General features: G+C 71.4%; 54 protein-coding genes and 1 riboswitch (2 of these 55 only partly in view). Of the genes, 34 read left to right on the top strand and 20 right to left on the bottom strand.

The annotated features are described in order from the left end of the window. Together OG707_RS03730 and OG707_RS03725 are read left to right on the top strand one after the other, a co-directional pair. Positions 1-897 carry the final stretch of an ATP-binding protein gene (locus tag OG707_RS03730; protein WP_329114288.1) on the top strand. 1,878 nt of this gene lie to the left of the window's left edge, so 897 of the gene's 2,775 nt are visible here — the last part of the coding sequence; the start codon falls outside the window, past its left edge; the stop codon is at positions 895-897. Positions 898-966: 69 nt separating this feature from the next. Beyond that, positions 967-3,000: an FAD-dependent oxidoreductase gene (locus OG707_RS03725; protein ID WP_329114286.1), complete on the top strand. Its 2,034-nt coding sequence runs from the start codon at positions 967-969 to the stop codon at positions 2,998-3,000. A 22-nt stretch (positions 3,001-3,022) separates the two neighbouring features. Here OG707_RS03725 and OG707_RS03720 read toward each other — a convergent pair whose 3' ends face one another. Then, positions 3,023-4,843, bottom strand: coding sequence for a pentapeptide repeat-containing protein (locus tag OG707_RS03720; RefSeq protein WP_329114285.1), 1,821 nt, complete (start codon positions 4,841-4,843; stop codon positions 3,023-3,025). 75 nt (positions 4,844-4,918) lie between these two features. Then, entirely contained in the window at positions 4,919-6,325 is a 1,407-nt protein-coding gene (locus OG707_RS03715; protein ID WP_329114283.1) for a uracil-xanthine permease family protein, read from the bottom strand. Positions 6,326-6,508: 183 nt separating this feature from the next. On the opposite strand from OG707_RS03715, the gene OG707_RS03710 reads away from it, so the two are divergent. After that, positions 6,509-7,798, top strand: a complete 1,290-nt coding sequence (locus OG707_RS03710; protein WP_329114281.1) for an alginate lyase family protein — start codon at positions 6,509-6,511, stop codon at positions 7,796-7,798. An 80-nt stretch (positions 7,799-7,878) separates the two neighbouring features. Further along, complete coding sequence (locus OG707_RS03705; RefSeq protein ID WP_329114279.1) at positions 7,879-8,334, top strand: acyl-CoA thioesterase; 456 nt, start codon at positions 7,879-7,881, stop codon at positions 8,332-8,334. Here OG707_RS03705 and OG707_RS03700 read toward each other — a convergent pair. Continuing rightward, the gene (locus OG707_RS03700) at positions 8,294-9,517 is read right to left on the bottom strand and encodes an MFS transporter (protein ID WP_329114277.1); all 1,224 of its coding nucleotides are present in this window, start codon (positions 9,515-9,517) and stop codon (positions 8,294-8,296) included. The genes OG707_RS03705 and OG707_RS03700 overlap by 41 nt on opposite strands. 98 nt (positions 9,518-9,615) lie before the next feature. Between OG707_RS03700 and OG707_RS03695 the strand changes: the two genes are divergently transcribed. From OG707_RS03695 to OG707_RS03645, 11 genes are all read left to right on the top strand, one after another. Continuing rightward, positions 9,616-10,761: an ROK family transcriptional regulator gene (locus OG707_RS03695; RefSeq protein WP_329114275.1), complete on the top strand. Its 1,146-nt coding sequence runs from the start codon at positions 9,616-9,618 to the stop codon at positions 10,759-10,761. A gap of 95 nt (positions 10,762-10,856) precedes the next feature. Beyond that, a riboswitch (FMN riboswitch) is annotated at positions 10,857-10,987 on the top strand. Between the two features lie 160 nt (positions 10,988-11,147). Beyond that, on the top strand, positions 11,148-12,230 hold the full coding sequence (gene ribD, locus OG707_RS03690) for a bifunctional diaminohydroxyphosphoribosylaminopyrimidine deaminase/5-amino-6-(5-phosphoribosylamino)uracil reductase RibD (RefSeq protein ID WP_329114273.1): 1,083 nt from the start codon (positions 11,148-11,150) through the stop codon (positions 12,228-12,230). A 5-nt stretch (positions 12,231-12,235) separates the two neighbouring features. After that, a complete protein-coding gene (locus OG707_RS03685; RefSeq protein WP_329114271.1) occupies positions 12,236-12,850 on the top strand; it encodes a riboflavin synthase in 615 nt (204 codons plus the stop codon). Next, a complete protein-coding gene (locus OG707_RS03680; protein WP_329114269.1) occupies positions 12,847-13,506 on the top strand; it encodes a nicotinamide mononucleotide transporter family protein in 660 nt (219 codons plus the stop codon). Before OG707_RS03685 ends, OG707_RS03680 begins: the two co-directional genes overlap by 4 nt. After that, the gene (locus tag OG707_RS03675) at positions 13,503-14,786 is read left to right on the top strand and encodes a bifunctional 3,4-dihydroxy-2-butanone-4-phosphate synthase/GTP cyclohydrolase II (RefSeq protein ID WP_329114268.1); all 1,284 of its coding nucleotides are present in this window, start codon (positions 13,503-13,505) and stop codon (positions 14,784-14,786) included. The genes OG707_RS03680 and OG707_RS03675 overlap by 4 nt, the downstream gene beginning before the upstream one ends. Positions 14,787-14,823: 37 nt before the next feature. Continuing rightward, positions 14,824-15,309 carry a 6,7-dimethyl-8-ribityllumazine synthase gene (gene ribH / locus OG707_RS03670; protein ID WP_329114266.1) on the top strand — a complete coding sequence of 162 codons (486 nt, stop codon included), beginning with the start codon at positions 14,824-14,826 and terminating at the stop codon, positions 15,307-15,309. A gap of 35 nt (positions 15,310-15,344) precedes the next feature. After that, entirely contained in the window at positions 15,345-15,626 is a 282-nt protein-coding gene (locus OG707_RS03665) for a phosphoribosyl-ATP diphosphatase (RefSeq protein ID WP_329114264.1), read from the top strand. Positions 15,627-15,679: 53 nt separating this feature from the next. Further along, the gene (gene hisG / locus OG707_RS03660; protein ID WP_329114262.1) at positions 15,680-16,528 is read left to right on the top strand and encodes an ATP phosphoribosyltransferase; all 849 of its coding nucleotides are present in this window, start codon (positions 15,680-15,682) and stop codon (positions 16,526-16,528) included. A 14-nt stretch (positions 16,529-16,542) separates the two neighbouring features. Further along, positions 16,543-16,995, top strand: a complete 453-nt coding sequence (locus OG707_RS03655) for a PH domain-containing protein (protein ID WP_329114260.1) — start codon at positions 16,543-16,545, stop codon at positions 16,993-16,995. Between the two features lie 185 nt (positions 16,996-17,180). Continuing rightward, positions 17,181-18,524 (top strand): hemolysin family protein, encoded by a 1,344-nt coding sequence (locus OG707_RS03650; protein ID WP_329114258.1) that lies wholly within the window; start codon positions 17,181-17,183, stop codon positions 18,522-18,524. Then, a complete protein-coding gene (locus tag OG707_RS03645; protein ID WP_329114256.1) occupies positions 18,521-19,615 on the top strand; it encodes a hemolysin family protein in 1,095 nt (364 codons plus the stop codon). The genes OG707_RS03650 and OG707_RS03645 overlap by 4 nt, the downstream gene beginning before the upstream one ends. Positions 19,616-19,668: 53 nt before the next feature. Here the strand turns inward: OG707_RS03645 and OG707_RS03640 are convergent, their stop codons facing one another. Together OG707_RS03640 and OG707_RS03635 are read right to left on the bottom strand one after the other, a co-directional pair. Then, on the bottom strand, positions 19,669-21,558 hold the full coding sequence (locus OG707_RS03640) for an AAA family ATPase (protein ID WP_329114254.1): 1,890 nt from the start codon (positions 21,556-21,558) through the stop codon (positions 19,669-19,671). A gap of 391 nt (positions 21,559-21,949) precedes the next feature. Continuing rightward, positions 21,950-22,531 (bottom strand): uridine kinase family protein, encoded by a 582-nt coding sequence (locus OG707_RS03635; protein WP_329114253.1) that lies wholly within the window; start codon positions 22,529-22,531, stop codon positions 21,950-21,952. Between the two features lie 174 nt (positions 22,532-22,705). Between OG707_RS03635 and OG707_RS03630 the strand changes: the two genes are divergently transcribed. Then, the gene (locus OG707_RS03630) at positions 22,706-24,073 is read left to right on the top strand and encodes a peptidase C39 family protein (protein ID WP_329114251.1); all 1,368 of its coding nucleotides are present in this window, start codon (positions 22,706-22,708) and stop codon (positions 24,071-24,073) included. Between the two features lie 75 nt (positions 24,074-24,148). Continuing rightward, entirely contained in the window at positions 24,149-24,286 is a 138-nt protein-coding gene (locus OG707_RS03625; protein WP_329114249.1) for an SCO1431 family membrane protein, read from the top strand. Here the strand turns inward: OG707_RS03625 and OG707_RS03620 are convergent. From OG707_RS03620 to OG707_RS03610, 3 genes are read right to left on the bottom strand one after another with little or no spacing between them, the layout of a single operon-like run. Then, positions 24,264-25,160, bottom strand: coding sequence for a hypothetical protein (locus OG707_RS03620; RefSeq protein WP_329114246.1), 897 nt, complete (start codon positions 25,158-25,160; stop codon positions 24,264-24,266). The genes OG707_RS03625 and OG707_RS03620 overlap by 23 nt on opposite strands. After that, positions 25,157-26,053 (bottom strand): DUF6114 domain-containing protein, encoded by an 897-nt coding sequence (locus OG707_RS03615; protein WP_329114244.1) that lies wholly within the window; start codon positions 26,051-26,053, stop codon positions 25,157-25,159. The genes OG707_RS03620 and OG707_RS03615 overlap by 4 nt, the downstream gene beginning before the upstream one ends. A gap of 2 nt (positions 26,054-26,055) precedes the next feature. Beyond that, on the bottom strand, positions 26,056-26,694 hold the full coding sequence (locus tag OG707_RS03610) for a DUF6230 family protein (protein ID WP_329114242.1): 639 nt from the start codon (positions 26,692-26,694) through the stop codon (positions 26,056-26,058). A 40-nt stretch (positions 26,695-26,734) separates the two neighbouring features. Here OG707_RS03610 and OG707_RS03605 point away from each other — a divergent pair, with 40 nt between their 5' ends. Continuing rightward, positions 26,735-27,367: a TetR/AcrR family transcriptional regulator gene (locus OG707_RS03605; protein WP_329114240.1), complete on the top strand. Its 633-nt coding sequence runs from the start codon at positions 26,735-26,737 to the stop codon at positions 27,365-27,367. Positions 27,368-27,421: 54 nt separating this feature from the next. Here the strand turns inward: OG707_RS03605 and OG707_RS03600 are convergent, their stop codons facing one another. Beyond that, positions 27,422-28,675: a glycoside hydrolase family 18 protein gene (locus tag OG707_RS03600; RefSeq protein WP_329114239.1), complete on the bottom strand. Its 1,254-nt coding sequence runs from the start codon at positions 28,673-28,675 to the stop codon at positions 27,422-27,424. 301 nt (positions 28,676-28,976) lie between these two features. On the opposite strand from OG707_RS03600, the gene OG707_RS03595 reads away from it, so the two are divergent. From OG707_RS03595 to OG707_RS03585, 3 genes are all read left to right on the top strand, one after another. Beyond that, the gene (locus OG707_RS03595) at positions 28,977-30,149 is read left to right on the top strand and encodes an acyl-CoA dehydrogenase family protein (RefSeq protein WP_329114237.1); all 1,173 of its coding nucleotides are present in this window, start codon (positions 28,977-28,979) and stop codon (positions 30,147-30,149) included. 311 nt (positions 30,150-30,460) lie between these two features. Beyond that, on the top strand, positions 30,461-31,585 hold the full coding sequence (locus OG707_RS03590; RefSeq protein WP_329114234.1) for a hypothetical protein: 1,125 nt from the start codon (positions 30,461-30,463) through the stop codon (positions 31,583-31,585). A gap of 35 nt (positions 31,586-31,620) precedes the next feature. Then, on the top strand, positions 31,621-32,712 hold the full coding sequence (locus OG707_RS03585) for a phosphotransferase family protein (protein WP_329114232.1): 1,092 nt from the start codon (positions 31,621-31,623) through the stop codon (positions 32,710-32,712). Here the strand turns inward: OG707_RS03585 and OG707_RS03580 are convergent, their stop codons facing one another. Continuing rightward, a complete protein-coding gene (locus OG707_RS03580) occupies positions 32,713-33,114 on the bottom strand; it encodes a hypothetical protein (RefSeq protein ID WP_329114230.1) in 402 nt (133 codons plus the stop codon). 203 nt (positions 33,115-33,317) lie between these two features. Between OG707_RS03580 and OG707_RS03575 the strand changes: the two genes are divergently transcribed. The 4 genes from OG707_RS03575 to fxsA all read left to right on the top strand — a co-directional run bounded on the left by OG707_RS03575 (position 33,318) and on the right by fxsA (position 37,331). After that, on the top strand, positions 33,318-33,758 hold the full coding sequence (locus OG707_RS03575; RefSeq protein WP_329114228.1) for an Lrp/AsnC family transcriptional regulator: 441 nt from the start codon (positions 33,318-33,320) through the stop codon (positions 33,756-33,758). 44 nt (positions 33,759-33,802) lie between these two features. Further along, complete coding sequence (locus OG707_RS03570) at positions 33,803-35,443, top strand: amidohydrolase (protein WP_329114226.1); 1,641 nt, start codon at positions 33,803-33,805, stop codon at positions 35,441-35,443. A 495-nt stretch (positions 35,444-35,938) separates the two neighbouring features. After that, positions 35,939-36,706 carry a polyprenol monophosphomannose synthase gene (locus OG707_RS03565; RefSeq protein WP_329114223.1) on the top strand — a complete coding sequence of 256 codons (768 nt, stop codon included), beginning with the start codon at positions 35,939-35,941 and terminating at the stop codon, positions 36,704-36,706. Positions 36,707-36,752: 46 nt separating this feature from the next. Beyond that, entirely contained in the window at positions 36,753-37,331 is a 579-nt protein-coding gene (gene fxsA, locus OG707_RS03560) for an FxsA family membrane protein (protein WP_329114221.1), read from the top strand. Between the two features lie 101 nt (positions 37,332-37,432). Here fxsA and OG707_RS03555 read toward each other — a convergent pair whose 3' ends face one another. From OG707_RS03555 to yczE, 4 genes are all read right to left on the bottom strand, one after another. After that, positions 37,433-37,807: an RNA polymerase-binding protein RbpA gene (locus OG707_RS03555; protein ID WP_329114219.1), complete on the bottom strand. Its 375-nt coding sequence runs from the start codon at positions 37,805-37,807 to the stop codon at positions 37,433-37,435. 261 nt (positions 37,808-38,068) lie between these two features. Beyond that, the gene (locus OG707_RS03550) at positions 38,069-39,439 is read right to left on the bottom strand and encodes an MFS transporter (protein WP_329114217.1); all 1,371 of its coding nucleotides are present in this window, start codon (positions 39,437-39,439) and stop codon (positions 38,069-38,071) included. A 16-nt stretch (positions 39,440-39,455) separates the two neighbouring features. Then, the gene (locus OG707_RS03545) at positions 39,456-40,220 is read right to left on the bottom strand and encodes a glycerophosphodiester phosphodiesterase (protein ID WP_329114215.1); all 765 of its coding nucleotides are present in this window, start codon (positions 40,218-40,220) and stop codon (positions 39,456-39,458) included. Beyond that, positions 40,217-40,864: a membrane protein YczE gene (gene yczE / locus OG707_RS03540; protein ID WP_443071261.1), complete on the bottom strand. Its 648-nt coding sequence runs from the start codon at positions 40,862-40,864 to the stop codon at positions 40,217-40,219. The genes OG707_RS03545 and yczE overlap by 4 nt, the downstream gene beginning before the upstream one ends. A 102-nt stretch (positions 40,865-40,966) precedes the next feature. On the opposite strand from yczE, the gene OG707_RS03535 reads away from it, so the two are divergent. Further along, a complete protein-coding gene (locus tag OG707_RS03535) occupies positions 40,967-42,466 on the top strand; it encodes an SCO1417 family MocR-like transcription factor (RefSeq protein ID WP_329114210.1) in 1,500 nt (499 codons plus the stop codon). A gap of 1 nt (position 42,467) precedes the next feature. On the opposite strand, the gene OG707_RS03530 is transcribed toward OG707_RS03535, so the two are convergent. Then, a complete protein-coding gene (locus OG707_RS03530) occupies positions 42,468-44,018 on the bottom strand; it encodes a hypothetical protein (RefSeq protein WP_329114208.1) in 1,551 nt (516 codons plus the stop codon). Between the two features lie 37 nt (positions 44,019-44,055). Continuing rightward, a complete protein-coding gene (locus OG707_RS03525; protein WP_018534760.1) occupies positions 44,056-44,250 on the bottom strand; it encodes a hypothetical protein in 195 nt (64 codons plus the stop codon). 285 nt (positions 44,251-44,535) lie between these two features. Here OG707_RS03525 and OG707_RS03520 point away from each other — a divergent pair, with 285 nt between their 5' ends. The 5 genes from OG707_RS03520 to OG707_RS03500 all read left to right on the top strand — a co-directional run bounded on the left by OG707_RS03520 (position 44,536) and on the right by OG707_RS03500 (position 49,759). Continuing rightward, positions 44,536-44,928, top strand: coding sequence for an ankyrin repeat domain-containing protein (locus tag OG707_RS03520; protein ID WP_329114203.1), 393 nt, complete (start codon positions 44,536-44,538; stop codon positions 44,926-44,928). Between the two features lie 200 nt (positions 44,929-45,128). Beyond that, on the top strand, positions 45,129-46,547 hold the full coding sequence (locus OG707_RS03515) for a HEAT repeat domain-containing protein (protein ID WP_329114202.1): 1,419 nt from the start codon (positions 45,129-45,131) through the stop codon (positions 46,545-46,547). A gap of 100 nt (positions 46,548-46,647) precedes the next feature. Then, a complete protein-coding gene (locus OG707_RS03510) occupies positions 46,648-47,766 on the top strand; it encodes a glycosyltransferase family 4 protein (RefSeq protein WP_329114200.1) in 1,119 nt (372 codons plus the stop codon). Then, on the top strand, positions 47,763-48,914 hold the full coding sequence (locus OG707_RS03505; protein ID WP_329114198.1) for a glycosyltransferase: 1,152 nt from the start codon (positions 47,763-47,765) through the stop codon (positions 48,912-48,914). Before OG707_RS03510 ends, OG707_RS03505 begins: the two co-directional genes overlap by 4 nt. Then, entirely contained in the window at positions 48,911-49,759 is an 849-nt protein-coding gene (locus tag OG707_RS03500; RefSeq protein WP_329114196.1) for an SGNH/GDSL hydrolase family protein, read from the top strand. Before OG707_RS03505 ends, OG707_RS03500 begins: the two co-directional genes overlap by 4 nt. Here the strand turns inward: OG707_RS03500 and OG707_RS03495 are convergent, their stop codons facing one another. From OG707_RS03495 to OG707_RS03480, 4 genes are read right to left on the bottom strand one after another with little or no spacing between them, the layout of a single operon-like run. Beyond that, complete coding sequence (locus OG707_RS03495) at positions 49,760-50,623, bottom strand: biotin-dependent carboxyltransferase family protein (RefSeq protein WP_329114195.1); 864 nt, start codon at positions 50,621-50,623, stop codon at positions 49,760-49,762. Further along, the gene (locus OG707_RS03490; RefSeq protein ID WP_329114193.1) at positions 50,620-51,243 is read right to left on the bottom strand and encodes a 5-oxoprolinase subunit B family protein; all 624 of its coding nucleotides are present in this window, start codon (positions 51,241-51,243) and stop codon (positions 50,620-50,622) included. Before OG707_RS03490 ends, OG707_RS03495 begins: the two co-directional genes overlap by 4 nt. Continuing rightward, positions 51,240-51,998 (bottom strand): LamB/YcsF family protein, encoded by a 759-nt coding sequence (locus OG707_RS03485; protein WP_329114191.1) that lies wholly within the window; start codon positions 51,996-51,998, stop codon positions 51,240-51,242. The genes OG707_RS03490 and OG707_RS03485 overlap by 4 nt, the downstream gene beginning before the upstream one ends. Next, positions 51,995-52,642: a GntR family transcriptional regulator gene (locus tag OG707_RS03480; RefSeq protein WP_329114190.1), complete on the bottom strand. Its 648-nt coding sequence runs from the start codon at positions 52,640-52,642 to the stop codon at positions 51,995-51,997. Before OG707_RS03480 ends, OG707_RS03485 begins: the two co-directional genes overlap by 4 nt. A 147-nt stretch (positions 52,643-52,789) precedes the next feature. Between OG707_RS03480 and OG707_RS03475 the strand changes: the two genes are divergently transcribed. The 3 genes in view from OG707_RS03475 to OG707_RS03465 are tightly spaced (at most 44 nt apart) and all read left to right on the top strand, a layout consistent with a single transcriptional unit that may run on beyond the window. Next, complete coding sequence (locus OG707_RS03475) at positions 52,790-54,325, top strand: hypothetical protein (RefSeq protein WP_329114187.1); 1,536 nt, start codon at positions 52,790-52,792, stop codon at positions 54,323-54,325. A 44-nt stretch (positions 54,326-54,369) separates the two neighbouring features. Then, entirely contained in the window at positions 54,370-55,281 is a 912-nt protein-coding gene (locus OG707_RS03470; protein WP_329114185.1) for a hypothetical protein, read from the top strand. A gap of 31 nt (positions 55,282-55,312) precedes the next feature. Then, positions 55,313-56,179: the start of a hypothetical protein gene (locus OG707_RS03465; protein WP_329114183.1), read on the top strand. 3,831 nt of this gene lie beyond the right edge of the window; 867 of the gene's 4,698 nt are visible here — the first part of the coding sequence; it begins with the start codon at positions 55,313-55,315; the stop codon falls past the right edge of the window.

Genomic DNA, 56,179 nt, shown 5'->3' with positions numbered 1-56,179 from the left:
AATGACTACGCGGAAGCCGCCGAACTGCAGGAGCAGGCCCTCACCCTCTACTGGAACCTCGGGGACCGTCACGGCGAGGCCGGCGCCCTCAGCCGGCTGGGATTCGTACGGTTCAGGACCGGTGACTATCCCGCCGCCGCGACCCTCCAGGACCGGGCCCGGCTCATCTACTGGGAGCTGGGCGCCCGCCAGGGCGAGGCCAATGTGCTGACCGAACTGGGCCACATCGAGATCGTCACCGGCAGACACGCCCGCGCGGACGAGCCGCTGGAGCGCGCGCTCGCTCTGTACCAGGATCTCGGCGATCGGCACGGCGAAGCGGACGCGCTGACGGAACTGGGACGGGCCCAGGCGTCGGCGGGGAACTTCGCGCAGGCACTCTCACTCCTGGAGCAGGCCCTGGCCCAGCTGCGGCAGCTGGGGGACCATCTGCACGAGGCGTACGTCCTCACCTGGCTGGGCCGGGTGCGCACCGCCACCGGGCAGCACCCGGAAGCCGCCGGACTGCTGCGGCAGGCGCTCTCGCTGCGCCGGGAACTGGGGGACGCGCGCGGCGAGGCCGAGGCGTTGAACGCGCTGGGTGACCTCCTCGTCGAGACCGCGGACACGGCCGGCGCACGCTCGCGGTACGAGGAGGCGCTGCAGCTCACGACGGTGGTCCCCAATCCGCTGGAGGAGGGACGGGCACTCGAAGGCCTCGGCCGGTGCCACGAACTCTCCGGTGCGCTCTCCGACGCACTGACCGACACCAGAGCGGCGGTCGGCGTCTACCGGCGTCTGGGCGCCGCAGAGGCGGAACCGGCCGAGGCGCGACTGGCCCGCCTGACGCGTGCCGTCCGGCCGCCCGGCCGGGAACACCCTCCCGCCGAAGGGCCGGGCGGCGATCAGCGCCCCTGACCGAGCACGTGCGCCGGCGGACCACCGTCGCGCAGCCGAGCGTCGTCCCCCTCACGGAGAAGGAATCACATGGATTCGATGCGGTCGGACCGGCAGGCCAAGGTCGCCGTGGTGGGCCTCGTGGGTGTCCCAGCAGATCCCCGGGGACAGTGGTTCACGGAGGCGGCCGCCACCGTCCCGCACCTGCCGGTCCACTGGGAGGTGTTCGCCCACCGGGGCGGAACCGACGACGCCGTGGCCGTAGCGGAGGAAGTGGTGGCCGACGGGGGATTCGCCGCGGTCGTCGCGGGCCTGCGGGAAGAGGACGGCGAGGCCGCACTGCGGGTCTACCGGAAAGCGGGTCTGCCCGTACTGCTTCCGCTGGCCGCCGTCCCCGGGGACGGGAAGGAGACCGACGACACCGTACTGCGGATGTACCCCCCGGACTCGGGCCAGGCCGCGGCAGTCGCCCGGGCGTGCCGGGACCACGGTGTACGGCGGCTCGCGGTACTCCACGACGGCAGCGAACGCGGCAGGCGGCTGGCCGGGCGACTGAGCCGGCGGACGGGTGGGGCGGAGAGCACCGGACCCGTGGCCGAGGAACACCAGGAGTGGCCCGGAGGCGACTGGTCGGGAGCGGTCGCCCTGTGCGGAACTCCCTCCGGCGTGGCCGGCCTGCTGCGCCGCGATCCCTCCGTGGCGGGTCAGTTGGTGATCCTCACTGATGACTGCGTCCTCCCGGCGACCGGCCCGGACGATCCCCGGCCGGAGGGCAGCACCGTGGTGGTGGCCCGGCCGGCCGGAGGCGGCGCCGCCCGGACAGCGGCGGCCTTTGCCGCACTGGGCAGCGCACTGGCCAAGCATCCGCACCAGCGGGGAGCCGCGCTGATCGGCAGCGTACGAGGGGAGCTGGGCGAGTCCACCGGCCCGCGGGGCGAGACCCCGTACGACGGCTGGCAGGTGGGGCCGCGGCGACTGTTCCCCCGGCTGCCGGCAGCGCCCACGGAGCAGCACTTCGAGGTCGCCGTCATCGGCGGTGGCCTGGTCGGCAGGGCCACCGCCGCCGAACTCGCCGAGGCCGGCGCCTCGGTGGTGCTGGTGGACGACGGGACACCCGGTTCGTCGGCCAGCACGGTGTCCGGCGGGCTGATCAGGGCGTTCGAACTGGACGAGGGGGAACGGAGCCTGGCCTGCGAGGCGTACCTGGCGCTGTGGGGACGGCCGGAGCTCGCCCCCGCGTACGGATTCCGCCGCACCGGCGCCCTGGTGCTCCTCGGCCCGGCGGACCTGGAGCCCGCCGCTGACTCCGTCGGTCAACTGCGCGAGCTGGGCATCCCGGCCGAGACGGTCACCGTGGCCGGGCTGAACAGCCGCTGGCCGGACCTGCGGACGGACGGGATCGCGGGCGCGGTCTGGGAGCCGGGAGCGGGCTACGCGCGCGGTGCCGTGGCCCTGGCCGCGCTGCTGGACCGTGCCCGGCTGGCCGGTGTGCGGGTACTGTCCCGGCACCACGTCGACTCGCTGACGACCGGACCGGAGGGCGCCGCCGTACTGGAGTGCTCGGTCGTACGGGACGGAGACCGGACCCGCGGTCGGGTGACCGCCGACGTGGCCGTCGTCGCCGCGGGCTGCGCGACGCCCGCGCTGCTCGGGGAGCGCTGGCCGGCCGGACAACCGGCCGCGAGCAAGCTCATCCGCTACGGGATCTTCGAGGCGGGAGGCCGGCGGCTGCCCACCATCGTCGACGCCGTCACCGGCGTCTGGGCCCGCCCGGACGGCGAGGACGGGCTGCTGGCCGGCTATCCGTTCGACGAGTGGAACGTCCCCGTCGCCCCTTCGACGGTCCCCGACGACCAGCAGGTGCGGTGGATGCGCGACGGAGTCTCCCCCCGGCTGCCCTTCCTCGCCGACGCGAGGCTGCTCACCGGGTCGAGCGGCACCGACCTGTTCGTGGAGGGCGGGCGGCCCGTACTGGGTCGTCTGTCGGGCCTTCCGCACACCGTGGTGGCGGCCGGGTGGTCGGGGGCAGGCTTCAAGACCTCCCCCGCGGCAGCCCGGCGCGCCGCGGCCGAGGCCGTCCAACTCCTCGCGGAACAGCGGAAACAGCGGAAACAGGGCCTTTGACCGGGAGCGGAGGCCGCGGCGATCAGCGTTTGACACGGCCGCGGACAGCGAGGACCGCGAGGCCCAGGAGGGCGGGCTCGGTGAGGCGGGAAGCCATCTCCATGTAGGTGCCCGTCGTGGTGAGGTCCTGGCCGGACGAGCGGAAGATCACGCTGTTCACCACGGTGCGCAGGCTCTTCTCGAACCGCTCGCCGGTCAGCCGTCCGCGCATGGGGCCGGTGGAGTCGACGGGGTCGGCCCGGTCGGTGGTCAGAGTGATGTGCCGGCCGCTGACGGTACCGGTGGTACGGGAGGGGGTGTCGTTCGCGGGCACGCCCCACAGCATCATCACCAGCAGGGTGACGGTGACGGCGGCGAGCAGCCACGCCAGCGCGCGGGCGGCCCGCAGACCGTACCCGGACAGGGCCCAGTACGCGCTCAGCAGCCGGCGTTCGGACCTGGAGTTGGCGGAGTCGGCGCGGCGCATCTGCATCTCGCCGTAGTAGAAGTCGGCGGCCCCGGGTTCGTTGCTGGAGTCCTCGTAGGACTTGCGCAGCGCCCGGTAGACGGCCGCCAGCGCGGCCGGCTGGACCACGTCGACGCCGGGCGGGACCGCGAGCCATCCGGGGTGGGCGCCGGGTAGGGAGTGGCGCCAGTGCTGTTCCTCGGCCAGGACGCTGCGGTGCGTGTGCCGCAGGGGCGTGCGGCCGCGCAGATGGACGCCCGGCGGGGCCGTGCCGAAGAGGCAGTCGCCCTCCAGACGAAGCTGGTCCAGGTGGATCGTGCCGGCGAAGAGGCACGCCGAGAGGTCGAGATCGGTGAGCACCAGGTGCGCCGCGTCCACCCCCCGCAGCGACACCGCCCGGGCCTGCTCCGCGTCGCCGGCCAGGATGCTCTCGTCCACCGCTGTCCCGGCGCTGTTGATGAAGGGGCGGCGGCGGCCGGCGACGGCCAGGGGGTACTCGAAGACCGCGTCGGCCAGGTCGGTGTCGGCGTAGCGGACCCAGAGCGTGGCGGTTGCCGCCCACCGGGTCCGCCGGCACACCACCTGCCGCGCGGCGACCTCCACGGTGACGGGCGCCTCGAAGGACGTCCGGGACAGATCCAGCACCCTTCCGCACACCAACGGCCCCAGCGCCGAGGCGCGTTCGAAGACGGCCGAGTCGAAGTCGGCGTCCCGGGCGAAGGTGGTGGAGTCGAAGTCGGCATTCCCGCTGAAGGCGACGTCCCCGAAATGGGCGTCCTCGGCGAAGGTGGCCGAGGAGAAGTCCGTATGGCCGGCGAAGGCGGCCCCGCCGAACAGGGCCTCTCCGGTGAAGGCGGCCGAGTCGAAGTCGGCCTCCCCGGTGAAGGTCGCCGAAGTGAACACGGCGTCCCCGGTCGCGGCGTCCCCGCCGAAGTCCGAGGAGCCGAAATAGGCGTTCCTGGCGAAGAGGGCCGACTGGAAGCAGGCCTCGCCGGCGAAGACGACCGAGCCGAAGTGCGCGTCCCCCATGAAGCGGGCCAGGCTGAATCCGGCGCCCTCGGTGAAGCGGGCCAGGCTGAAATCGGCGCCCCCCGTGAAGGTGGCCGAGGTGAACGCCACAGGCCCGGTGAAGGTGACCGAGTGGAAGTTGGCGGTGCCGAGGACCGGCTCTTCGGTGGCCGGATCGGTCACCTGGACGAGGATCCGCCGGAGCAGGTCCCACGCGAGGGTGGTCCCCTCCAGGTCCAGTTCGGCGCCGGGGAACAGGGACGTCACGTAGGCGCTCTGCTCCGCGGTGTCGCAGTGGGCGAGACATCGCGCCGAGCCGGGAACGGCGACGGCCCTGCACCCGCCCATCGGGTCGCGGCCGGCCGCGCTCTCTCCGCAATAGGTGACCATGCTCCGGTGGTAACGCGTCCCGGTGCTCCGGGAGGCGTTCTTCCGTGATCTGTTACGGCATCGGTGCCGCCGCCTCTACGCGCCGGCGGGCGGCTGACCGCTGTCCGTCCCGCCCTTCTCGTACGAGGACGTGCCCGAGTCGAGCAGCGGCTCCTGCTGCTTGAGGTGGGCCGGGGCGAAGGCGCGCAGCACGTGGTAGCCGGTGATGACGACGATCGTGCCGAGCGCGATGCCGCCCAGCTGGAAGTTGTCGGTGATGTCGAGGTTGACGCCGCCGACGCCGATGATGATGCCCGCCGCGGCAGGCACCAGGTTCAGCGGGTTGCGCATGTCCACCTTGGAGTTGATCCAGATCTGGGCGCCGAGCAGGCCGATCATTCCGTACAGGATGACGGTGATGCCGCCGAGGACACCGCCCGGGATCGCGGCGACGATCGCGCCGAACTTGGGGCAGAGGCCGAAGAGCAGGGCGAAGCAGGCGGCGGCCCAGTAGGCGGCGGTGGAGTAGACGCGGGTCGCCGCCATCACGCCGATGTTCTCCGAGTACGTGGTGTTCGGCGGGCCGCCGACGCCCGTGGAGAGCATGGAGGCGACACCGTCGGCCGCGATCGCGGTGCCCAGCTTGTCGTCCAGGCTGTCGCCGGTCATCTCGCCGACGGCCTTCACATGGCCGGCGTTCTCGGCGATCAGGGCGATCACGACCGGGAGGGCGACCAGGATCGCGGACCACTCGAAGCTCGGGGCGTGGAAGGACGGCAGCCCGATCCAGTCGGCCTTGCCGACCGCCGAGAGGTCCAGGCGCCAGTGGTCGGTGACCTCGCCCGAGCCCGACATCGCGTGGATCTTCCCGAAGACCCGGTCGAAGACCCAGGAGATCCCGTAGCCGAAGAGCAGCCCGAGGAAGATCGCGATGCGGGAGAAGAAACCGCGCAGACAGACCACGGCCAGACCGGTGAACAGCATCACCAGGAGCGCCGTCCACTGGTCCTGCGGCCAGTACGTCGAAGCCGTCACCGGCGCCAGGTTGAAGCCGATCAGCATGACGACCGCGCCGGTCACCACCGGGGGCATCGCCGCGTGGATGATCCGGGCGCCGAAGTGGTGCACCGCCAGGCCCGCGAGGAACAGCACGGCGCCGACGACGAAGATCGCGCCGGTGACGGTCGCGCTCGAGCCCCCGGTGGCCCGGATCGCCGCGGCCACGCCGACGAAGGAGAGCGAGCAGCCGAGGTAGCTGGGGACCCGGCCGCGGGTGGCGAGCAGGAAGATCATGGTCGCGACGCCGGACATCATGATCGCGAGGTTGGGGTCGAGCCCCATCAGTACGGGCGCCACGAAGGACGCCCCGAACATCGCCACCACATGCTGGGCGCCGAGTCCGGCGGTACGCGGCCAGGAGAGGCGCTCGTCGGGTCGGACGACGGCTCCGGGAGCGGGGTTCTTCCCGTCGCCGTGCAAGGTCCAGCGCACGCCGAGGCCCATGGTTGCTCCCGTTCGTTCTGTCTGTTCTCCGGGCGGAAAAGATCAGCGCAATGTTAATCCGGAATAAGCAGGTCCACTCATCTCCGTGAATCGTGTGCGGAGCATTGTCAGGCGAAGCGGGTGGCCCTACGCTCGCACGGTCTCGTCCATGAACTGCGTTCACATACATGTTGGGAGCGTTCTGTGAGAGGTCGACCTCGCCGGCGTCTGCACGCCCTGATCGCCGCTGTGGCAGCCATCGCCGCCGTACTCGTACCGACCGCGTCCTCCGCCGAGGCGGCCCCGCACCACAAGGGCCCGTCGGCACCCCGTACCCCCGTCATCGACGGCAAGCGGCTCGAACAGGCCCGCGCCCGCCTCGCGCACGGCGACCCGGCGCTGCGCACGGCGGTCAAGTCCCTGACCGCGCAGGCGGATTCATGGCTCGGCCAGGGCCCGTGGACCGTCGTCGACAAGCCCAAGCCGGCCCCCGGCGGCGACGTCCACGACTACCTCAGCCAGGCCCCGTACTGGTGGCCCTCCCAGCCCAAGACGGCCGACAACCCCTGGGGCTGCCCGTACGTCCAGCGCGACGGCGTGCGCAACCCCGAGGTGGACACCGGCACCGACCGCCCCGACATCGGCAAGGTCTTCAACTCCACGACCACGCTCTCCCTCGCCTGGTACTACACCGGCAAGAAGGCCTACGCCGAACAGGCGGCGAAGATCCTGCGGACCTGGTTCGTCGACCCCGCGACCCGGATGAACCCCAACCTGAACCACGGGCAGTTCATCCCCTGCAAGTACGACGGCAGGGCGATCGGGATCATCGACTTCTCTCAGCAGTTCACGTCAGTTTTGGACGCCATCGCCATCCTCGACACCGGGGCGCCGGGCTGGTCCAAGAGCGACCGCGCGGGGATGAGCAGCTGGAACAAGAGCTTCCTGGACTGGCTGGTCGACTCCGACTTCGGCAAGCAGGAGTCGGCCGCCGCCAACAACCACGGCACCTTCGCCGACATGCAGATCGCCGGCCTCGCGCTCGCCACCGGCAACAAGGACCTGGCCCGCATCAAGGTCCTCGACGCCCGCGCCAAGCTGATCGACCCGCAGATAGCCGGAGACGGAAGCCAGCCCCAGGAGCTCGCGCGCACCCGCAGCTGGCACTACTCCACCTTCGACCTCGTCGCGTACACACGCCTCGCGGCCATCGGCAAGCAGGTCGGTGTGAACCTCTGGGCCTACCAAGGGCCGCAGGGCCAGAGCCTGTTCAAGGCCGTCGACTATCTGCTGCCCGCCGCGACCGGCGAGGCCGCCTGGCCGCATCCGGAGCTGGAGTTCTACCGGTACGCGGCGAGCGACATCGTGCACGCGGCCGCCGACGCGGGTGACGCGAAGGCGAAGGCCGCCGTGCCGAAGCTGCAGACCCCGCCCAACGGCGACCTGTGGGCGCTGCGCCCGGCGGCCGAGCAGCTCGACTCGATCGCGGGCTGATCCGGCCTGACCGGAGGGGCTCCCGAGCAGCCGCATACGATGGGAGCGTTTCTCATCACCGCAGCTCAGGAGCCCCACCCGTGACCACCGTCGAAGCCCCGCCCGTCCTCCAGTACGGAGCACTCGTCCCCGTCTCCGTCCACTTCGACGACCTCGACGCGCTCGGTCTGCTGCACAACGCCCGCTACCCGCTGATGGTCGAGCGCGCCTGGACCGCGTACTGGGAGGAGCGCGGCCTGCGCTTCGAGGGCGACTGGGACGCGGCCGGGGACTTCTGCAACGCCGTCAAGGAACTGCGCATCAGCTACGAGGCGCCGGTCAACCGCACCGGCGAGTACGCCGTCCACCTCTGGCTGGAGCGCCTCGGCAACACCGGCCTGACGTACGGCTTCCGCTTCTGCTCCCCGGACGGCGCGCTGACGTACGCCCACGGCACCCGCGTCCTGGTCCGCCTGGACGCGGCCACGCTGCGCCCCACGCCCTGGAGCGACCTGCTCAGGACCTTGGGCCTGGAGCTGCTGCGTCCGCAGGGCTGATCTTCTCCGGCGACTGATTCCGGGCGCCCGCGTTCCGCAGTACGTTCGCGCCCACGACCAGGCCGAAGGCCAGCACCGTCACCAGCCCGAAGGACACCACCAGCGAGGTCGCGTTCGCGATCCCGCCGATCGCCGACGGCGCGATCAGCCCCGAGGTGTACGTGATGGTGGCGACGCCCGCGATGGCCTGGCTCGGGTTGCTTCCCGTACGCCCGGCCGCCGCGAACGCCAGCGGTACGACGACCGCGACGCCGAGACCGACCAGGGCGAACCCGCCCATCGCCACCACCGGGTTCGGCGCCACGACGACCAGCACCCCGCCGATGGTCGCCAGCACCCCGCCCGCGCGCACCGTTCGTACCGCGCCGAACCGGTCCACGACCTTGTCCCCGGCGAGCCGTGCCACCGCCATGGTCAGAGTGAAGGCGGTGGTCGATGCGGCGGCCGCGCCCGCCGAGGTGTCCAGGACGTCCCGCAGGTAGACCGCCGACCAGTCCAGGCTGGCCCCCTCGGCGAAGACCGCGCAGAAGCCGATCGCGCCGATGATCAGCGCCGACTTGGGCGGCAGCGCGAAGCGCGGCGGCGCCTCGTCCTCGGGGGTGCTGTGCAGATCCAGTACGCCCTGGCAGAAGAACAGCCCCAGCGCGGTCAGGACGACCGCGGCGATGCAGTGGTGCAGCCGTGCGTCGCCGCCCAGATGCGCGGCCAGGGTGCCGCCCGCGGAGCCGATGAGGGCGCCGGCGCTCCACATTCCGTGCAGGCTCGACATGATCGAGCGGCCGAGGCGGTTCTCCGTCTCGACGCCCAGCGCGTTCATCGCGACGTCCGACATCCCTGCCGAGGCTCCGTAGATGAAGAGCGCCGCGCAGAGGGTGAGCATGTTCGGGGCGAGCGCCGGCAGTGTCAGGGCGAGCGTCCACATGGATATGAGTACGCGCAGGGCATTGCGCGCGCCGAGCCGGTGGGTGATCCCGGCCGCGAGCGGCATCAGCAGGGAGGAGCCGATGGCGGGGAGCGCGAGCGCGAGGCCGAGCTGGCCCGCGCTGATGCCCACGTGGTCCTGGATCCAGGGGACGCGGGTGGCGAAGCTTCCTGTGACGGCGCCGTGTACGCAGAACACGGCGGCCACGGCGTACCGCGACCGCTTCAACTGCCTCTGTCCGAAGACCACTTCACTGGCCATGTGCCCTCCCCGAGCATCTGTGTCCCATCGTGCGGCCGCTAAGCTATCAGAACTATCAGGAACCCTGCCTGATAAATAGTTCTGGAAGGATCCCGGCCATGCCCGCATCTCCGAGTACCGCCCGGGCCATCAACGACCGGCTCGCCCTGGACTTCCTGCAGCGGCAAGGGCCTCTGACGGCAGGGCAGCTGAAGACACTCACCGGACTCTCCCGGCCGACCGTCGCCGATCTCGTCGACCGGCTGCAGGGATCCGGGCTGATCGAGGTCGTCGGCGAGGCGGGCGCGGAACGGCGCGGACCCAATGCGCGCCTGTACGGAATCGTGGCCGGTCTCGCCCATCTGGCCGCCCTCGACGTACGGACCCAGAGCGTCGCCGTGGTCGTCTCGGACCTTCTCGGCACCACCCTCGCCGAGGCCTCCCTGCCCATCGGCCGCGACACCGGGACCGAACCGGCCGTCGAGCAGGCCGCGGCTCTCCTGGAGCGCACCGCCCGCGAGGCCGGTGCGGCCCGGCTGCACAGCGTCGGCATCGGAGCCCCCGGCCTGATCGATCCGGCCACCGGTGAACTCCGTGATTCCGCAGGGCTGCCCGCCTGGCACGGCCGGCTGGTCGGCGCCCTCAACGAACGGCTCCCGGCCACCGTCCTCGTCGAGAACGAGACCAACCTCGCCGCCGTCGCCGAACAGCGCCTCGGCGCCGCCCGCGACCACGACACCTTCGCCTTCCTCTGGCTGGGCCAGGGCGTCGGCGCGGCCGTCGTCCTCGACGGGAAACTGCGCCGCGGGGCCTCCGGCGGCGCGGGCGAGATCGGCTTCCTGCCCGTGCCGGGCACGGCAGGACTGCCCTCGGCCACCGACTGCGAAGGCGGCTTCGACTCCCTGGTGAACCTCGGCGCCATCACCCGTCTCGCCGCCGAGCACGGCATCGACGTACCGGTGGAGGAAGCCGTGCGTGCGCCGGCGGGGGAGCGCGGCGCGGCGTTCCTCGACGCGCTCGCCGCCCGTGTCGCGCTCGGAGTCGCCGCCGTCGCGGCCGTGCTCGACCCCGGATTCGTGGTGCTCGGCGGCGAGATCGGCCATGCGGGCGGGGAGGATCTCGCCGCCCGGGTCGAGAAGCGCACCGCGGGCCTCACCCCGCTCCGCACGCAGGTACGGCCGGGCGCGCTCGGCGGCGGTGCCGTGCTCAGCGGCGCCCTGCTCATCGCACGCGACGCGGCCCAGGACGACCTCTTCGGCGGATGAACGAAAGTGAACCTCGAACCCGCTGTGAGTCAGCCCACAACCGCCTCCTCGTATGGCCGCCGATCAGGCGTGGCACACTGGTTGCGTACCAGCAGCAGCGCACTCCGGGGTCGGTGTAATTCCGAACCGGCGGTTATAGTCCGCGACCCGTCCGCATCCAGCGGCCGGTTGACCAGGTGAAACTCCTGGACCGACGGTGAAAGTCCGGATGGGAGGCAGTGCGCGGCGGGCCGTGTTTCGGTACGCCGGTGTTGATGCGTGACCGTTCGGATCCTTGGATTCCCGGGCGCTCCGTTTCTTCGGCCTCGGCGCCCCCGTATGCGTTCCCGCTCTCTGTCGTCATCGACAGGCCCCGGAGTCCGTGCCCTATGAGGCAGGAGGACCCGGTGGCCACCGCAGCCGACACTGACGCCATGTGGCGGGCGATCGAGCTCGCCGCACGCGGACTCGGCTCCACCAGCCCCAACCCGGTCGTCGGGTGCGTCATCACGGACGCCTCGGGCGGACACGTGGGCGAAGGCTTCCACCAGCGCGCAGGCGGCCCGCACGCCGAGATCCACGCGCTCGCCGCAGCAGGCGACAAGGCCCGCGGCGGCACCGCGTACGTCACCCTGGAGCCCTGCAACCACACCGGCCGTACGGGTCCCTGCGCCCAGGCGCTCATCGACGCCGGAGTCTCCCGCGTCGTCTACGCGGTCGCCGACCCGAACCCGCAGGCCACCGGCGGCGCCGACACCCTGCGCGCGGCCGGGATCAAGGCCGAGACCGGGGTCCTCACGGCGGAGGCCGCCGAAGGCAACACCGTCTGGCTGACCTCCCTGCGCCTCGGCCGCCCGTACGTCACCTGGAAGTACGCCGCGACCCTCGACGGCCGCATCGCCGCCGCCGACTCCACCAGCCGCTGGATCTCCTCCGCCGAGTCCCGCGCCGACGTCCACCGGCTGCGCGCCGAGGCGGACGCGGTCGTCGTCGGCTCCGGTACAGCACGGGCGGACGACCCGCACCTCGCCGTACGCGGCATCGAGGGCGCCACCCAGCCGCTGCGCGTCGTCGTCGACACCAACGCCGCCGCCGTCCGGCCCGGCGCCCGGATCCTCGACGGTGCCGCGCCCACGCTGATCGCGGTCGCCGAGGACGTACAGACTCAACTCCCGGACGTCGTACGGCTCCCGCGCAGCGGCGCCGGACTCGACATCCCCGCCCTGCTCGCCGCCCTGCACGAGCGCGGCGTGCGCCACGTACTCCTCGAAGGCGGGCCGACCCTCGCCGGAGCCTTCGTCGCCGCCGGCGCCGTCGACCGGGTCGTCGCCTATCTCGCCCCCGTCCTCCTCGGTGCGGGCCCCGCCGCCCTCGCCGATGCCGGAATCACCACCATCACCGAAGCGTTGCGTCTCGACGTCACCGAGACCGTCCGCATCGGAACCGATCTTCGTATCACTGCCACGCCGAACGCCAAGAAGGAGCGCTGAGCGCCGTGTTCACCGGAATCGTCGAAGAACTGGGTGAGGTCACCGCCGTCGAGAACCTCGGCGACGCCTCCCGCTTCAGCCTCCGCGGCCCCGTCGTCACCGAGGACGCCAAGCACGGCGACTCGATCGCCGTCAACGGCGTCTGTCTGACCGTCGTCGACTTCGGGGACGGCCAGTTCACGGCCGACGTGATGGACGAGACGCTGAAGCGCTCCAGCCTCGGCGCGCTGACCGTCGGCTCCCGCGTCAACCTGGAGCGCCCGATGGCGCTCGGCGGCCGCCTCGGCGGACACCTCGTCCAGGGTCATGTCGACGGGACCGGCACGATCGTCGACCGCAAGCCCTCCGAGAACTGGGAGATCGTCAAGATCTCGCTCCCCGCGGAGCTCTCTCGTTACGTCGTCGAGAAGGGCTCGATCACCGTTGACGGTGTGAGCCTTACCGTCGTCGACGCGGGTGACGACTACTTCACCATCAGCCTCATCCCGACCACCCTCGCGCTGACGACGCTCGGCATCAAGCAGGCCGGCGACCCCGTCAACCTCGAGGTGGACGTACTCGCCAAGTACGTCGAGCGGCTGCTCGGCGCGGACAGCAGCACCAGGGGGAATGCACAGTGAGCGCCGTCAGCTGGCTCAACACCGAGGCCTTCACCGTCCTCGACCAGCACATCATCTGGTCCGACATGATCGGCAACACCATCGGCCTGATCGCACTCGCGCTCGGCTGGCGGCGTTCCATATGGACCTGGCCCGCCCAGTTCCTGTCCGGACTGATCCTGGTCGCCGCCAACCTCTCGGTGCACCAGGCGGGCGGCGTCGGCAAGCAGGTCGTCGTCATCGCCGTCGCCGTCTGGGGCTGGCAGCGCTGGAGCGGCGGCAAGCAGCAGGCCCAGGACGGCTCCATCGCCGTACGGTTCGCAGGCTGGGGCGAGCGCGGACTGCTCGTGCTCGGCGCGGCGGTCGGCACCCTCGCCGTCGGCGGCCTGTTCACCGCCTTCCCCTCGCTCTCCTGGAGCCCGTGGGCGGACGCGTACATTTTCGTCGGCACGGTCGTCGCGATGGTCGCCCAGGCCCGCGGCCTCGTCGAGTTCTGGTTCGCCTGGCTGCTCGTCGACCTGGTCGGCGTCCCGCTCAACTTCCACAGCGGCCTCGCCTTCTCCGGCCTCATCTACGTCGTCTACGGCGCGCTCGTCCTCTGGGGCATGCGCGACTGGTGGCTCCGCTCCCGTACGAGTGCGAAGAGCGAGCCCGCCCTGGAAGGAGCAGCAGCATGACTGCGCAGCCCACCTGGTACTCCACCGACAACGCCGAGGACCTCGCCCTCGACCCCGTCGAGCAGGCCATCCGCGACATCGCGGCCGGCCGCCCGGTCGTGGTCGTCGACGACGAGGACCGCGAGAACGAGGGCGACCTCGTCATCGCCGCCGAGAAGGCGACGCCCGAGATCATCGCGTTCATGATGAGCGAGTGCCGCGGGCTGATCTGCGCCCCCATGGAGGGGGACGAGCTGGAGCGGCTCGAACTCCCGCAGATGGTCGCGCACAACACCGAGTCGATGCGGACCGCCTTCACGGTCTCCGTCGACGCGAGCGGCGCGCACGGCGTCACCACCGGAATCTCCGCGGCCGACCGCGCCACCACCCTGCGGCTCCTCGCGGGCGGGGAGGCGGAGGCGGGTGACTTCGTACGCCCCGGCCACATCTTCCCGCTGCGCGCCAAGCCGGGCGGTGTCCTCGTACGCAACGGACACACCGAGGCCGCCGTCGACCTGGCCCGCCTCGCGGGGCTGCGTCCCGCCGGTGCGATCGTCGAGATCGCGGGCGAGGACGGCGTGATGCTGCGCCTGCCCGAGCTCGTCCCGTTCGCCCGCAAGCACGGGCTGACGATCATCTCCATCGAGGACCTGATCGCCTACCGCACCTCCGCCGAGCCGACCGTCCGCCGCGAGGCGACGGTCCATCTCCCCACCGCCTTCGGCGACTTCACGGCGTACGGCTACCGCTCCACGGTCGACGGCGTCGAGCACGTCGCCCTGGTCCACGGCGAGATCGGCGACGGCGACGACGTCCTGGTCCGGGTCCACTCCGAGTGCCTGACCGGGGACATCTTCCAGTCGCAGCGCTGCGACTGCGGCCCCCAGCTGGAGGCCTCCATGGCCCGTATCACCGAGCAGGGCCGCGGCGTGGTCGTCTACCTCCGCGGTCACGAGGGACGCGGCATCGGACTGCTCTCCAAGCTGCGCGCCTACGAACTCCAGGAGCGCGGCCGCGACACCCTGGACGCCAACCTCGAACTCGGCCTGCCCGCGGACGCCCGCGACTACGCGGCCGGGGCGCAGATCCTCGAAGACCTCGGCGTACGCAGCCTGCGGCTGATGACCAACAACCCCGACAAGACCGAGGCGCTCGTCCGCCACGGCCTCGAGGTCACCGGCCGCGAGCCGATGCCCGTCAAGGCGGGCGAGCACAACCTCCGGTACCTGCAGACCAAGCGGGACCGGATGGGACACGACCTGCCGTGGCTGGACAAGACGTCTGCCTGCGGCAACCAGTAACACCAGCAAGCCGGAAAGCACAGGGAGAGACAGAGACATGAGTGGCAAGGGCGCACCCGAACTCACCGTGAAGAACTGCGGCGACCTGCGCGTGGCCGTCATCGCGGCCCAGTGGCACGAGAAGATCATGGACGGCCTCGTCGACGGCGCCCTGCGCGCACTCAGCGAGCTGGGCATCGACGAGCCGACGCTCCTGCGCGTGCCGGGCAGCTTCGAGCTCCCCGTCGTCGCGAAGGTCCTCGCCGGCCGCGGTTACGACGCGATCGTGGCCCTCGGGGTCATCATCCGGGGCGGCACCCCGCACTTCGAGTACGTGTCCCAGGGCGTCACCCTCGGCCTCACCCAGGTCACCGTGGACACCGGGGTCCCGGTCGGCTTCGGCGTACTCACCTGCGACAACGAGGAGCAGGCGCTGGACCGCTCCGGACTGCCCGGATCGAACGAGGACAAGGGCCACGAAGCGGTCACCGCCGCCGTCGCCACCGCCACCACGCTGCGCACGGTCAGCGAACCCTGGCGCTGAGTGGCAGGGCCGCACCCCGTACTCTTAGGACCATCATGGCGAACAAACCCTCAAAGAGCTTCGAAGAGCTCTTCACCGAGCTCCAGCTCAAGGCCGAGAACGGCGACCCGGCCACCTCCCGCACCGCGGAACTGGTGGGCAAGGGTGTCCATGCCATCGGCAAGAAGGTCGTCGAGGAGGCCGCCGAAGTCTGGATGGCCGCCGAGTACGAGGGCAAGGAAGCCGCCGCCGAGGAGATCTCGCAGCTGCTGTACCACGTCCAGGTGATGATGGTCGCCCGCGGGATCTCGCTCGACGACGTCTACGCCCACCTCTGAGCACCCCGCTCCCCGCACACCCCAACTCCCTCCGCACACAAGGAAGTCGACCCATGCTGCGCATCGCCGTCCCCAACAAGGGCTCCCTCTCAGGACCTGCGATGGCGATGCTCCATGAGGCCGGCTACCAGCAGCGCAAGGAGTCCAAGGAGCTCGTCCTCGTCGACCCCGCCAACGAGGTCGAGTTCTTCTACCTGCGCCCCAAGGACATCGCGATCTACGTGTCCTCGGGCAAGCTCGACATCGGCATCACCGGCGAGGACCTGCTGATCGATTCCGGCGTCGGCGCCGAGGTCATCCTGCCGCTCGGCTTCGCCCGTTCCACCTTCCGGTTCGCCGCCAAGCCCGGCACGGTCTCCGGCATCGGCGACCTGGCGGGCAAGACGATCGCCACCTCGTACGAGGGCATCGTCGCCAAGCACCTCGCCGAGCACGGCGTCGACGCCTCGATCGTGCACCTCGACGGCGCCGTCGAAACGGCGATCGAGCTGGGTGTCGCCCAGGTCATCGCCGACGTCGTCGAGACCGGCACCTCACTGCGCAACGCCGGGCTCGAGGTCTTCGGCGACCCGATCATGAAGTCGGAGGCGGCGGTCATCCGCCGCTCCGGCGCCGACGCGGACGAGCCGAAGGTGCAGCAGTTCCTGCGCCGCCTCCAGGGCGTCCTGGTGGCACGGTCGTACGTGATGATGGACTACGACTGCCGGGTCGAGCACCTGGAGCAGGCCGTCGCCCTCACCCCGGGCCTGGAGTCGCCGACGATCTCCCCCCTCCACCACGAGGGCTGGGTCGCCGTCCGCTCCATGGTCGCGGCCAAGGAGGCTCAGCGGATCATGGACGACCTCTACGAGCTGGGCGCACGCGCCATCCTCACCACCGCCATCCACGCCTGCCGCCTCTGAGGGACCGAGCATCCATGTCTGCCGCTGAACTCCCCGCCCTGCCGGTCACTTTCAGGCCGACCCGTACCCGGGTCGTGCTGCTGAGCGTGGGCGCGGTCATGTTCGCCGTCATCACGGTGATCTCGCTGATGCTGGAGTCCCTCACCCCGGGCTCCAAGGTCAGCTTCATCTTCACCGCGCTGGTCTTCTTCGGCGTACTGGCCCTGCTCAGCCGCCCCAAGGTCGTCGCGGACGAGTCCGGCGTCACGGTCGTCAACCTCACCTCGCGCAGGCAGCTCGCCTGGGCGCAGATCCTCCGGGTCAATCTGCGCCCCGGCGACGCGTGGGTCTTCCTCGACCTCAGCGACGGCACCAGCCTCCCCGCCCTCGGTATTCAGCCCGGCATCGGCAAGGCCCAGGCGATCAGGGACGCCCGTACGCTGCGCGCCCTGGCGGAATCGCACGGCACACACACCGAGAACGCCTGAGCCCCTGCCCGACCCGTCCTCTTCTTGATTACTCTGGTGTACGGCGGCGCCAATGCGCCCCGCCCCGCACCAGAGTGACCCCCGTGGTCCGCGGGGTCACCCCTGCGACTTGAGGAGTGAATCCCTCCAGCAATGGACGGATCGTCCGGTAGTACCTGCGCCGCCCCTTCCCCGGAGGCGGCGGCATGACCATCCCCCTCCTGCTCCTCGGAGCAGCCTTCCTCCTGATCCTCGCCAACGGATTCTTCGTCGCGGCCGAGTTCGGCCTCGTCACCGTGGAGCGGCCGGACGCCGAACGCGCCGCCGCCGACGGCGACCGGCGGGCCCGCACGGTCGTCAAGGCCCTGCGGGAACTCTCCTTCCAGCTCTCCGGCACCCAGCTCGGCATCACCATCACCTCCCTGGTGGTCGGCATGCTCGCCGAGCCGGCGCTCGCCCAGCTGCTCACGGGTCCGATCACCGCCACCGGCCTGCCGAAGGGCGCCGTCCCCGGCGTCTCGGTCGTCCTCGGGATGCTGCTCGCCTCGGCGGTGCAGATGGTGATCGGCGAACTCGTACCGAAGAACTGGGCGGTCTCCAAACCGCTCCAGGTCGCCCGTTTCGTGGCCGGCCCGCAGCACGCCTTCTCCGCCGCCTTCCGGCCGGTGATCGCACTGCTCAACACGGTCGCCAACCGTCTCGTACGCGCCCTGGGCGTCGAGCCCACCGACGAGCTGGCCTCGGCCCGCACCCCCGGTGAACTCGTCTCCCTGGCCCGGCACTCGGCGCAGGCCGGCACCCTGGAACAGGACACGGCGGACCTTTTCGTACGGACTCTGTCGCTCGCCGGGCTCACCGCCCAGCACGTCATGACCCCCCGGGTGAAGGTCAGCGCCCTGCAGGTCTCCGCGACCGCCGCCGACGTCCTCAACCTCACGCGGGCCACCGGCCTTTCGCGCTTCCCCGTCTACCGGGAGCGCATCGACGAGGTCGTCGGCATGGTCCACCTCAAGGACGCCCTCGCCGTGCCGCCGCACGACCGGCAGCGGACCCCGGCCGCACTGATCGCCGTCCCCCCGCTCCTGGTGCCCGAGACGCTCCCCGTGCAGCAGCTCCTGGAGCGGCTGCGCAGCGAGCAGCCGATCGCCGTCGTCGTCGACGAGTACGGCGGCACCGCCGGGGTCGTCACCCTGGAGGACATCATCGAGGAGCTCGTCGGCGAGGTGCGCGACGAGCACGACGACGCGGGCGACGAACGGCCCGAACTGGCCCCGGTCGCCCCCGCCGAGGACGGCTTCCCCGCCTGGGACGCGGACGGCAGCTGCCGGGTCCTGACCCTGCGCCGCATAGGGCTGGAAGTGCCCGAGGGCCCGTACGAGACCGTCGCCGGACTCGTCGCCGACCTCCTCGGCCGCATCCCCGCCCCCGGCGACCGGGCCGAACTCCCCGGCTGGAAGCTCCTGGTCCGCCAGGTCGACCGCTACCGGGCCGAACGGGTCCGGCTCGTCCGCACCGCCGACGTACCCGCGCTCACGGAGGCCGTGCGATGAGCCTGCTCCAACTCCTCTTCGCCGTCCTGCTGGTGCTGGCCAACGGCTTCTTCGTCGGCGCCGAGTTCGCGCTCGTCTCCGTACGCCGCAGCCAGGTCGAACCCCTCGCGGCCGAAGGATCGACGCGGGCGCGCCAGGTGCTGCACGGTCTGGAGAACCTGCCGCAGATGATGGCGGCAGCCCAGTTCGGCATCACGATGTGCTCCCTGACGCTGGGCGCGGTCGCCGAGCCGACGGTCGCCCACCTGCTGGAGCCGCTCTTCGAAGCGGCACACCTTCCGGAGGGGCTGATCCACCCCCTCGGCTACGTCATCGCGCTCGCGGTGGTCGTCTCCCTGCATCTGGTCATCGGCGAGATGGTCCCGAAGAACCTCGCCATGGCCGCCCCGGAGAAGACCGCTCTGTGGCTCAGCCCCGGCCTGGTCGGCTTCGCCCGGATCTGCCGTCCGGTGACGGTCGCGCTGGGCGCCTGCGCCCGGGTGATCCTGAAGCTCTTCCGCGTGGAGCCCAAGGACGAGGTCGAGGCGGTCTTCACCAGCGAGCAGCTCAACCGGCTCGTCGAGGACTCCGGACAGGCGGGCCTGCTGGACTCGGAGGCGCAGGAACGGCTCGAGGACGCCCTGGAACTGGGCAGCCGCCCGGTCACCGACGTCCTGATCGCCCGCGCCGACCTGATCACGGTCGACCCCTCCGTCACACCGCGGCAATTGGAGGAGCTGACCGTACGGACCGGCTACTCGCGCTTCCCGGTGTGTGCGGACAGCGGTGCGTTCATGGGCTATCTGCACGTCAAGGACGTCCTGGACCTGGAGGAGCGGGAACGGGCCGTCCCCCAGCACGTCTGGCGCCCGATGGCGACGCTCCGGGCCGAACTCCCCCTGGACGACGCCCTGACGGTGATGCGCCGTGCGGCGACGCACCTGGCGCAGGTCGCGGACGGCTCGGGCAAGGTGCTGGGCCTGGTCGCGATGGAGGACGTACTGGAAATGCTGGTGGGAGAGGTACGCGACCCGTCCCACCGTGACGCGGCGCCGGTGACGAGGGTCGGAGACCCCCGCAGCGGCCGCCCGGAACAGGTCCTGGCGGGCTAGTTCGTGTGCGCCGGCCGGGCTTGGAGCCCGACCGGCGCACACGACCAGCGGGTCTACAGCGGCGGAGGCTCCTGTTGCCCCCGACCGACCGGCCCCCGCCCGGACAAGACCTCCCCGTACGCCTGCATGAGATCCGGCAGCCGAAGCGTCGACAGGTCATCCCGGGTCGGCGTCCCCGCATACCCCGACAGCCTCAAGTCCCGGTAGGCGCAGCTCTTCTCGTACAGCGTCCGCAGGAACCGCCCGTTCCCCAGCTCGTCGATCCACCCCTGGTCGACCACATGCCCGCTGATCGAGCGCAGCTCGTCCAGCGCCTCCTCGTCCCACACGTCACCGTTCTCCGCGGCCAGCACCTCTCCGATCGAGGTGAGCTCCAGCGGCCGGTACGACGGGAAGTCGACCCGGGTCGTGAAGCGCGACGACAGCCCGGGGTTGGTGGCGAGGAGCCGGTCCATGCCCTCCGGGTAGCCGGCCAGGATGACTACCAGGTGGTCCCGGTTGTCCTCGGCGCGCTTCAGCAGCACCTGCAGTGCCTCGTCGCCGTACGCATCGCCCTTGCTGTACCCCGAGTTGGACAGTGAGTACGCCTCGTCGACGAAGAGCACCCCGCCCAGCGCCGAGTCGATCAGCTCGTTCGCCTTGACCGCGGTCTGCCCGAGGAACTCGCCCACCAGGTCCGCCCGTTGGGCCTCCACCAGATGGTCGCCGCCGAGCAGCCCGAGCGCGTAGAAGACCCGCCCGAGGATCCGGGCCACCGTCGTCTTCCCCGTCCCCGAGGGGCCGGAGAAAACAAAGTGACGTTTCGGCGGCTGGACCGGGAGGCCCTGTCCGGCGCGCAGCCGCGCCATGTTGAGTTGCGCGGAGAGCGCCTTGACCTGGCGTTTCACCGGCTCCAGGCCGACCATCCGCTCCAGTTCGTCTATCGCCTCGGCGAGCAGCACCGGATCCGTCGGTCCCGGCGGCAGATCGGGTTCCTCCGGCTGGGCGGGGACGGACACCTTGTGGCGTACGGAATCGGGGGGCAGCCCGGAGGTGGTGGCGAGCGGGTCGGCGCCGAACCGGAGTTCCCTGCCCTCCGGCTGGTCGCTCTCGTAGAGCGAATCGCCGTCGCGGACGTCCTGGCCGAGTCCGGTGAGCGACACGGCGGCGAAGTCCGCGGAGTCGTCGTAGCCGTCGGCCCCGTCGGACTCGGTGATCGCCGCGAGCCGGGCCGAGGTGTCCATGAACGCCGGGTCCACCCGGTGCACGGCCCGGTAGAGGGGGAGGGCGGCGGCGCTGCGGCCGGTGCCCTCGTGGGCGCGGGCGAGCCAGTAGCGGAGCTCCTTGCGCTGCGGCTGCTCGCTGCGGCAGCGCATCAGGGAGGCGGCAAGCAGCGGCTCGGCCTGTCCGTACATCTCCAGGCGGACCCGTGCCATCCCGCCGAAGAGGCCCGCCTCGATGCCGAGGAGCGGATCGTCGACCAGCGACTCGGTGTGCCGTACGAGGCGCTCCCAGTCCTTGGCGAGATAGGCGCGGCAGGCGTGCAGGAAGCGGACCTGCGGATCCGTGTCCACCGGCGGCAGACCCGCCAACGCCCGGTCCAGCTCCGGGACATGGCGTCCGTCCAGCCAGTGCGAGGCGTGCGCGAGTAAGAGGTCGCGCGGGCTCTCCAGGACCGGCTGCACCCACCAGCCCAGCCAGTACCAGGAGTTGAGCGTGCGCCGGTGCCGGGTGCGCTGTTCGCCGAAGCGGTCCCGGTGGCGGTGCATCCGCAGCAGCGCGGTGGTGGTGTCCACACGCAGCGCGTGCAGTCCGAGCCAGCCGTCCGCCATTCCCGGGTCGAGCCGCACCGCCGCCCTGAACTCCTCCTCGGCCTGCGGATATGCGCCCATCGTGTAGGCGTCCACACCACGCAGCCAGGCGAGATCGGCCGGGGCCCCCGTGCCCTGCATGCCGAAGTCCATCACGTCCCCCACAGACCGTGCCCCCGTACTGTGCGGACCGGCCCGCTGGCCGGTGCCGCCCGAAGGGCATCGTACCTGCGCAGGGTGCAACTACCGAAGGGCTGCGGGGGAGTTGTCGACGCGCGTCCACGTCGGCGGACCGTGACCGAGGGTGAGCGTTCGGAGGCGTGCAGCGCCCGGAAAACACGGGTCGGGGGCAGAACGAAGCCCCCGATCACGGGGGAACAACCGGGGGCTTCGCGTCTGCGGCGGCTTCGAAAAGCCGCACATTGAGAACGTAAGACCTGTACGGGCCCCGGGTCAAGCGGAGTTGGGGCACTGTGCGCGGCCGTCCACGACCGCTCCAGCACGGTGCGAGGGGGTTGTCACGCTCCGTGAGGGATCGGTGTATTCAGGCTGCCACGGAAGGTGGCTGGCGCCACTCGTATCCCGTACGGCACTGCCGCACCAGAAGGTCCGCGAAGGGCTTCGAGGGGTCGGCCGAGAAATGTCGTACCTCCGCCGCGGTCCAGCCGTCCCAGAACTCCGCCTGCGCGGGACCGTCCCGGCGCCGGCCCCGTGCCCAGGACTCCTCGGCGCCCAGATCCATCCACAACAGCTGTGCCACAAAGGGCCGCAGGGCCCGGCGCCCCGCCCCCACGCCCTCGATCAGCACGACCGGCGCGGGCTCCAGGACGCGCTCGCCGCGGAAGGCGCGGAGCGTCCAGTCGTACGGTGCGTACCGTGCGGCCGCGCCCCGGGCCAGCGGACCGATCACCGTTTCCAGCAGCCGGTCCGTCCAGGTGAACAGCTCCTGGTGGGTGGCGACGTCGTCGAGGTGCAGCACGGGCGCACCGCCGAGGGCCTCCGCGAGGCGCTCGGCGAACGTGCTCTTGCCCGAGCCCGCGTGGCCGTCGACGGCGACGAGCCTGACCGGTCCGCAGGAGGCGGGCAGAGCGGTGACCGAAGCGGCCAGACGAGCGAGGTCTTCCATGGTGATCACCCTAGTGAGGCGGCTGGTGCACCGCAGGTCACGCCAGTGGTCCACACCAATATTGGTCACAGGACGCGGCCCGAATCACTGGCAGAAGTCGGCCGGGACCCGCGATAGTTGGCCCACTGTTCAGCTCCTGCTGCCCCATCCGTATCCGACTGGGGGTCCACCACCGTGACCAGCTCCACGTCCCGCAGAACCGTCCTCGCCGCCGCACTCGCGGCAGCCGCGGCCACCGCCGCCGGGTCCGCCGCTCCCGCTTCGGCCGCCACCCCCGCCGCCCGCCCCGGCCGCCCCGACAGCGGGCAGCCCGCACTGGTGGACAACCAGGCCTGGACCTCGTACACCGACTGGCGCTGCGGCGCGGGCCGCGGCACGCACGCCGTCGCCGGCCGCCGCCCCGGCCTGGTCATCGGCGCGCCGGCGGGCCGCACCGACTACACCGACCCGCACACCCAGAAGACCTCCACCTGGGAGTACGCGACCTGGACCTCGCCCGTCCACCGCTCGCACGTCCCGGCCACCGAGGTCATCGCCTCCTGGAACGCACACGCCCCGGCCGGCACCTGGATCCAGATCGAGCTGCAGGGCACGTACTCCGACAAGACCACGACGCCCTGGTACGTGATGGGCCGCTGGGCGGCGGGCGACGGCGACATCAAGCGCACTTCGGTGGACGACCAGAGCGACGGCAAGAGCTCCATCTGGACCGACACCTTCGCCATCGACGACGCCTCGACCGGGCTGCGCCTGGACTCGTACCGGCTGCGCCTCACGCTCCACCGCACCCCCGGCACCCGGCTCACGCCCACCGTGTGGCGGCTCGGCGCGATGGCCTCCGACGTCCCGGACCGCTTCACCGTGCCCGCGTCGACACCGGGCCTGGCGAAGGAGCTGGCCGTTCCGCGCTTCTCGCAGAACGTGCACGCCGGCCAGTACCCGGAGTACGACAACGGCGGCGAGGCCTGGTGCAGCCCCACCTCCTCCGCGATGATCATCAAGTACTGGGGGCGCGGCCCGACCGCCGCCGACCTGGCCTGGGTGGACCCGACGTACGCCGACCCCGAGGTCGACCACGCGGCGCGCTTTACCTACGACTACCAGTACGAGGGCTGCGGCAACTGGCCCTTCAACGCGGCCTACGCGGCGACGTACAAGGACATGAGCTCCGTCGTCACCCGCCTCTCCTCGCTGAACGACCTGGAGACGCTGATCCGCGCCGGCATCCCGGCCATAACGTCCCAGTCGTTCCTGAAGACGGAGCTGACCGGTGCCGGGTACGGGACGTCCGGCCACCTGATGACGGTCATCGGCTTCACCGCCGACGGCGACGTGATCGCCAACGACCCGGCCTCCCCGAACGACGACGCGGTCCGCCACGTCTACAAGCGGGCGGAGTGGGAGAACATCTGGTTGCGTACCAAGCGGTACAACGCCTCCGGCGGTGTGTCCTCCGGCACAGGCGGCGTCTGCTACCTCTACTGGCCCGCCCACCCGACGCCCGCCCAGAAGCGGGCTCTCGCGGCGGTCGGCATCCACTGACCGGCGGTTCGGCCCCCGAGCGCAGTGACCAACGTCTCTACCTCGGGGGCCGCATCCCCTGGCACTGTGGACAGCATGACTGCCACCGCCATCAAGTCCGCCCGCGCCCGCACCGGCGGCCCCAGGAACACCAACAAGATCGTCGAGCACATCGCAGGCTGGACCTTCGTCGTGGTCCTCGCGATGCTCGTCACCCAGACCGGCCTGATGTGAGCACCGGGTCGTCGAGCCCGGCCTTCCAGTGCCGGGCTGGGACGCCCACCAGTCCGTAGAGCCAGCGCACCGGACTGCGGCGCGCGAGCAGTGCGAAGCCGGCCAGTACGGCGAAGAGCGCCAAACCCAGCGGGCCGCCCAGCAGGTGCATGAGCACGCTCGCGCCGAGCGCCCCGACGAACGGCAGTCCGTGCACACCCGCCCCGGCGATCGCGACCGCGACGACCCGCGGCACCTTGCGGTCCTCGTCCGCGCCGGGCAGCTTCCACCCCTCGACCAGCCAGCCGATCTCGGTCAGCAGCATCGTCCCGATCACCGCCGCGCCCAGGACCAGCAGGGCGAGGAAGGTCCCGGAGGTCAGGAAGTCCAGGACGTGGTTGACCACGCTGTCCTTCGGCCAGTCCTTGTACGCGGCCGAATTCGTGGTCAGCATCCGCCGGTAGCCGTTGCCGTCCCAGCCGTGGATCAGCGTGCCGAAGAGCAGGAAGTACCCGCCCACGCACTGGAGATACGCCCAGTACCCGGCGCCCACGAGCACCAGCGCCTGCGCCGCCAGGAAGCCGAGCAGGGCGCCGACCACGATCCCGCCCGCGTAGAAGAGCACGAACCCGGCCCAGATCCCGTCGTGCCCGCGCGCCACGTGCATCGTCGCCCAGGACGGGTTCTGCCAGAGCAGGAAGAGCCCGGTCGGCACCATCAGCACCGCGGCGAAGAGCAGGGTCAGCGCCAGATAGGGGTTGGCTGCCCGGCTTCGTGTCCGCACCCCCTCGCCGTGCACCGACCGTTCCCACCACTGGAGTTGGCGCCCCGCGGACAGGGCGAAGGTCGCGCCGATCGCGTACGCCCAGAAGAGCGCGGCCTGGATCTGGATCATGTCGCCCCCAGCGTCAGACCGGTGGTGGTGATCGAATCGGAGGTGACCAGGGCCTGGTCGGCGCTGACGTCCGTGAGGAAGACGAAGGGCGGCACGACGGGCGGCACGGGCAGTCCGTCCGGGGTGAAGGTGAGACAGATGACGCCCTCGATGCAGCCGCTGAACTTGGTGAGGTAGAGCGTCACGTCGCCGCTCAGATCCAGGGTGTCGGCGCCCAGGCTCAGCTCGTTCCCGCCGTCGTGCGTGGTGAGGCGGTAGTCGGTGAGCGAGGCGGACCTCATCTTCAGCACCATGACCTTGATCGGGCCGCCCGCGCTCGGCACTTCCCGTACGCCCGCGATCAGGAAGCCGTCCGGGGCGAAGAGTGTGGTCGTGATGGTCGGGGTGTTGCGCGGGACCGTCACCGGGCCGGGCGCGGGCGCCTGCTCGCCCGGTTGCCCGAGCGCCGCGAGCAGCACGACGGGCAGTGCGGCGGCGAGCGTACGGCTTCGGCCCCGGTCCGGCAGCGGTTCCTCCTTCCGTACGGGATTCCACGAGAAGCCCATCGCACTGCCCGCGATGCCGAGCCCCATGCCGACCAGGAAGCCGCCGAGATTGGTCGCGGCGAAGGAGAGCACGGACAGGATCAGGGCGTTGATGGACACGTAGTGACGGGTGTGCGGCAGGAACCACAGGAAGGCCCCCGCGACCATCAGCGCGAGTCCGATGCCGATGGCCGCGATCCCGCCGAGCCCCAGGCTGACCAGGATGGTCAGTGGCGAGAGCGGGACCAGCAGCAGTTCCAGGCCGCCGAGGATCAGGAGCAGACCGGCCCAGAAGGGCCGGGTGCGGCGCCAGGCCCGCACCTCGTGTCTGACGTCGGGCAGGGGCAGACGATCGTCCAGCCACCCCATGGTCAGAAGCACTTCTTGCCGTTGAGGCTCACATCGACCTTGAGCCCCTTCAGATGGAAGTTCCCGCCGGTGGCCGACCAGGCGTGCGACTTCACGCCGTCGACCTCGATGTCCCCGGCCTGCAGGCCGAACTTGCCGGCCTCGCCCTTGATGCCCGGCACCGCGTCGAGAGTGGAGGCGTCCCGGCCGATCTGCGCCGTGCCGAAGTGGGCGTCGCCGACCAGGTCCTCGCCGTCGATGACGAGACTGCTGGCCGTGACCTCGCCCGCGTCACCGCCCGCCGTCAACTTGAACACCACGGTTCCCACCGGGGTTTTGACCTCGGCGGCCTGACAGATGTCGGAGAGCCTGGCGTTGCCGATGCCGAGCAGGGCCACCGGGTGGCCCTTGCCGTCGACGGCGCGGTCGGTCTGTACGTACGACGAGAGCCCCGTACTGGTGAGTTTCCCCGACGAGACCTGAAAGCTGGTGCCCGAGACGGCGAAGGACGCGGCGAGCGCGCCCTGGGCCATGACGGACGCCATGATGCCGACCGCGAGGATCGCGGGGACGGCGACGACAGCGGTCTTCTTCCACGATGTACGGCCCTCGGTCAACGGCCGCTCGGCTGCGCTCACTTGGTCCTCCCGTACGTCTGCCATACTGCGGGAATCCTGAGGCAGTGGGAGACTAGGGCTGAATTTGAATAATAGTCAACAGCGCGGAACGACCGAACGATCCCAGGTTCGTCGCGCCGAACTCATCGCAACCGGGCGGAAGTTGTTCGCCGACACGTCGTACGACGCGCTCTCCATGGACGACATCGCCAAGCACGCGAATGTCGCGAAGGGGTTGATCTACTACTACTTCAAGAGCAAACGCGGTTACTACCTGGCCATCGTCGAGGACTCGGTCGCCGAGCTGGTCGTCCGCGCGGCCAGCCACGCGGACCTGCCGCGCGCCGAGCGCACGCACCGCACCATCGACGGCTATCTGCTCTACGCCCAGAACCACCAGGCGGCCTACCGCACGATCGTCACCGGCGGAGTCGGCTTCGACACCCAGGTGCTCGCGATCCGGGACGCGGTGCGCGAGGAGCTGATCGCCACCATCGCCATGGGTGCGTACGGCCGCCGGGAGGTCCCGCTGCTCGCCCGGCTCGCGCTGCGCGGCTGGCTGAACACCGTCGAGAGCGTGACGCTCGACTGGCTGAGCCATCAGGAGCTGGAGCGGGACACGATCCGCGAGCTGCTGGTGCGGATGCTGCGCAAGACCCTCGACACGATCGGGGAGTTCGTGCCGGAGTGCCCCTCTCCGCCGCCGGCCGGAACATAGCGCGAGGGGTGGGGAGCCGCCGGGCTCCCCACCCCAAGTGTGTTGCGGCCGACGTCAGTTGACGGACTTGATCAGTTCGCCGTTGGACGTGTCACCGCTGAGCTCCCAGAGGAAGGTCCCGCCGAGACCCTGCTGGTTCTTGTAGCTCATCTTCCCCGCGATGGTGGCCGGGGTGTCGTAACTCCACCAGTTGGAACCGCACTTGGCGTACGCGGTCCCGGCGACCGTGCCCGTCGCCGGGCAGCTGGACTTCAGCACCTTGTAGTCCTCGATGCCCTGCTCGTACGTCCCCGGGGCGGGCCCGGTCGCCGTACCACCCGGAGCGTCCTGCGTCACTCCGGTCCAGCCGCGGCCGTAGAAACCGATGCCGAGGAGCAGCTTCTCCGACGGGACGCCGAGCGACTTGAGCTTGGTGATCGCCGCGTCGGTGTTGAAGCCGGCCTTGGGGATGCCGGTGTACGAGGTGAGCGGGGAGTGCGGGGCGGTGGGGCCCTGGGCGTCCCAGGCGCCGAAGAAGTCGTACGTCATCGGGTTGTACCAGTCGACGTACTGGGCTGCGCCCGCGTAGTCGGCCGCCTCCATCTTGCCGCCGTCCGAGGCGTCCGCGGTGATGGCCGCGGTGACCAGGTTCGACGAGCCGAACTTCGAACGCAGCGCGGAGAGCACGTTCTTGAGGGCGGCCGGGCCGCTGGTGTCGCAGGAGAGCCCGCAGGCGTTGGGGTACTCCCAGTCGATGTCGATGCCGTCGAAGACATCGGCCCAGCGGGGGTCCTCGACCAGGTCGTAGCAGGACTGGGCGAAACCGGCCGGGTCCTGGGCGGCCTGGCCGAAGCCGCCGGACCAGGTCCAGCCGCCGAAGGACCAGATCACCTTGAGTCCGGGGTGCAGCTTCTTGAGCTCGCGGAGCTGGTTGAAGTTGCCCGCGACCGGCTGGTCCCAGGTGTCGGCCGTGCCGTCGACGCTGCTGGAGGCGTCGTACGTCTTCTGGTAGTCGGCGTAGGCGTCGCCGATGGCGCACTTGCCGCCGGTGACGTTCCCGAAGGCGTAGTTGATGTGCGTGAGCTTGGCGGCCGAGCCCGACGTCTCGATGTTCTTGACGTGGTAATTGCGCTGGTAGACGTCCCAGTCGGCGAAGTATCCGACGACCTTGCTGCCTGCGGCGGCTGTCTGCGCGGTCGTCTGTGGGGTGGTTTCTTCACCGGCCGAGGCGCTGCCGGCCCCGAAGAGCAGCGTCGCGCCGAGCACGCCCGTACAGGCTGCGGCGATGAGCGCCCTGAAGCGGGCGCGGGAACGGTGTGGTCCGAGCATCGTGTCACCTCGTGGGGGAGGGGAGCGTGGGGGGATGGTGCCGTTGACCTTTGTTTGACATGAACGCGCAAGGCGCTCGGGGTGAACGGTAGAAGGACTAGACCAGTGAGGTCAATGGTTCGGACCAATTTCCACCCGTGACGGAAGTCCGCCGATCGGGCATACTCGACCCGCCACAGCCGCTGGTCAGCCTCTTCCGCGATCCGGGAGGGCAGCATCGGCTGCAGGCCAAGACCCGGCGGCGCCGCCACACCCTGGCCGCGCGTGCGCCGCAGCGCCCGACAGGGAGGAGAGCGTCGCCATGCCCGACCGCGCCCCGCAGTTGGTGGACCGGCAGTTGCCCACCGAGGAGTCCCGGGACCTCATCGCGCTCGTACGCGACATGGTCCAGCGCGAGATCGCGCCCGGAGCCTCCGCCGAGGAGGATGCCGGGCACTTCCCGCGCGAGATTTTCACCCTGCTCTCCGAGTCCGGACTGCTCGGGCTTCCGTACGACAGTGAATTCGGCGGCGGCGACCAGCCGTACGAGGTCTATCTCCAGGTCCTCGAAGAGCTCGCCGCGGCCCGGCTTACCATCGGCCTCGGCGTCAGCGTCCACTCCCTCGCCTGCCACGCCCTGTCCGGCTACGGCACCAAGGAGCAGCAGACCGCGCACCTTCCCGCCATGCTCGGCGGCGGACTGCTCGGCGCGTACTGCCTCTCCGAGCCCTCCTCGGGGTCGGATGCGGCGTCCCTGCGGACGAAGGCCGTGCGCGACGGCGACGACTGGGTGATCACCGGCACCAAGGCCTGGATCACCCACGGCGGAGTCGCCGACTTCTACACCGTCCTGGCCAGGACCGGCGGCGAAGGCGCCCGCGGCATCACGGCGTTCCTGGTCCCCGGGGACGCCGAGGGGCTGAACGCCGCCGCACCCGAGAAGAAGATGGGCATGAAGGGTTCGCCCACCGCCCAGCTGAACTTCGACGGCGTACTGGTCTCCGACGCCCGCCGGATCGGCGAGGAGGGCCAGGGCTTCGCCATCGCGCTCTCCGCGCTCGACTCCGGCCGTCTCGGCATCGCCGCCTGCGCCGTCGGGGTCGCCCAGGCGGCCCTGGACGAGGCGGTCGCGTACGCCACGGGACGGCAGCAGTTCGGCCGCCCCATCGCGGACTTCCAGGGGCTGCGCTTCATGCTCGCCGACATGGCCACCCGCATCGAGGCGGGCCGGGCGCTCTATCTCTCCGCCGCGCGGCTGCGCGACGCCGGGCGGCCCTTCTCCCGGCAGGCCGCCATGGCCAAGCTCTTCTGCACGGACATGGCGATGCAGGTCACCGTCGACGCGGTCCAGGTGCTCGGGGGCTACGGGTACACCGTGGACTTCCCCGTCGAGCGGTACATGCGCGAGGCCAAGGTCCTGCAGATCGTCGAAGGAACCAATCAGATCCAGCGGATGGTCATCGCCCGCCACCTGGCTGGTCCCGAGACCCACTGAGCTGCCACGCGGGGAACGCCGTGAGCCGCGACCACTCCTGGTCGCGGCGTCCCGGCAGGGTGCGGCCGTCGCTCTCCCAGCGGTGGACGATGCTCTGATAGATCGGCGTCCCGGCGGAATGCGGAACCGATTCTTCCGTTACGGGGGCGGCGAGTCGGCGCCGCCCGGTGCCGGCCGTGAAGTGCACAGGGGTCATACCGGGCAAACGCTCGACGCCGCTTCCAGGTCACGGCTTCCACGGCTTCACGGCTCTGGCTCCCGGCCAGGTTTCTGACGTACCGTCAAATTCCTTGTCGCCCAGGAGGTACACCGTGGCCGTTGACCGCCCCGTTGCGCTCGACGAATACCCCATCCACCAGGCACCGTTGTCGATGAAGCACGTCGCCACCGGTGACCGGAACGCCTACGACCGCTGCATATTCCATGTCTTCGACCACGAAGGCCGAGCTCTGCTCATCGTCGGACTGGGTGTCTACCCGAACACCGGTGTGATCGACGCCTATGCGACGCTGCGGCGCGGGGACCAACTCCTCGCCGTACGGGCCTCGGACGCCCTTACCGACGACCGGATGAACCTCTCCGTCGGCCCGCTGCGGATCACCGTCGACGAGCCGCTGCGCCGGCTGACCCTGCACTGCGAACCGGACCCCGACGACCCGGCCTCCCTCGCGTTCGACATCGAGTGGAACGCGGACTTCCCCGCCGTCTGGGAACCCCACCACCTCCAGCGCCGCGGCGACCGGCTGATGCTGGAGGGCCGCCGCTACGTCCAGGCGGGCAACTGCACCGGGACCATCCGCGCGGACGGCGAGGAGATCCGTCTCGCCGCGGGGGAGTGGACCGGCACCAGGGACCGCAGTTGGGGTGTGCGGCCCATCCCCGGCGAGGAGGGCGGCCGCGCGGCCGAGGAGCACCGCCCCGAGGGGTTCCACTGGCTATGGATCCCGGTGCGCTTCGAGGACCGGTTCCTGATGGTCATCGCGCAGGAGGACGCCGACGGCTACCGCAGCCTGAACGAGGCCGTCCTCGTGCGCGACGGAGCCCCCGACGCCCAACTCGGCTGGCCCCGTACCGACATCGCCTACCGCCCCGGCACCCGCCACCCCGAACGCGCCGTCGTTCACCTCACGGACCCCGCGGGCAAACCCATGGAGCTCGGCGTCGAGATCCTCTGCTCCTCGCCCCTGGCCGTCGGCGCCGGCTATCCGCCCGCCGCCGACTGGCAGCACGGCACCTGGCAGGGCCGCGGCTGGACGGACCGCCGTACCTACGACCTCTCCGACCCGTCGGCCCACCCCATGGCGGCCTTCGGCGTCACGGACCACGCCGCCCGCTTCACCCTCGACGGGCAGACCGGCCACGGCATCTTCGAGCACGGCACCTTCGGCCGCCACGACCCGAGCGGCTTCACCGGCTACGACTCGGTCGCCCCGTAACCACCCCCGAAGCCCCGCGAGCGAGGAGCACCGCCATGACCACCGCACCCCGCCCCCGCACCACCACCCGCGACCCGCAGGAGCTCGGCCGCCGGCTGACCGCCTGGTTCTCGGGACCGCTGCCGGGCGCCCGCGTCGAGGACATCAGGGTCCCCGACTCCAACGGCATGTCCAGCGAGACGCTGCTGTTCGACCTCGTGCACGACGATGCGCCGGTACGGGCCTGCGCGCTGCGCCTGGCCGCCGACCCGGCCGCGTACACCGTCTTCCCGTCGTACGACATGGAGCGCCAGCACCGCGTCATGCGCCTCGTCGCCGAGCACACCGACGTCCCGGTGCCGCGCGTCCGCTGGCTGGAGACGGACCCGGCCCCGCTCGGCGCGCCCTTCTTCGTGATGGACCGCGCCGAGGGGCGGGTGCCGCCGGACGTCATGCCGTACACGTACGAAGGGAACTGGCTGCACGGCGCTACGGACACCGAACGCGCCCACCTGGAGCGGGAGTCGATATCGGTCCTCGCCCGCCTCCACACCCAATTCCCTGCGAAGGAGGCGGAGTTCCTCCTCCCCGATGGCTCGGGGACCCCGCTGCGACGCCATGTGGCCGCCCAACGGGCCTACTACGCCTGGGTGGTGAAGGGTGTGGCCCCCTCACCGCTCATCGAGTCCGCCTTCGACTGGCTCGACGCACACTGGCCCGGCGACGAAGGGCCCTCCGTACTCAGCTGGGGCGACGCCCGGATCGGCAACATCATCTACGACGGCTTCGACCCGGCCGCCGTGCTCGACTGGGAGATGGCTGCCTACGGCCCGCGTGAACTCGACCTCGGCTGGTCCGTCTATCTGCACCGCTTCTTCCAGGACCTCACCGTGTCCTTCGGCCAGAGCGGACTGCCGGACTTCCTGCGCCGCGAGAACATCGAGCGCGAGTACGCCGCGCTCACCGGCCACACGCCGCGCGACATGGAGTTCCACACGCTCTACGCGGCCCTGCGGCACGCGATCGTGATGCTCAGAATCGCCTACCGCCAGGTCCACTTCGGTGAGGTCCAGGTCCCGGAGAACCCGGACCGGATGATCCTGCACGCGGCCAGTCTCGAGGCCATGGTGCAGGGAACGTACTGGTGATCAGGCGGCCTCGCGCCGCATCTGCGGAACCCTGAGCGGACGCGAGCCCGGACCGCCCACGTGCGAGAAGGGCTGCGTACGCCAGTCGAGCCCCTGAGGGAGCGTCAACAGCAGCGCGGTGTCCTGCTCCTGGACCTCCAGGGTCTCGTCGGCGGGCTTGGCGTCGGCCGCGGGACGGCCGGTTCCCGCGCACGCCGTGAGCCCGAAGGGGTTCCACGGGCTGGCGCAGAGCGCGTGCTGGGGCAGGACGTCCTCGTCCGCCAGGAGCGCGATCGGCTGCGCGCAGTCCGGGCAGATCACCCGGAACATCTCGAACGTGTCGTACGCGTCCAGCTCGGCGTCCGCATCGTCGACGGAGTCGAAGGACGCGACGGGATCAACGGACTTCAGATGGTTCTGCATGGAGTTCTCCCCCTCGGGTGGGCCGACCAGGCGCAGTGGCCTCGACCACAGCAAGCACTTCCCGTCCGGCTCGCGCGGTAACCGCTTCACCCGCGTGGACACGGCCACAAACCTGTGGCGTTCGTCACATGCCCGCCGCAGGTGCCCCCTTCGGGTTGTCGCCGACTGTGCCGGAAGCGACCCGGGGCCATAGGTTGATCCGCATGGAGGAGCTGGATCGTCAGATTGTGGAGCTGCTCGTCAAGGACGGGCGGATGAGCTACACCGACCTGGGCAAGGCCACCGGCCTGTCCACCTCGGCGGTGCATCAGCGTGTCCGCAGGCTGGAGCAGCGCGGAGTCATCCGCGGCTATGCCGCGGTCGTCGACCCGGAGGCGGTCGGCCTGCCGCTCACCGCGTTCATCTCCGCGAAGCCCTTCGACCCCAGTGCCCCGGACGACATCGCGGAACGGCTCGCGGGAGTCGCGGAGATCGAGGCGTGCCACAGCGTGGCCGGTGACGAGAACTACATCCTCAAGGTCCGCGTCCCCACCCCGCTCGCCCTGGAGCACCTCCTCACCCGGATCCGGTCCCTGGCGGGCGTCTCCACCCGTACGACGGTCGTCCTCTCCACCCCGTACGAGTCCCGCCCGCCGCACATCTGACCCCCGGTAAGGACCATGGGTCCGCAGGCGCGAGACTGGACCCCATGACCGAGCGCACCGCCTCCCAGGCCGACCACCGCACCGTGCTGCTGCGCGGTGGAGACATCCACAGCCCCGCCGACCCCTTCGCCACCGCGATGGTCGTCGAACGCGGACATGTCGCCTGGGTCGGCTCCGAAGGGGCGGCGGACGCCTTCGCGAGCGGCGTCGACGAGACGGTCGACCTCGAAGGGGCCCTGGTGACCCCCGCGTTCACGGACGCACATGTGCACACGACCGCCACCGGTCTCGCCCTCACCGGCCTCGACCTCTCCGGGGCCCGCACCGCGGCCGAGGCGCTCGCTCTCGTACGGACCCATGCAGCGGCGCGTCCCGGCGACAAGGTCCTGCTCGGCCACGGCTGGGACGCCGCCCGCTGGACCGGCGAACAGACACTGTCGCGCCGATCGCTCGACGAGGCAGCCGGCGGCCGCCCGCTCTACCTCCCCCGGATCGACGTCCACTCAGCCGTCGTCTCCACCGCACTCCTCGACCTGGTTCCCGGCGTCACTGACCTCGCCGGATACCACCCGGACGCCCCGCTGACCGGCGCCGCCCACCATGCGGTGCGCGCCGCCGCGCACGCGGCCGTCACCCCCCTGCAGCGCACCGAGGCGCAGCGCGCGGCGCGCCGCCACGCCGCCTCGCTCGGTATCGGCACGCTCCACGAGTGCGGCGGCCCCGAGATCTCCGACGAGGACGACTTCACGTCACTGCTCGCCCTCGCGGCCGACGAGGCGGGGCCCCGGGTCTTCGGCTACTGGGCCGAGGAGATTGCGAACGCCAAGGACGCGGACCGCATCCGTGAACTGGGCGCGATCGGCGCCGCGGGCGACCTCTTCGCCGACGGCTCCCTCGGTTCGCACACCGCCTGCCTCCACGAGCCGTACGCCGACGCCCCGCACACGGGCACGGCCCACCTCGACGCGGCCGCCGTCGCCGCTCACGTCGTCGCCTGCACCGAGGCCGGGCTCCAGGCCGGTTTCCACGCCATCGGCGACGCCGCGGTCACCGCCGTCGTCGAGGGCGTACGCGCCGCATCCGAGAAGGTCGGCCTGGCCCGCGTCCGTGCCGCCCGCCACCGCGTCGAGCACGCCGAGATGCTGACCCCCGAGACCGTCGCCGCCTTCGCCGAACTCGGCCTGACCGCCTCGGTCCAGCCCGCTTTCGACGCGTTCTGGGGCGGCGACGACGGCATGTACGCCCAGCGCCTCGGAGTGGACCGCGCCCGAACACTCAATCCGTACGCCGCACTCCTGCGCGCCGGAGTCCCCCTGGCCTTCGGCTCCGACAGCCCGGTCACCCCGCTCGACCCCTGGGGCACGGTGCGCGCCGCCGCCTTCCACCGCACCCCCGAGCACCGGGTCTCGGTGCGCGCCGCGTTCACCGCCCACACCCGCGGCGGCTGGCGGGCGATCGGCCGGGACGACGCGGGCGTGCTCGTCCCCGGCGCCCCCGCCGACTACGCGGTCTGGCGCACCTCCGAACTCGTCGTCCAGGCCCCGGACGACCGGGTCTCGCGCTGGTCCACCGACCCGCGCTCCGGCACGCCAGGCCTGCCCGACCTCACCCCGGGCGCCGAACTCCCGGTCTGTCTGCGGACCGTGGTGTTCGGACAAACTGTCTTCGTGCGGCCGAACGAGTGAGATCGGGACATTTCGTACCGCCGATCGACTTCCGGCGGGCTCTCCGGTCACCTGCGGATCTTCCGTACTGACCTGGTGATTTGGACCAACACCGCAGGTAGGGCAACTGTTGACAGAAAGCGGTCACCGGCGGGTAGGTTCGGCCGAGTCCACCACAGGACGTCCGACCGGCAAACCTCCACGCAGTCGTCGAACGCCGCTGGGTCATGGGGCGGTGCGCCGGACAGGCGCACCACCACTGGGAGCCAGGTTCAGCGCCCGCGCCTCGGGGGCGAGGGAAGGTTTCGGCAGGTCGGCAGGTGTGACTCCGGGTGGGGCCCGGGGTTCAGTAGACAACGGCTCTCGGTCGATCCGCAGCCAGCGGGTCCCAGGTCGGCCCGAAGGATGCCGGGCCCCGATCCGTAGTTCCGTACGACGCAAGAGAGCGTCGGCGGCGGCCTCCGCATGCGCGCTCGATATGGTGGTGCATCAGCGCATGGACAGTAAGGGGCAGCAGTGAACGACGGCGGTCAGCGGCGATACGGCCCGCTCGGCAAGGCCTTGGTCATCATTCCGACCTACAACGAGGCCGAGAACATCAAGCCGATCGTTGCCCGGGTCCGTGCCGCGGTGCCGGAGGCGGACGTGCTGGTCGCCGACGACAACAGCCCCGACGGGACCGGCAAGATCGCGGACGAGATCGTCGCGGGCGACCCGCAGGTCCACGTACTGCACCGCAAGGGCAAGGAAGGCCTCGGCGCGGCCTACCTCGCCGGCTTCCAGTGGGGCATCGACAACGGCTTCGGCGTCCTGGTCGAAATGGACGCCGACGGCTCGCACCAGCCCGAGGAACTGCCCCGGCTGCTCACCGCCCTGAAGGGCGCGGACCTTGTCCTCGGCTCGCGCTGGGTGCCGGGCGGCCGGACCGTGAACTGGCCCAAGTACCGGCAGTTCATCTCCCGGGGCGGCAGCACGTACTCCCGGCTGCTCCTCGGTGTCGCGATCCGCGACGTCACCGGCGGCTTCCGCGCCTTCCGCAAGGAGACCCTCGAAGGGCTCGGCCTGGACGAGGTCGCCTCGCAGGGGTACTGCTTCCAGGTCGACCTCGCCCGGCGCGCGGTCGAGGCGGGTTTCCATGTCGTCGAGGTCCCGATCACCTTCGTGGAGCGCGAGATCGGCGACTCCAAGATGAGCAAGGACATCGTCGTCGAGGCGCTCTGGCGGGTCACGGTGTGGGGCGTCGGCTCCCGCGCCAACAAGCTGCTCGGCCGCAAGCCGTCCTGATCTCCCCCTTACGCCGTCGCGGCGCGCGTCCAGGCACACTGGGAGCATGACGACCGGCGCACCGCCCCCGACAGTTCCCAAGCGCTCACGCGCCCGCACGATCGTGCCCCTCGCCATCGCCGTCTGGCTGGTGCTGGAGATCTGGCTGCTGACCGTCGTGGCGAGCGCCACGAGCGGTCTCACCGTGCTGCTGCTCCTGGTGGGCGGCTTCGTGCTCGGTGCCGCCGTGATCAAGCGGGCGGGCCGCAGGGCCTTCAGCAGCCTCACCCGGACGCTCCAGCAGCAGCAGTCGGGGGTCGCGGCCCCTGAGGGCGCGGGCGGCGCGGAGAGCGGCGGCAACGGCTTTCTGATGTTGTCCGGTCTGCTGCTGATGATCCCGGGCTTCGTCTCCGACGCGGTAGGTCTGCTGCTCCTGCTTCCGCCCGTACGGTCCCTGCTCAGCCGCACCACCGAGCGGTCCCTGCAGCGCCGGATGAACGCCGCACAGCCCGGCACCCTCGGCGACGCCTTCCAGCAGGCCCGCATGCACCGCCCCGACGGCAAGGTCGTCCAGGGCGAGGTCATCAGGGAGGACCGCCCCGGCCCCCGCCAGGACGAAGGCCCCCGCCCGCCGATCACCCCCTGACACGGGCCCGGCGCAGCAAGAAGCCGCCGGCCGCCACACACCCTGAAGTGTGTGGCGGCCGGCGGCTCTTGTGCGTGCTGTTGTTCGCGAACGCCTTGGCGTTACGCGGACTTGCGGCTGTCCCGCGGGTGCACTGCGATGTTCATGGCGCCGGAGCGAAGGACGGCCAGCCTCTCGGCCAGCACCTCCTCGAGCTCCTCGCGGGTGCGCCGCTCCATGAGCATGTCCCAGTGCGTACGCGCAGGCTTGCCCTTCTTCTCCTCAGGGCCGTCCCCGTCCACCAGGAGTGCCATGGCGCCGCACGCCTTGCACTCCCACTCCGGCGGAATGTCCGCCTCTACAGAGAACGGCATCTCAAAGCGATGTCCGTTCTCGCATGCGTACTCCACCGCCTGGCGCGGGGCCAGATCGATGCCGCGGTCGGTCTCGTAGCTGGTCACCACGAGGCGTGTACCGCGAAGAGCTCGCTCACTCATGAATCGTGCCTCCCGGGCTTGTCGCCCACAGGACAGGTGTCGCTGTCGCTGTCGTCGTTATCCGGTCAACGTCCGGTCGGCGGCAAAGATTCCCGATGCCGGTCATGCGTCGCCCGTCGTGCCGCCCCTTGTTGTACCCACCAGTGCCCGCTTTGTCACATCTGATCGAAGATGTCACCCTGCGTCTTGACGTAATCACCACGCAGTAACGGTCCGCCTGGCAGGCCAAAGGCGTACACTAGCGGCCTTTTACTTCAAGGTCTAAATCCGGTCCGGTACAGCGTTTCCCGCAGCGGCTACCGCCTGCCTCACCGGCACCCGCGCGAGCAGGAAGAAACCCAGCAGGAAGAAGACCACGAGCGAGATGATCGCGTCCCGGTAGCTGCCCGTCAGCTGGTACGCCAGGCCGAACACGAGAGGCCCGAGCCAGCTCAGGCCGCGGTCGCTCATCTCGTACGCGGAGAAGTACTCGGCCTCCTTCCCGGCGGGCACCAGATGGGAGAAGAGCGACCGGGAGAGCGCCTGGCTGCCGCCCAGGACCGTCCCGATCGCGGCGGCGAGGAAGAAGAACCAGACGGGCTCACCGGCGGGGAGGAAGTACCCCGCGGCCAGGATCAGTGCCCAGACGGCCAGGGAGCCGAGAATCGTGTGCTTCGCCCCATAGGTACGAGCCATCCGGCCCATTCCCAGCGCCCCGGCCACCGCCAGGACCTGGACGATCAGGACGGCCGTGATCAACGTCGTCTGGTCGAGTCCCAGCTCCTCCGAGCCGAAGATCGAAGCCTGCGAAATCACCGTCTGGATACCGTCGTTGTAGACCAGATAGGCGAGCAGGAACGAGAGAGTCAGCGGATGACGCCGCATGTCCTTGAGCGTCGACACGAGCTGCCGCCATCCGGCCCCGACCGCACCCGAGCCGTCCGCCCGGTTCACCTTCCGGTCGCGGAGCCTGCGCAGCGGTACGAGCGTGAAGGCGCCCCACCAGACCCCGGCGGAGGCCAGACAGATCCGCACCGCCGTGGCCTCGGAGACGCCGAAGCTGTCGTGGCCCGAGTACAGCACCAGGTTGAGGACCAGGACGAGCGCGCCCGAGGTGTACCCGAAGGCCCAGCCGCGCGAGGAGACCGCGTCGCGCTCCTCGGGCTCCGCGATCTGGGGGAGATAGGCGTTGTAGAGCACCATCGAGACCGAGAGCGAGGCATTGGCGACGATCAGCAGCAGCGCGCCCAGCAGATAGCGGTCGCCGTCCAGGAAGAACATGCCCATGGTGGCGGCCGCACCGGTGTACGCGGCCACGGCGAGCAGCGGCTTCTTCCGGCCGCTGCGGTCCGCCGCGGCGCCGGCCAGCGGCATCACCAGGACGGCGACGACGACCGACACCGAGACGGCGTACGCGAAGACCGAGCCCGCGCGCACCGGGATGCCCAGCGGATGGACGAAGCCCTGCGCGTCCGCGGCGGCCTTGGCGACCGTGGTCAGATACGGGCCGAGGAACACGGTGATGACGCTCGTCGAATAGACGGAGCAGGCGAAGTCGTAGAAGTACCAGCCGTGTTGCTCGCGTCTGCGGGCGGCACTCCCGGTCGCCGTGCTGCCCGCCGCCCGCGCGGTCTTTTCCGTCTCCGTGCTCAACTGGCGTCCCCGATCGTCAGATCCACGCTCCCCGCTCGGTGAGCACCGTGCGCAAAGTCTCGAGATGATCGGTCATGATGCCATCCACGCCCAGGTCGAGAAGCCTGTGCATCCGATCCGGATCGTTGACCGTCCAGACGTGGACCTGCAGTTGACGGGCGTGCGCGGCCCGGACGAAGTGCCGGTCGACCACCTTGATCCCGTTGTGCGATTCCGGCACCTGGGCGCTGACGGCGCTGCCGCGCAGGGGCGCGGGCAGACCGTAGGAGCGCAGGCGCAGCGCGAGTATGCCGCTCATGCCGTACGAAGTGGCGAGGCGCGGGCCCGCGAGGCGCTGCGCCCGGGAGACCCGGCTCTCGGAGAACGAGCCGACGCAGACCCGGTCCCAGGCGTCCGTACGGCGGATCAGGTCGATCAGCGGGACGAGGGCGGGTCCGGCCTTGAGGTCCACGTTCCAGCGGGCTTCGGGGAACTCTTCGAGGAGCTCCTCGAAGAGCGGGAGCGGCTCACGGCCTGCCACCCGGGCGCGCCGGACCTCGCTCCACGGAAGGTCGGCGATCCGGCCGCGCGCGTCCGTCACCCGGTCCAGGGTCGCGTCGTGAAAAGCGACGAGCCGGCCGTCCGCCGTGGTGTGCACATCGGTCTCGAAGTAGCGGAACCCCGCATCGGTGGCGCGCCTGAAGGCGGCCACGGTGTTCTCCAGCCCGTCCGCCGCCCCGCCGCGGTGGGCGAACGGTATGGGCCGGGCGTGATCGAGATAGGGGTGGCGTATTCGGGTCACCCGCGCAGTATCGCGCGCCCCGGTGTACCGGAGGCGACGACCGTACTGCTGTCGTCCGCCGCCGGAACGGCGAAGACGCGCAGGAAGAACTGGGCCAGCGGACCGATCGCCAGGGCGTACGCGACCGTGCCCACGCCCAGCGTGCCGCCGAGGAGGAATCCCGTCACCACCACGGCCACTTCGAGGGCGGTACGGACCTGCCGGATCGAGCGCCCGGTGATCCGGTTCAGTGCGGTCATCAGACCGTCGCGGGGGCCGGGGCCGAAGCGGGCGGCGATGTAGAGGCCGGTGGCGACCCCGTTGAGCACGATCCCGGCGACCGTCAGCGCGATCCGGGCGAACAGGCCGTGGACCTCGGGGAGCAGGGCGAGGGTGCCGTCGATCGCGATGCCGATGACAAAGACATTGGAGATGGTGCCGAGTCCCGGGCGCTGCCGCAGCGGGATCCAGAGCAGCAGCACCGCAGCGCCGACGATGATCGCGATCTCGCCCATGGTCAGCCCGGTGAGCTCGGACAGCCCCTGGTGCAGCACACCCCAGGGCTCCAGACCGAGCCCGCCGCCCACCAGCAGCGCCGAGCTCGCCCCGTACAAGGCCAGGCCGACGTAGAGCTGCAGCAGGCGCCGGATGAGGTTCCTGGACACGATGTACCCCCCGATGTAGTGGTAGTGGACCGATACATGACACTCTGTGGCTCCGAAACAGATGCCAACCATGGCCAATTCGGGGAAGGTGGACTGAAATCCATGGCTCAGTGGACTTCGGCGGTCGGACCGGCTCAGCTGGCCCGCCAGCTCAACGCCCAGCAGACCCGCCCCGCCGGACCCGGAACCCGTAAGCCCCCGGCCTACCGGGCGCTCGCGGACGGCGTCCGGCTCCTGGTCCTGGAGGGCCGCGTCCCCGTCGCGGCCCGGCTCCCCGCCGAGCGCGAACTGGCCCTCGCGCTCGCCGTCAGCCGTACGACCGTCGCCGCCGCCTACGAGGCGCTGCGCGCGGAGGGCTTCCTGGAGTCGCGCCGGGGCGCCGGCAGCTGGACGGCCGTCCCCGCGGGGAATCCGCTCCCCGCCCGCGGCCTGGAACCACTGCCCCCCGAGGCGCTCGGCTCGATGATCGACCTGGGCTGCGCGGCACTGACCGCGCCCGAACCCTGGCTCACCAAGGCCGTGCAGGGCGCGCTGGAGGACCTCCCTCCGTACGCGCACACGCACGGCGACTACCCGGCCGGGCTGCCCGCGCTGCGCCAGATGCTCGCCGACCGCTACACCGCGCGCGGCATTCCGACCATGCCCGAGCAGATCATGGTCACCACCGGCGCCATGGGCGCCATCGACGCGATCTGTCATCTCTTCGCGGGACGCGGCGAGCGGATCGCCGTCGAGTCGCCGAGTTACGCCAACATCCTGCAGCTCATGCGCGAGGCCGGAGCGCGGCTCGTGCCCGTCGCCATGGCCGAGGGGCTCGGCGGCTGGGACCTGGGGCGCTGGCGCCAGGTGCTGCGCGACGCCGCCCCGCGCCTCGCGTACGTCGTCGCCGACTTCCACAACCCGACCGGCGCGCTCGCCGACGAGGACCAGCGCCGCCAGCTGGTCGAGGCCGCCAGGTCGGCCGGCACGGTGCTCATCGCCGACGAGACCATGACCGAACTCCGCCTCGACGCGGACACCGACATGCCGCGCCCCGTCTGCGCGTTCGACCCGGCGGGCTCCACCGTGCTGACCGTCGGCTCGGCGAGCAAGGCCTTCTGGGCGGGCATGCGCATCGGGTGGGTCCGGGCGGCACCGGACGTGATCCGCAGCCTGGTGGCGGCCCGGGCCTACGCCGACCTGGGCACCCCCGTACTGGAACAGCTCGCCATCAACTGGCTGATGAGCACCGGGGGCTGGGAGGAGGCCGTCGCCATCCGCTGCGCCCAGGCGCGCGAGAACCGCGACGCGCTGGTCACCGCGGTCCGCAGGGAGCTGCCCAGCTGGGAGTTCGACGTCCCGCACGGCGGGCTGACCCTTTGGGTGCGGACCGGCGGGCTCTCCGGATCCCGGCTGGCCGAGGTCGGCGAGCGGGTGGGGGTCCGGGTCCCCTCGGGGCCCCGCTTCGGTGTCGACGGGGCCTTCGAGGGATACGTACGGCTGCCGTTCACGGTCGGCGGTCCGGTGGCCGACGAGGCGGCCGTACGGCTGGCGGCGGCCGCGAGGCTGGTCGAGACCGGTGCGGGCACCGGTGCCGATTCCCCGCGGACCTTCGTCGCCTGACTCAGCCCTCGGCCGGTACGGCTTCCACGGGCGCGGAGTCCAGAGGGGCCTGGCGCTGGGGGAGGAGGTCGAGAACGGCCTGGCGGTGCGCCTCGCTGGTGGCGTCGTCGTACGGATCCGGTGTGGCCGGGACCTGGAGCCGGAGCACCGGGCCCGTGCCCAGGCGTGCATAGCCCCGGCCCGGCGGGACGGCGGCGGTGGGCGTGGTGTGCGGCGGTGCGCCGAGGACCGTCTCCACCTGCTCGGGCGAGGCGGGACCGAGCACGACCCGGGCGCGGGTGTGCTGGCGTACGGGATCGCTGAGCGTGTCCAGGGTGTCGAACTGCTCGGCCACCACCACCGTGACGTTGGCCGCCCTGCCGTGCCGCAGCGGGACCTGCAGCAGCTGCTGGGGATCGGTGCGCCCGTCGGCGGCGGCGAGATGGCCGAAGATGCTCGGCCGGTCCAGCAGGATCCAGAGCGGGCGCCTGGTGTCCTCGGGGGCGGGATGGCCCGCCTGCCTGGCCCGGTTGGCCGAGATCAGCCGGCGCTCGGTCTCGTGCGCGGCCCACTCCAGGGTGGCCAGGGCGCCGGCGAGGCCGCATTCGACGGCCAGGACGCCGCTGCGCCCGGTGAGGCAGGCGTACTCGCCCGTTCCGCTGCCCTCGACGATCAGTACGTCGCCGTACCGGAGCGTCTGCAGGGCGATCGACCGCAGCAGGCTGGTGGTGCCGCTGCCGGGCTCGCCGACGACGAGGAGATGCGGCTCCGTGGAGCGCGCTCCCGTACGCCAGACGACCGGAGGGGCGTCGAAGGTCTCCTCGCCGTCCGTCACCGGCATGGTGCGCTGCACCGCACCCGCGTCGGTGAACCCGAGAACCGTCTCACCGGGGGTGGTGACGAAGGGCTGGGCGGCGATGGAGGTGGACAGGGCGGGCAGCACGCTCATGACGAGCTGGTTGCCCTCCTCGTCCCAGGCGAAGTGGTACTCGCGGCCGCGGCCGGACTTGGCGTGCAGCAGCTGCTCGATCCGGGCGCGGGAGTCGGCCTCGCCGTCGGTGAAGTACGCGGGGTACTTCACGTGCAGCGTGCTGATCCGCCCGTCCTCGTCGAACGCGTAGTCGCTGAAGGCCTTGTCCCACTCGCCGCCGTGGGCGAAGAGCGGAGCCGGGTCCTCCGGCACCGAGAAGTACGGCACCAGGGCCTCGTAGAGGGACTGCAGACGGCCGGTCTCCGCCTCGTCGGGACCGGTCTGCACCGGGACGCGCTCGCGGCCCTTCCAGGCGGCCGCGGCCATCACAGCGATGAGGGCCAGGAGCGGCCCGTACGGGATGAGCGCGACCACCAGGACGCAGGCGGCAGCCAGGAACAGCGCGGGACCGCGCCGCTCCTTGGGCAGGGACGCCCATTTCTGCCGCCCGCCGGCTGCGAGCTTCCGCAGACCACGGCTGATCGTGATCAGCGGATGGAGGACGTCGGTGGCGCTGTCGGCGGCCGTTCGCGCAATCTCGCGGCTGCGGGTGATCGAGGCGCTGCTGCTGCTCAGAATGCGGGGGAGTGGTCGCCGGGCCACGTCTGTCTCCAGGGGTGATGGGGTCGGTGGGGAGAGGTCAGAACTTGATCCCGCCCAAGAGGCTGGCGAGGCTGGCGCCTCCGGCCTTGATGCTCGGGGCGATGGCGGTGCCCGCGAGATAGAAGCCGAAGAGGGCGCAGACGAGCGCGTGTGACGCCTTGAGTCCGTCCTTCCTGAAAAAGAGGAAGACGATGATTCCGAGCAGCACCACGCCTGAGATCGACAGGATCATGAGGGGTTCTCCTGGTTGTGGGGACAGTCACCATGAGTTCTTCCAGGCTCACAGAAAGTATCTATGCGATAAAAGGTGCAAATGGGTGGTTTTTGGAGAATTTCACTGGACTGGAGTACATCGGTCCGCCACTCGGGCGCGTGATGTGCTTCCGGTCGCGGCGGTGATCACGGTCGCGGTGATCTTTGCCACTGGTGGGTCGGGTCATGTCGTGCGGCGGGCAGTACCCTGACGATTCACTCGTACGGCTGTGATGCCGTGCCCGGCAGAGAGGCGGTCCGTCCGATGAGCGAGGCTCCGGATCCCGAGGTCATCGAGCTGGCGACGAAGGTCTTCGACCTCGCGCGCCGCGGTGAGACCGAGCAGCTCGCGGCGTATCTCGACGCGGGCGTCCCGGCGAACCTCAGCAACGACAGCGGGGACTCGCTCGTGATGCTCGCCGCGTACCACGGCCATGCCGCCGCGGTGGAGGCGCTGCTCGCGCGTGGCGCGGACGCGGACCGGGCGAACGACCGCGGACAGACCCCGCTCGCCGGGGCCGTCTTCAAGGGCGAGGACGCGGTGATCCGTGCCCTGCTCGCCGGGGGCGCCGATCCGGCGGCCGGAACTCCGTCCGCGCTGGATACCGCGCGGATGTTCGGGAAGGCGGAGCTGGTGGAGCTGTTCGGCACCTCCTGAGACTGCGCGTCGTAAATGTGGTCGCGGCGGTCAATACGGCTGGGTCATCATGACGACGCGGGTCCGATTCGGGCCACCGACGAGAGGCAGGAAGATGGTCTACACCAAGCAAGAGACGGCGGGCAGCCGAGCATGTTGTCGCGCGGCCAGGTAATCCACGATTTCCGGTTGCGTCGACAGCTTGATGTGAGGCTTCTTCCATGTTTGATCCAGTCATAGCGCCGAGCGGCACGTTGCTCGGTCTCCTCCAGAGGGGCCGCGGCGACGGCACGCTGCACGCGCTCGCAGCTCCCCGCGCGGAAGCGCTGGCGGCTCTGAACCACTGTGTCGTGAGCGATCCCCGCCACGACTGGCAGGTCGAGAACCGATCCCTGTACTACGCCCGTCTGTATCTGGACCTCGACGGCGGGCTCGAAGAGATCCAACAGCACCTCTTCGGCGCCGACGACCTCCTCGACGGCGAGGACACCAGGACCGGGCTCGCGCTCGCCGTCCTCGGGCACCTCGCCTCGTACGGCAGGAACGACGCCCTGGGGCTGTTGCGGCGCTACGCGGAGACCGGCTCCAACTGGGCCTGGGCCCTCGACGAGCTGGCCCTGCGCGACGACGACGCGGGGCTGCGCGCCCTCGCCGTGCCCGTGCTGGGCAGATTCCCCCGTACCCCCGAGGGCGAGGCCGAGCTGGCCTCCGCCGTACGGGACTCCTTCGAGCCCCGGCCCTGGCGGCTGTGGGCGCAGGATCCGCGCGAGAGCGTGGGGGAACGGGTGCGGGCGGCGCAGGAGCAGGGCTCCTTCGACCGATGGCAGCGGCAGATGCGACCGACCGGGCCGCGGCCCGGCTGGAGCGTCCAGGCCGTGTTCGACTGGGCCCAGCAGGGGCTCGACCGCGGCGCGGAGCTGCATCTGCCCGCGGCACGGTGCCTGACCGCCGTTGCCGGGCCCGACGACCGGGACGCGATCGTCGAGGCCGCACGCGGCGGCACGGACGGGGCGCGCGGGGCCGCGCTGCACTATCTCGCCGAGTCACGGGACCCCGTCGTCCTCGATCTGATCGAGAACGCCGTCAATACCGGGAGCCGTACCGTCGCCGAAGCGGCCGTGTGCGCCTTCGAGCGGATGTGCGGCGAGGACGCCGTGGACCGGGCGCGCGGCTGGGTCCACCGGCCCGATGCGCTGGGTGGTTCGGCGGCGGGTGTGCTCGCCTGCAGAGGAGGGGCGCAGGACGCCCCGCTGGTGCTCGGCGCGCTGCGGGAGACCGTACGGGCCGACGGGCCCGACGCGCCGCTCCTGTGGACGCTCGTCGACGGCGCCGGACGGCTCGGTATCGCCTGCGCCGCACCCGTACTGCGCCATGTGTACCGGGAGACCGCCTCCTCGCACCTGCGCGGCAACGCGGCCCGGGCCCTCGCCTCCACCGACCCGTCCTTCGGCGCCGGCTTCGCCGTCGAGTGCCTGTGGGACTGCGAGGAGACGACCAGGGAAGTGGCCGCGCACCATGCCGAGACCGGTGATGTGCGCGTGGTCGACCGGCTGCGGAGGCTCGCCGCCGATCCGGCCGAGGAAGCCGAAGTGCAGACGGCTGTACGCAGCCGGATTTCTCCTGAAGGCAGCGCTATCTGAACAGAGTTGACCGGGAACGAGCGCAAAAGCTCATGGGACGTTCGGCGCGTGGAAAGATCCACGTTGGCCCAGCCACCCCGGGCGCGGCGACAACAGCGACATGCGAGTTGTCATCGTCACCGAATCCTTCCCGCCCGACGTCAACGGTGTGGCCCACTGCGCCCTGCAGACCGCCGCACACCTCACCGCACGCGGTCATGAACCGCTCGTCATAGCCCCGGCGGCGACCGCCGCCGCGGATGGCCGAGCGCCCTGCCCCGTCGTACGTGTGCCGTCCGTGCCGTTGCCCGGATACCCGCAGGTACGTCTCGCGCTGCCGAGCCGGCGGCTCGCCGCGACGCTGGTCGCGCACCGGGCCGAACTCGTCCATCTGGCCAGCCCGTTCGTCCTGGGCGTGCGCGGGATGGCCGCCGCGGCCCGGCTGCGGATCCCGGCCGTCGCCGTCTACCAGACCGACCTGGCCGGCTACGCCCGGACCTACATGGGCGCCGGCGAAACCACCGCCTGGCGGCGCATCCGAGCCGTCCACAGCGCCGCCGACCGGACCCTCGCCCCGTCGACGGCCGCCCTCCAGGACCTGCGGGCGCACGGTGTGCCGCGGGTGCGGCTCTGGCCGCGCGGCGTCGACACCGTACGGTTCGCGCCCGGGCGCCGCGATGCCGCGCTGCGGCGGGAGCTCGCGCCGGGCCGGGAGTTGCTCGTGGGGTACGTGGGGCGGCTCGCCCCCGAGAAGCACGTGGAACTGCTGAGCGGCGTGTGCGGGCTCGCGGGCGTACGGCTCGTGGTCGTCGGCGACGGGCCGAGCCAGCCGTCGCTGCGGGCCGCGCTCCCGGGCGCCGTCTTCCTCGGGCGCAGGACCGGGGCCGAACTTGCCCGGATCTTCGCCTCGCTGGACGTGTTCGCGCACACCGGACCGTACGAAACCTTCTGCCAGACCGTGCAGGAGGCCATGGCCAGCGGAGTGCCCGTCATCGCCCCGGCCGCGGGCGGGCCTATGGACCTCGTCGACCACGGCAGGACCGGTCTCCTGGTGCCGCCCTGGGACGCGGACGCGGTCCGGACCGCCGTATGGGCACTCGCGGGCGACCCCGGGCTCCGCGCGTCGTACGGAAGGGCGGGCCGCGCGGCGGTCGAGGGGCGGACCTGGGCGGCCGTCGGGGACGCGCTGCTCGGGCACTACGCCGAGGTGCTGGCCGGACGTACGGCGGTGGCGGCATGAGCGGGGCGCTGCGCATCGTACGGCTGGCGAACTTCGTCACCCCCGCGTCCGGCGGGCTGCGGACCGCGCTGGCCGAACTGGGGAAGGGGTATCGGGCGGCCGGACACGAACCGGTGCTGGTCATTCCGGGTGCGTACGAGAAGGATGAACTCACCGACCAGGGACGGGTGATCACCCTGCCCGGGCCCGTGCTGCCGGGGACCGGAGGCTACCGGGTGCTGGCCGACCGGCAGCGGGTGCGGGCGGTGCTCGAAGGGCTTGCGCCCGACCGGATCGAGGTGTCGGACCGTACGACGCTGCGGTGGACGGGGGAGTGGGCGCGCCGCAGCAGGGTGCCGTCGGTGATGGTCTCGCACGAGACCGCCGACGGGGTGCTGCGGACGTGGGGGGTGCCCGGGGGTGTTGCCGCGGGGGCCGCGGACCGGCTCAACCGCCGTAGTGCGTGGGCGTATTCGCGGATCGTGTGCACGACGGAGTGGGCCGAGCGCGAGTTCGTACGGATCGGGGCGCGCAACGTCCTGCGGGCGCCGCTCGGTGTTGACTTGGAGCAGTGGAGGCCGGGGCGGCGGAGCACCGTGCTGCGCGCCCGGCATGTGCGGGGCGGTGCCGTGCTGCTCGTCCTGTGCTCGCGGCTCTCCGTCGAGAAGCGGCCGGGCACCGCCCTGGACGCACTGGCCGTGCTGCGGGGGCGCGGGGTGCGGGCCACGCTCGTGGTGGCCGGGGACGGGCCGCTGCGCAGGTCGCTGGAGCGCAGGGCCCGTTCCGAGCGGCTGCCCGCGGTGTTCCTGGGGCATGTGGGCGACCGGGACGAGTTGGCGGATCTGCAGGCCGCCGCGGACATCGCGCTGGCACCCGGGCCCGCCGAGACCTTCGGACTCTCGGCGCTGGAGGCGCTGGCCTGCGGCACGCCGGTCGTCGCGAGCGCGTCGTCGGCGCTTCCCGAGGTGGTGGGGGACGCGGGGGTGTCCGCCGCGGACACCGGACGCGGCTTCGCCGGTGCCGTACAGGAACTGTTGCGGAGGGACGAGGGGGAGCGCCGCAGGGCGGCGCGGGCGCGGGCGTCGCTCTTCGGGTGGCAGGGGTCGGTGGACGCCTTTCTGGCGGCTCATGAGGCGCCGGTGCGGGTGCGGGCGGGGGAGCCGCGATGAAGGCGCTCCGTTTCGCCGCGTTGGGCGACTCGCTGACCGAAGGGGTCGGCGACCCGGTGGAGGGCGGCTGGCGCGGGTGGGCGGCGCTGCTCGCGGACGGGCTCGCACCGGGTGAAAGCCCGGTGGAATTCCGCAACTTCGCGGCGAGCGGGGCGCAGACCGGTGACGTCGTGGCGGATCAGCTGCCCGCCGCGCTGGCCTTCCGGCCCGATCTCGTGTCGGTGGTGGTGGGCGTGAACGACACCCTGCGCTGCACCTTCGACATTCATGAGGTGACGGCCCGACTCGATCTCGTCTGCGCGGAGTTCGCCGCGCGCGGGGCGCTGGTGATGACCGCCTGTCTGCCCGATCCGGGGACGATGCTGGGGCTTCCGGGTGTGCTCGGGCGGCCGTTGGCCCGGCGGCAGCACGCGGTGAACGCGGTGGTGCACGAGCTGTCGCGGCGGTACGGGGCCGTGCATCTGCATGCCGCCGACGGGGAGTGGGTGAGCGACCGGTCGATGTGGAGCGCGGACCGGCTGCATCCGGGGGAGCGCGGTCACCGGATGCTGGCCGTCCGCTTCCATGCGCGACTTGGCGAAGCGGGGCTGGAGTTGGGCGACGTACCGGCTGCGGAACCCGAGCAGCCGGGACCCACCCGGTCGGCGAGTCTGCTGTGGCTGGCCACGGCGGGGACGGGGTGGATGGCGCGGCGCTGCACCGATCTGCTGCCGCAGCTGATGCGGCTGACGGCGGAGGAGATACGGCACCGGGTGCGCGGCACCAGCCTGGGGCTCGATCTGGGGACGGCGCATGCGGTGGCGTCCGCGCTGTCCGCGCTTCCCGGGCCCGCGGAGGCGGTCTGATCAGGTGCGGCGGAGGAGCGGGAGGAAGACCACCGGAGTGCCGGGGGCGGCCTGGGCGGCTGCGGCGAGGTGTTCCTCCGGGACCGCGCCGAGGACCGGATAGCCGCCGGTGACGGGGTGGTCGGCGAGGAAGACGACGGGAAGGCCGTTGGGCGGGACCTGGACGGCGCCCAGCACCATGCCCTCGCTGGGGAGTTCGCCAGGGGTGGTGCGCTCCAGGGGCGGGCCTTCCGTACGCAGGCCGACGCGGTTGCTCGCGGAGGAGACCCGGTAGCGGGTGCGGGCGAGATCCTGCACCGCTTGTGGGGCGAACCAGTCGTCGCGCGGGCCGAGGTGCAGCGGGAGGACCAGTTCGGTGGGCGGCCCGGGAGCGGGAAGGGCGTCGGCGCCCGTGGAGGGGGCGTGCGGGGACCCGAGGCCGAGTGTCAGCCCCGTGGTGAGCGGCGCGGGCCCCAGGCCGGAGAGGAGGTCTGTGGCGCGGCTGTCGAGGACCGGTTCGACGTCGATGCCGCCGCGGAAAGCGACGTAGCTCCGTACGCCCGAAACCGCACGCCCCACGTCGAGGACACAGCCGGCGGGGACACGGATCGCGGCGCCCCAGGGCGCGGGCCGGCCGTCGATCCGTACCGGACAGGGAGCTCCGGTGACGGCGGCCGTGACGGGGGCGGTGGCGCGCAGGGCTGCGCCGTCGACGGTGGTCTCCAGGGTCGCGGCCTCCGGCGGGTTGCCGGTCAGGAGATTGGCGAGACGGTGGGCGTACGGATCGAGGGCGCCGGAGCGCGGTACGCCGAGATGGGCATGGCCGGGGCGGCCGAGGTCCTGGACGGTGGTCAGGGCTCCCGGGCGTACGACTTCGAGGCTCATCGTGCCGCCCCGGTGTTGATGAACCGCACACGGGTGCCCGGTGAGAAGAGCGCTGCGGGCTCGCGGGAGGGATCCCACAGCGCGGTGTCCGTGGAGCCGATCAACTGCCAGCCGCCGGGGGACGATCGGGGGTAGACCCCTGCGAACTCACCTGCGAGGGCGAGTGTTCCGGCGGGGACGGCGGTACGAGGCGTGGCGCGGCGGGGCAGCCGGAACCGGGCGGGGAGGCCGGTCAGATAGCCGAAGCCGGGGGCGAATCCGCAGAACGCGACGCGGAAGGCCGTGCCGGAGACGATGCCGGGGATGTCGGCGGGGGCCACGCCCCAGAGGGAGGCGACCTCGGCCAGGTCGGGGCCGTCGTAGCGGACGGGGATGCTGACCTCCGGGCCGTCCGCGGCGGTCAGCGGCGGCACGTCCCAGTGGGCCATCTCCTCGGCGAGGGCGCCCGGTCGGTCGAGGCCGTCGAGGAGGACGGTCCTGGCCGCGGGGACGATGTCCCGTACGGCGGGGAGCGTGCCGGCGCCGCGGCGGCGGAGCAGTTCGGCGTGGAGCGCCTCGACCTCCTCGGCCGAGCCGAGCTCGATCAGCAAGGCGTGTGCTCCCATGCGCAGCGGCCTCATGCGAAGGGCTCCAACTCGACGCCCGAGGCGCGCAGTTCGCTCCGCACGCGCTGGGCGAGTGCGGCCGCTCCCGGAGTGTCGCCGTGCAGGCACAGGGACCTCGCGTGCACGGGAAGCCGCTCGCCGGTGATCGCCGTCACCGACCGGTCGCGCGCCATGGACAGCGCGCGGGCGACGACCGCGTCGCCGTCGTGGACCACCGCACCGGGCTCACCGCGCGGTACGAGGGTGCCGCGGGAGGTGTACGCGCGGTCGGCGAAGGCCTCCTTCACCGGAGGCAGTCCGGCCTTCCGCGCGGCCTCCAGCAGCAGCGAACCGGGCAGACCGAGCACCGGCAGCGCGCCGCCCGCGATCCGTACGCCGGCGACGACGGCGCCCGCCTGGTCCTCGTCGTGCACCGTGCGGTTGTAGAGCGCGCCGTGCGGTTTGACGTACGCGACCCGGGATCCTGCCGCGCGTGCGAAGACCTCCAACGCGCCGATCTGGTACGCGACTTCGTCGGCCAGCTCGTCCGCGGGCACCTCCATGGCGCGCCGCCCGAAGCCCGCCAGGTCGCGGTAGGACACCTGCGCGCCGATCCGCACCCCGCGCTCGGCGGCCAGCTCGCAGACGCGGCGCATGGTGGACGGGTCGCCCGCGTGGAACCCGCACGCGACATTGGCGCTCGTGACGACCGAGAGCAGGGCCTCGTCGTCGGTGAGCGTCCAGCGGCCGAATCCCTCGCCGAGGTCGGCGTTGAGGTCGATCGTGGTCATCGCGGCCCTTCCTGGAGCTGGAGTGTGCCGAGGACGGTCCGGCAGGCGTCCTGGAGGTAGCGGTGCAGTTCGTCCTCCGCATCGGCCGTGCGCCCTGCCGTCAGGAGGTCGGCGATGGTCCGGTTGCGGTGCAGGAAAGGCTCGTGGAGGAGCTGCTGCGACGGCATGGTGACGAAGGCCAGGCGCAGTTCCGCGAGCAGCCCGGCGAGGTACGTGTCGATGCGCGGACTGCACGACAGCGCGCCCAGCGCCTGGTGGAAGCGGAGGTCGGCGGTGCCGGCACCGGCCCAGTCGGCGATCTCCGCGCACGCCTCGGCGTCGGCGACGGCGTCGGTGACGGCGCGCAGGTGTCCGGCGGGGGCCGCCGCCAGGGCCCGTACACCCGCCGTCTCCAAGGCGGTCCGTACGGCATAGATGTCCGCGATGTCGGCCGCGCTCGGCCTGCGGACGAAAACCCCGCGATTCGGCTCGTGCTCGACCAGCCGTCCGTGGGCGAGCAGCCGGAAGGCCTCGCGCAGCGTGTTGCGCGAGACGCCCATCGCCACACCGAGTGCCTCCTCCGAGAGCCGCGTCCCGGGCGTCAGCGCGCCCTGCGTGATGCGCTCACGCAGCAGGTCGGCGGTGCGCTGTGCGGTGTTCGCCATGGGAACTCCGGGACGGCTCGGGATTGTTCAACAAAAGTCTAGCGGTGTTGTGGTGGCAACGCTGAGCCGCCTGCCGAATCTTTCGAGTGAGCTGCCCCATCCGCGCCGTTTCGACCGTTGTCAGTGCGAGGACCTAATCTGTCCGTCGTGACATCGCCAGCCTCGACCGCCTCGACGGAATTCGTTCCGCCCCAGCTCAGCGCGGGGCCGCGGCCCGCACAGGGCCCGGCCGCCGACGAAGGGCTCGCGCGGCGCCTTCGTGCGCTCGCGTGCACCGCACCGCTGCACGACCTCGACGTACGCAAGGCCAATCTGGCCGGGGAGTACACGGTCTACGCCATGGCGGAGATCGCGCTCGCCGCCATCGACCTGGTCACGCTCAACATGGACTTCGACACCGGAGCCGACCACGACCAGATAATCGCCAGGCTGCTGCCGCGCGTCGCGGCCCAGGCCCCGCGGCGCCCCGCATCCGAGCACGAGCGGGTGGCCCGCTGGGTGCTGGAGAACCTGATCAACGTGGGGAGCGTCGACCGGGGCTTCCGCGCGGTCTACGGGACGTTCGGGTCCGACGGTGCGTACACCCGGCGCGATTACGACTTCAAGCTCGTCGAGGAGGTGCCCGGGTACGGCGGCAGCGTCTATCTGCGCACCACGGACGAGGCCGTCAACGTCCTGGTCGGCGCGCTCGACACCGATGTGACCAGCGCCCAGATCGCCGCCGAGGTCAAGCTCGAAGTGCTGATCAGCCGGGGGCGGCTCGCCGATGCCCAGCTCGCCGCCGAGCAGGCCAGATACCGCACCGTGCAGTACGCGGAGACGCTGCGCAGGACCCTGGAGGCGACCCGGCGCAATGTGCGGGCCGTCGACTGGCTCAACGCCGTGCCCGACATGATCGCCGAGGCGCTCGACCACGTCGCCGACCGCTACCGCCACGAGAACGCGATCCTCACCAACATCCGCAAGGCGCGCGACGAGGCCGAGGACCAAGAGCACAAGCGGCGGGCGGCCGAGCTCGTCGACATCGTCAAGGACTGCATCCGCCGCCATACGCAGTTGCAGTCCCGGCTCCTCGAAGCGGGCCCGCTCTTCCGCGCCGAGCAGGACCGGCAGGCCTTCGCGGCACCCACCACGACCGCGGGCCTCGATCTGTACGGACAGCTCGTGGCCCCCCTGCTGCCCCTGCCGGTGGAGCAGGCCCGCCGGGTCACGGACGCGTTCTTCGCGCGCGGCACCGGGCTGCGCACGCCCGTGTCCGTACGCATGGGGGACCTCGTCGACATACTGCTGACCCCGCCGACGGAGCGCGAACACCTGGGCGCCGAGATGCCCGAGCCCGATCTGATCGCCACGCCCGACGACAGCCGCTTCAGCGAGGAGCAGCTGGCGAGCGCCATGGAACTGCTCGACCTGGAGCACGACGCGCCCCGCAGACTCTCCGGACTGCTCGCCGAGGCACGCCGGCGCGATCCCGAACTGCCGTATCTGGTCGCCCTGCTGGCGGTTCACGCGGCCAGCCCGCCGGTCGGCACCGCCTACCGGCAGGGAGAGCAGCGGCTGCTGTTCGCCGTGGACGACGGGACCGAGCTCGACGACCCCGAGTTCGGCGGCGCCGACCTGATCGTGGGGACGGCGCTCCTCGACACGGCCTCGATGGCCGCCGGCCGGAACGAGGCCGCATGAGCACCGCGTACGGAAACGACCGACATGACCGAGGAGCCGAAGCCGTGAGCGAGACCCACGCCGAGCACACCGCGTGGAGCGAGGCGGCCGCCGCGGACACGGTGGAGGCCGACCGGACTCCCGCGTCGCCCGCCGCCGTGACACCGGCCGACGCCGCCGACGCCGCACGGCTCGTCGCCTTCGGGCTGCAGCCCAAGCTGATGCCCGCACGCGACGCCGACTACGCGGAACTGCTCCGCAGGTACCGCGAGGAGTCCGCCTTCGCGCGGCTCGCCGACGCGGTCGCCGCCGGGCTCGGCCTGGTCGTCCTGGAGGTCTCGACCCGGGCGGGAATGGCCGTGACAGCGGGCGAGGACTCGGTCTTCGCCGTACGGATGGGCGACTACGCCCGGCGTACGGCCGCGGACTCCGCCGACCGCTTCCTGCACGGACTCGCGCATCTGGCGGTCGCCGCCATGGCCTTCCCGCGCCCCGAGGACCTCGCCGACGACGGCTACATCGGACGCATCACCGTCAACGGAGTCGACGCGTTCGTACGCCAGGCCTGCCGGCGGCTGGAGGAGCGGGCCGAGGAACTCGGCGAGAACACCGACCCGGCCAGCGAGGCCCCCGGTCTCGAAGCGGCCTGGCGGATCTACGCCCGGCGCAGCTCCACCGGCGCCACCAAGGACGCGCGGCGCCTCGCCGGATCCACCACCGGCATCGTCGGCAAGGCCGTCGCCTTCCTCACCGACTCCGGCTTCCTCCAGCGCACCGGGGACGACGCCGGGGGCGCGTACAGAACCACCGCCCGTTACCAGCTCCAGGTCCGCGACATGGCCGGCACCGCCGCCATGGCCGAGCTCCTCGAACTGGGCGTCGTCCCGGTGACCGACGGCACCGCCACGCTGGTGATGCCGACCGACCCCGAAGACCTCGAGCTGGCCGCCGACGCCGGCCTGCCCTTCCACTCCTGACCGCTGCCGAGAACGACGAGAGTCCGCCGCCATGTACGAGCTGTCCCGGGTCCGTCTCTACTCCATCGGTCCTGCCGGTGCGCGCTACGCCGACACCGTCCTCGACCTGCGTGGAGTGGGCGCGCCCGTGCCCCACCCGGCGCCGGCGCAGGCGGAGTTCTTCGCCGACGAGCCGGTCGGTCCGCCGCGCCGGCCCGCCCCGGCCGGGGTGCTCTTCCTCGAGAACGGCGGCGGCAAGTCCGTCCTGCTGAAGCTGATCTTCTCCGTGATGCTGCCCGGCCACCGCAACACTCTCGGCGGCGCCAGCTCCGGCGTCCTGCGCAAATTCCTGCTCGCCGACGACTGCGGGCACGTCGCGCTGGAGTGGCAGCACACGATCACCGGTGAAACGGTCGTCGTCGGCAAGGCGAGCGAGTGGCGCGGACGGCAGGTCTCCAACGACCCCCGGAAGTTCGCCGAGGGCTGGTACTCCTTCCGCCCCGGGCCCGGCCTCAGCCTCGACTCGCTGCCGGTCGCCGAATCCACCGCCGTACGGCCCCCGGTGGAGGGCGCCTCGGGTGCGCGCGGGCGGCGCCGCACCATGAAGGGGTTCCGCGACGCGATCACCGAGTCCGGCAAGGCGTACCCGCACCTGGACGTGCACTGGGAAGAGATCCACGACCGCTGGAACGAACACCTCGGCGATCTCGGCCTCGACCCCGAACTCTTCCGCTACCAGCGGGAGATGAACGCCGACGAGGGCGAGGCGGCCGGCCTCTTCGCGGTGAAGAAGGACTCCGACTTCACCGACCTGCTGCTGCGCGCCGTCACGGACACACGGGACACCGACGGTCTCGCCGACCTGGTCGGCGGCTTCGGCAACAAGCTCGGCCGCCGGGCCGAGCTCACCGCGGAGCGG

Origin of the sequence: Streptomyces sp. NBC_01465 (genome assembly GCF_036227325.1) — a bacterium.
Lineage (GTDB): Bacteria > Actinomycetota > Actinomycetes > Streptomycetales > Streptomycetaceae > Streptomyces.
The sequence above is the reverse complement of the archived record's forward strand: the minus strand, read 5'-3'. Positions and strand labels throughout refer to the sequence as shown.

Excerpts from the sequence above, each read along its gene's own strand:
- OG707_RS03725 (WP_329114286.1), top strand. The coding sequence starts at position 967 with ATGGATTCGATGCGGTCGGACCGGCAGGCCAAGGTCGCCGTGGTGGGC.
- OG707_RS03720 (WP_329114285.1), bottom strand. The coding sequence starts at position 4,843 with ATGGTCACCTATTGCGGAGAGAGCGCGGCCGGCCGCGACCCGATGGGC.
- OG707_RS03715 (WP_329114283.1), bottom strand. The coding sequence starts at position 6,325 with ATGGGCCTCGGCGTGCGCTGGACCTTGCACGGCGACGGGAAGAACCCC.
- OG707_RS03700 (WP_329114277.1), bottom strand. The coding sequence starts at position 9,517 with ATGGCCAGTGAAGTGGTCTTCGGACAGAGGCAGTTGAAGCGGTCGCGG.
- OG707_RS03695 (WP_329114275.1), top strand. The coding sequence starts at position 9,616 with ATGCCCGCATCTCCGAGTACCGCCCGGGCCATCAACGACCGGCTCGCC.
- OG707_RS03675 (WP_329114268.1), top strand. The coding sequence starts at position 13,503 with ATGACTGCGCAGCCCACCTGGTACTCCACCGACAACGCCGAGGACCTC.
- ribH (WP_329114266.1), top strand. The coding sequence starts at position 14,824 with ATGAGTGGCAAGGGCGCACCCGAACTCACCGTGAAGAACTGCGGCGAC.
- OG707_RS03665 (WP_329114264.1), top strand. The coding sequence starts at position 15,345 with ATGGCGAACAAACCCTCAAAGAGCTTCGAAGAGCTCTTCACCGAGCTC.
- hisG (WP_329114262.1), top strand. The coding sequence starts at position 15,680 with ATGCTGCGCATCGCCGTCCCCAACAAGGGCTCCCTCTCAGGACCTGCG.
- OG707_RS03655 (WP_329114260.1), top strand. The coding sequence starts at position 16,543 with ATGTCTGCCGCTGAACTCCCCGCCCTGCCGGTCACTTTCAGGCCGACC.
- OG707_RS03650 (WP_329114258.1), top strand. The coding sequence starts at position 17,181 with ATGACCATCCCCCTCCTGCTCCTCGGAGCAGCCTTCCTCCTGATCCTC.
- OG707_RS03645 (WP_329114256.1), top strand. The coding sequence starts at position 18,521 with ATGAGCCTGCTCCAACTCCTCTTCGCCGTCCTGCTGGTGCTGGCCAAC.
- OG707_RS03640 (WP_329114254.1), bottom strand. The coding sequence starts at position 21,558 with ATGGACTTCGGCATGCAGGGCACGGGGGCCCCGGCCGATCTCGCCTGG.
- OG707_RS03635 (WP_329114253.1), bottom strand. The coding sequence starts at position 22,531 with ATGGAAGACCTCGCTCGTCTGGCCGCTTCGGTCACCGCTCTGCCCGCC.
- OG707_RS03625 (WP_329114249.1), top strand. The coding sequence starts at position 24,149 with ATGACTGCCACCGCCATCAAGTCCGCCCGCGCCCGCACCGGCGGCCCC.
- OG707_RS03620 (WP_329114246.1), bottom strand. The coding sequence starts at position 25,160 with ATGATCCAGATCCAGGCCGCGCTCTTCTGGGCGTACGCGATCGGCGCG.
- OG707_RS03615 (WP_329114244.1), bottom strand. The coding sequence starts at position 26,053 with ATGGGGTGGCTGGACGATCGTCTGCCCCTGCCCGACGTCAGACACGAG.
- OG707_RS03610 (WP_329114242.1), bottom strand. The coding sequence starts at position 26,694 with ATGGCAGACGTACGGGAGGACCAAGTGAGCGCAGCCGAGCGGCCGTTG.
- OG707_RS03600 (WP_329114239.1), bottom strand. The coding sequence starts at position 28,675 with ATGCTCGGACCACACCGTTCCCGCGCCCGCTTCAGGGCGCTCATCGCC.
- OG707_RS03595 (WP_329114237.1), top strand. The coding sequence starts at position 28,977 with ATGCCCGACCGCGCCCCGCAGTTGGTGGACCGGCAGTTGCCCACCGAG.
- OG707_RS03585 (WP_329114232.1), top strand. The coding sequence starts at position 31,621 with ATGACCACCGCACCCCGCCCCCGCACCACCACCCGCGACCCGCAGGAG.
- OG707_RS03580 (WP_329114230.1), bottom strand. The coding sequence starts at position 33,114 with ATGCAGAACCATCTGAAGTCCGTTGATCCCGTCGCGTCCTTCGACTCC.
- OG707_RS03575 (WP_329114228.1), top strand. The coding sequence starts at position 33,318 with ATGGAGGAGCTGGATCGTCAGATTGTGGAGCTGCTCGTCAAGGACGGG.
- OG707_RS03570 (WP_329114226.1), top strand. The coding sequence starts at position 33,803 with ATGACCGAGCGCACCGCCTCCCAGGCCGACCACCGCACCGTGCTGCTG.
- fxsA (WP_329114221.1), top strand. The coding sequence starts at position 36,753 with ATGACGACCGGCGCACCGCCCCCGACAGTTCCCAAGCGCTCACGCGCC.
- OG707_RS03555 (WP_329114219.1), bottom strand. The coding sequence starts at position 37,807 with ATGAGTGAGCGAGCTCTTCGCGGTACACGCCTCGTGGTGACCAGCTAC.
- OG707_RS03535 (WP_329114210.1), top strand. The coding sequence starts at position 40,967 with ATGGCTCAGTGGACTTCGGCGGTCGGACCGGCTCAGCTGGCCCGCCAG.
- OG707_RS03525 (WP_018534760.1), bottom strand. The coding sequence starts at position 44,250 with ATGATCCTGTCGATCTCAGGCGTGGTGCTGCTCGGAATCATCGTCTTC.
- OG707_RS03520 (WP_329114203.1), top strand. The coding sequence starts at position 44,536 with ATGAGCGAGGCTCCGGATCCCGAGGTCATCGAGCTGGCGACGAAGGTC.
- OG707_RS03515 (WP_329114202.1), top strand. The coding sequence starts at position 45,129 with ATGTTTGATCCAGTCATAGCGCCGAGCGGCACGTTGCTCGGTCTCCTC.
- OG707_RS03510 (WP_329114200.1), top strand. The coding sequence starts at position 46,648 with ATGCGAGTTGTCATCGTCACCGAATCCTTCCCGCCCGACGTCAACGGT.
- OG707_RS03505 (WP_329114198.1), top strand. The coding sequence starts at position 47,763 with ATGAGCGGGGCGCTGCGCATCGTACGGCTGGCGAACTTCGTCACCCCC.
- OG707_RS03500 (WP_329114196.1), top strand. The coding sequence starts at position 48,911 with ATGAAGGCGCTCCGTTTCGCCGCGTTGGGCGACTCGCTGACCGAAGGG.
- OG707_RS03495 (WP_329114195.1), bottom strand. The coding sequence starts at position 50,623 with ATGAGCCTCGAAGTCGTACGCCCGGGAGCCCTGACCACCGTCCAGGAC.
- OG707_RS03490 (WP_329114193.1), bottom strand. The coding sequence starts at position 51,243 with ATGAGGCCGCTGCGCATGGGAGCACACGCCTTGCTGATCGAGCTCGGC.
- OG707_RS03485 (WP_329114191.1), bottom strand. The coding sequence starts at position 51,998 with ATGACCACGATCGACCTCAACGCCGACCTCGGCGAGGGATTCGGCCGC.
- OG707_RS03480 (WP_329114190.1), bottom strand. The coding sequence starts at position 52,642 with ATGGCGAACACCGCACAGCGCACCGCCGACCTGCTGCGTGAGCGCATC.